Origin of the sequence: Pelagimonas varians, assembly GCF_003208435.1 — a bacterium.
Taxonomy (GTDB): Bacteria; Pseudomonadota; Alphaproteobacteria; order Rhodobacterales; family Rhodobacteraceae; genus Pelagimonas; species Pelagimonas varians.
The window spans coordinates 57,672-115,342 of the sequence record NZ_QKMF01000005.1 but is presented as its reverse complement, the minus strand read 5'-3'; the positions used below and the strand labels follow the sequence as shown (position 1 = coordinate 115,342).

50 protein-coding genes, 2 tRNA genes, 5 pseudogenes and 2 riboswitches (1 of these 59 only partly in view) are annotated in these 57,671 nt (G+C 53.8%); of the genes and pseudogenes, 27 read left to right on the top strand and 30 right to left on the bottom strand.

Annotated elements, in window-relative coordinates; all coding sequences use genetic code 11:
- Positions 1 to 32: 32 nt before the first annotated feature.
- The 3 genes from gcvH to C8N36_RS08330 form a co-directional block, all read right to left on the bottom strand.
- Entirely contained in the window at positions 33 to 392 is a 360-nt protein-coding gene (gene gcvH, locus C8N36_RS08340; protein WP_097804255.1) for a glycine cleavage system protein GcvH, read from the bottom strand.
- A gap of 17 nt (positions 393 to 409) precedes the next feature.
- A complete protein-coding gene (gene gcvT, locus C8N36_RS08335; protein WP_097804254.1) occupies positions 410 to 1,531 on the bottom strand; it encodes a glycine cleavage system aminomethyltransferase GcvT in 1,122 nt (373 codons plus the stop codon).
- Between the two features lie 73 nt (positions 1,532 to 1,604).
- Positions 1,605 to 1,678: riboswitch (glycine riboswitch) on the bottom strand.
- A riboswitch (glycine riboswitch) is annotated at positions 1,679 to 1,771 on the bottom strand.
- A 6-nt stretch (positions 1,772 to 1,777) separates the two neighbouring features.
- On the bottom strand, positions 1,778 to 2,269 hold the full coding sequence (locus C8N36_RS08330) for an RrF2 family transcriptional regulator (RefSeq protein ID WP_097804446.1): 492 nt from the start codon (positions 2,267 to 2,269) through the stop codon (positions 1,778 to 1,780).
- A 94-nt stretch (positions 2,270 to 2,363) separates the two neighbouring features.
- On the opposite strand from C8N36_RS08330, the gene C8N36_RS08325 reads away from it, so the two are divergent.
- Positions 2,364 to 2,927 carry a gamma-glutamylcyclotransferase family protein gene (locus tag C8N36_RS08325; protein ID WP_097804253.1) on the top strand — a complete coding sequence of 188 codons (564 nt, stop codon included), beginning with the start codon at positions 2,364 to 2,366 and terminating at the stop codon, positions 2,925 to 2,927.
- Here the strand turns inward: C8N36_RS08325 and gltX are convergent.
- On the bottom strand, positions 2,918 to 4,261 hold the full coding sequence (gltX, locus tag C8N36_RS08320; RefSeq protein WP_097804252.1) for a glutamate--tRNA ligase: 1,344 nt from the start codon (positions 4,259 to 4,261) through the stop codon (positions 2,918 to 2,920). The two genes, C8N36_RS08325 and gltX, sit on opposite strands and share 10 nt — an antisense overlap.
- Positions 4,262 to 4,397: 136 nt before the next feature.
- On the opposite strand from gltX, the gene C8N36_RS08315 reads away from it, so the two are divergent.
- Positions 4,398 to 5,342, top strand: coding sequence for a 1-phosphofructokinase family hexose kinase (locus C8N36_RS08315; protein ID WP_097804251.1), 945 nt, complete (start codon positions 4,398 to 4,400; stop codon positions 5,340 to 5,342).
- Between the two features lie 185 nt (positions 5,343 to 5,527).
- Positions 5,528 to 5,974 carry a hypothetical protein gene (locus tag C8N36_RS08310; RefSeq protein WP_141468015.1) on the top strand — a complete coding sequence of 149 codons (447 nt, stop codon included), beginning with the start codon at positions 5,528 to 5,530 and terminating at the stop codon, positions 5,972 to 5,974.
- Here the strand turns inward: C8N36_RS08310 and C8N36_RS08305 are convergent.
- Together C8N36_RS08305 and C8N36_RS08300 are read right to left on the bottom strand one after the other, a co-directional pair.
- Positions 5,969 to 6,481: an alkylphosphonate utilization protein gene (locus C8N36_RS08305; protein ID WP_097804445.1), complete on the bottom strand. Its 513-nt coding sequence runs from the start codon at positions 6,479 to 6,481 to the stop codon at positions 5,969 to 5,971. The two genes, C8N36_RS08310 and C8N36_RS08305, sit on opposite strands and share 6 nt — an antisense overlap.
- Before the next feature lie 23 nt (positions 6,482 to 6,504).
- Positions 6,505 to 7,491: a 2-hydroxyacid dehydrogenase gene (locus tag C8N36_RS08300; RefSeq protein ID WP_097804249.1), complete on the bottom strand. Its 987-nt coding sequence runs from the start codon at positions 7,489 to 7,491 to the stop codon at positions 6,505 to 6,507.
- A gap of 144 nt (positions 7,492 to 7,635) precedes the next feature.
- Between C8N36_RS08300 and C8N36_RS08295 the strand changes: the two genes are divergently transcribed.
- Complete coding sequence (locus C8N36_RS08295; RefSeq protein ID WP_245910776.1) at positions 7,636 to 8,094, top strand: SH3 domain-containing protein; 459 nt, start codon at positions 7,636 to 7,638, stop codon at positions 8,092 to 8,094.
- 21 nt (positions 8,095 to 8,115) lie between these two features.
- On the opposite strand, the gene C8N36_RS08290 is transcribed toward C8N36_RS08295, so the two are convergent.
- From C8N36_RS08290 to C8N36_RS08280, 3 genes are all read right to left on the bottom strand, one after another.
- The gene (locus C8N36_RS08290; protein WP_097804248.1) at positions 8,116 to 9,180 is read right to left on the bottom strand and encodes a Hint domain-containing protein; all 1,065 of its coding nucleotides are present in this window, start codon (positions 9,178 to 9,180) and stop codon (positions 8,116 to 8,118) included.
- 150 nt (positions 9,181 to 9,330) lie between these two features.
- Positions 9,331 to 10,242 (bottom strand): lipid A-modifier LpxR family protein, encoded by a 912-nt coding sequence (locus tag C8N36_RS08285; protein WP_097804247.1) that lies wholly within the window; start codon positions 10,240 to 10,242, stop codon positions 9,331 to 9,333.
- A gap of 134 nt (positions 10,243 to 10,376) precedes the next feature.
- Entirely contained in the window at positions 10,377 to 11,696 is a 1,320-nt protein-coding gene (locus C8N36_RS08280) for a UDP-glucose dehydrogenase family protein (protein WP_097804246.1), read from the bottom strand.
- A 159-nt stretch (positions 11,697 to 11,855) separates the two neighbouring features.
- Between C8N36_RS08280 and C8N36_RS08275 the strand changes: the two genes are divergently transcribed.
- From C8N36_RS08275 to C8N36_RS24510, 8 genes and pseudogenes are all read left to right on the top strand, one after another.
- Positions 11,856 to 12,809, top strand: a complete 954-nt coding sequence (locus C8N36_RS08275) for a KpsF/GutQ family sugar-phosphate isomerase (RefSeq protein ID WP_097804245.1) — start codon at positions 11,856 to 11,858, stop codon at positions 12,807 to 12,809.
- The gene (locus C8N36_RS08270) at positions 12,806 to 13,594 is read left to right on the top strand and encodes a 3-deoxy-manno-octulosonate cytidylyltransferase (protein ID WP_097804244.1); all 789 of its coding nucleotides are present in this window, start codon (positions 12,806 to 12,808) and stop codon (positions 13,592 to 13,594) included. Before C8N36_RS08275 ends, C8N36_RS08270 begins: the two co-directional genes overlap by 4 nt.
- Positions 13,591 to 14,439 carry a 3-deoxy-8-phosphooctulonate synthase gene (kdsA, locus tag C8N36_RS08265; protein WP_097804243.1) on the top strand — a complete coding sequence of 283 codons (849 nt, stop codon included), beginning with the start codon at positions 13,591 to 13,593 and terminating at the stop codon, positions 14,437 to 14,439. Before C8N36_RS08270 ends, kdsA begins: the two co-directional genes overlap by 4 nt.
- A gap of 193 nt (positions 14,440 to 14,632) precedes the next feature.
- Positions 14,633 to 14,722: transfer RNA gene (locus tag C8N36_RS08260), tRNA-Ser, on the top strand.
- 392 nt (positions 14,723 to 15,114) lie between these two features.
- A complete protein-coding gene (locus C8N36_RS24955; RefSeq protein WP_484237534.1) occupies positions 15,115 to 15,267 on the top strand; it encodes a hypothetical protein in 153 nt (50 codons plus the stop codon).
- The gene (locus tag C8N36_RS24950; RefSeq protein ID WP_484237533.1) at positions 15,251 to 15,397 is read left to right on the top strand and encodes a hypothetical protein; all 147 of its coding nucleotides are present in this window, start codon (positions 15,251 to 15,253) and stop codon (positions 15,395 to 15,397) included. The genes C8N36_RS24955 and C8N36_RS24950 overlap by 17 nt, the downstream gene beginning before the upstream one ends.
- A 31-nt stretch (positions 15,398 to 15,428) precedes the next feature.
- Positions 15,429 to 15,618: pseudogene (locus C8N36_RS24850) on the top strand (IS3 family transposase); the annotation flags it as partial.
- Positions 15,619 to 15,621: 3 nt separating this feature from the next.
- Positions 15,622 to 16,217, top strand: a pseudogene (locus tag C8N36_RS24510) (DDE-type integrase/transposase/recombinase); the annotation flags it as partial.
- A 149-nt stretch (positions 16,218 to 16,366) separates the two neighbouring features.
- Here C8N36_RS24510 and C8N36_RS08245 read toward each other — a convergent pair.
- On the bottom strand, positions 16,367 to 17,110 hold the full coding sequence (locus C8N36_RS08245) for a hypothetical protein (protein WP_141468012.1): 744 nt from the start codon (positions 17,108 to 17,110) through the stop codon (positions 16,367 to 16,369).
- A 221-nt stretch (positions 17,111 to 17,331) separates the two neighbouring features.
- Entirely contained in the window at positions 17,332 to 18,675 is a 1,344-nt protein-coding gene (locus C8N36_RS08240) for a metal-dependent hydrolase family protein (RefSeq protein ID WP_097804239.1), read from the bottom strand.
- Between the two features lie 87 nt (positions 18,676 to 18,762).
- Between C8N36_RS08240 and C8N36_RS08235 the strand changes: the two genes are divergently transcribed.
- Positions 18,763 to 19,695 carry an AraC family transcriptional regulator gene (locus tag C8N36_RS08235; protein ID WP_097804238.1) on the top strand — a complete coding sequence of 311 codons (933 nt, stop codon included), beginning with the start codon at positions 18,763 to 18,765 and terminating at the stop codon, positions 19,693 to 19,695.
- 235 nt (positions 19,696 to 19,930) lie between these two features.
- On the opposite strand, the pseudogene C8N36_RS08230 reads toward C8N36_RS08235, so the two are convergent.
- From C8N36_RS08230 to C8N36_RS08180, 12 genes and pseudogenes are all read right to left on the bottom strand, one after another.
- Positions 19,931 to 20,179 (bottom strand): annotated as a pseudogene (locus tag C8N36_RS08230) (DDE-type integrase/transposase/recombinase); the annotation flags it as partial.
- Between the two features lie 40 nt (positions 20,180 to 20,219).
- A pseudogene (locus C8N36_RS24845) lies at positions 20,220 to 20,510 on the bottom strand (type I restriction endonuclease subunit R); the annotation flags it as partial.
- Between the two features lie 943 nt (positions 20,511 to 21,453).
- Positions 21,454 to 22,524 carry a Gfo/Idh/MocA family protein gene (locus C8N36_RS08225; RefSeq protein WP_097804443.1) on the bottom strand — a complete coding sequence of 357 codons (1,071 nt, stop codon included), beginning with the start codon at positions 22,522 to 22,524 and terminating at the stop codon, positions 21,454 to 21,456.
- A gap of 124 nt (positions 22,525 to 22,648) precedes the next feature.
- Positions 22,649 to 23,608: a tripartite tricarboxylate transporter substrate binding protein gene (locus tag C8N36_RS08220; RefSeq protein ID WP_097804237.1), complete on the bottom strand. Its 960-nt coding sequence runs from the start codon at positions 23,606 to 23,608 to the stop codon at positions 22,649 to 22,651.
- 67 nt (positions 23,609 to 23,675) lie between these two features.
- Complete coding sequence (locus C8N36_RS08215; RefSeq protein WP_097804236.1) at positions 23,676 to 25,157, bottom strand: tripartite tricarboxylate transporter permease; 1,482 nt, start codon at positions 25,155 to 25,157, stop codon at positions 23,676 to 23,678.
- 39 nt (positions 25,158 to 25,196) lie between these two features.
- Positions 25,197 to 25,700, bottom strand: a complete 504-nt coding sequence (locus C8N36_RS08210; protein ID WP_097804235.1) for a tripartite tricarboxylate transporter TctB family protein — start codon at positions 25,698 to 25,700, stop codon at positions 25,197 to 25,199.
- Between the two features lie 326 nt (positions 25,701 to 26,026).
- Positions 26,027 to 26,959 carry a LysR family transcriptional regulator gene (locus tag C8N36_RS08205; RefSeq protein ID WP_097804234.1) on the bottom strand — a complete coding sequence of 311 codons (933 nt, stop codon included), beginning with the start codon at positions 26,957 to 26,959 and terminating at the stop codon, positions 26,027 to 26,029.
- 121 nt (positions 26,960 to 27,080) lie between these two features.
- Positions 27,081 to 27,968, bottom strand: a complete 888-nt coding sequence (locus tag C8N36_RS08200; RefSeq protein WP_097804233.1) for an AEC family transporter — start codon at positions 27,966 to 27,968, stop codon at positions 27,081 to 27,083.
- Positions 27,969 to 27,998: 30 nt separating this feature from the next.
- Entirely contained in the window at positions 27,999 to 28,778 is a 780-nt protein-coding gene (locus C8N36_RS08195; RefSeq protein WP_245910765.1) for a beta-keto acid cleavage family enzyme, read from the bottom strand.
- A 37-nt stretch (positions 28,779 to 28,815) separates the two neighbouring features.
- Complete coding sequence (locus C8N36_RS08190) at positions 28,816 to 29,292, bottom strand: OsmC family protein (RefSeq protein WP_097804232.1); 477 nt, start codon at positions 29,290 to 29,292, stop codon at positions 28,816 to 28,818.
- A 36-nt stretch (positions 29,293 to 29,328) separates the two neighbouring features.
- A complete protein-coding gene (locus tag C8N36_RS08185) occupies positions 29,329 to 30,135 on the bottom strand; it encodes an alpha/beta fold hydrolase (protein WP_097804231.1) in 807 nt (268 codons plus the stop codon).
- Positions 30,132 to 31,241, bottom strand: a complete 1,110-nt coding sequence (locus C8N36_RS08180; RefSeq protein WP_097804230.1) for an LLM class flavin-dependent oxidoreductase — start codon at positions 31,239 to 31,241, stop codon at positions 30,132 to 30,134. The genes C8N36_RS08185 and C8N36_RS08180 overlap by 4 nt, the downstream gene beginning before the upstream one ends.
- A 210-nt stretch (positions 31,242 to 31,451) precedes the next feature.
- On the opposite strand from C8N36_RS08180, the gene C8N36_RS08175 reads away from it, so the two are divergent.
- The gene (locus tag C8N36_RS08175) at positions 31,452 to 31,967 is read left to right on the top strand and encodes a flavin reductase family protein (protein WP_245910764.1); all 516 of its coding nucleotides are present in this window, start codon (positions 31,452 to 31,454) and stop codon (positions 31,965 to 31,967) included.
- On the top strand, positions 31,964 to 32,983 hold the full coding sequence (locus C8N36_RS08170) for a Gfo/Idh/MocA family protein (protein WP_097804229.1): 1,020 nt from the start codon (positions 31,964 to 31,966) through the stop codon (positions 32,981 to 32,983). Before C8N36_RS08175 ends, C8N36_RS08170 begins: the two co-directional genes overlap by 4 nt.
- A 305-nt stretch (positions 32,984 to 33,288) precedes the next feature.
- On the opposite strand, the gene C8N36_RS08165 is transcribed toward C8N36_RS08170, so the two are convergent.
- Positions 33,289 to 33,365 (bottom strand) — tRNA-Arg (locus tag C8N36_RS08165).
- A 459-nt stretch (positions 33,366 to 33,824) separates the two neighbouring features.
- A pseudogene (locus C8N36_RS24840) lies at positions 33,825 to 33,916 on the bottom strand (IS5/IS1182 family transposase); the annotation flags it as partial.
- Positions 33,917 to 34,284: 368 nt separating this feature from the next.
- Here C8N36_RS24840 and C8N36_RS08160 point away from each other — a divergent pair.
- On the top strand, positions 34,285 to 37,359 hold the full coding sequence (locus C8N36_RS08160; protein ID WP_170125835.1) for a PAS domain S-box protein: 3,075 nt from the start codon (positions 34,285 to 34,287) through the stop codon (positions 37,357 to 37,359).
- A 318-nt stretch (positions 37,360 to 37,677) separates the two neighbouring features.
- Positions 37,678 to 38,175 (top strand): hypothetical protein, encoded by a 498-nt coding sequence (locus C8N36_RS08150; protein WP_097804226.1) that lies wholly within the window; start codon positions 37,678 to 37,680, stop codon positions 38,173 to 38,175.
- Between the two features lie 221 nt (positions 38,176 to 38,396).
- On the opposite strand, the gene C8N36_RS08145 is transcribed toward C8N36_RS08150, so the two are convergent.
- The gene (locus C8N36_RS08145; protein WP_097804225.1) at positions 38,397 to 39,932 is read right to left on the bottom strand and encodes an arylsulfatase; all 1,536 of its coding nucleotides are present in this window, start codon (positions 39,930 to 39,932) and stop codon (positions 38,397 to 38,399) included.
- 500 nt (positions 39,933 to 40,432) lie between these two features.
- Here C8N36_RS08145 and C8N36_RS08140 point away from each other — a divergent pair, with 500 nt between their 5' ends.
- The 8 genes from C8N36_RS08140 (at position 40,433) to C8N36_RS08105 (ending at position 49,906) form a co-directional block, all read left to right on the top strand.
- Positions 40,433 to 41,413 (top strand): AAA family ATPase, encoded by a 981-nt coding sequence (locus C8N36_RS08140; protein ID WP_097804224.1) that lies wholly within the window; start codon positions 40,433 to 40,435, stop codon positions 41,411 to 41,413.
- On the top strand, positions 41,414 to 42,376 hold the full coding sequence (locus C8N36_RS08135; protein WP_097804223.1) for a DUF58 domain-containing protein: 963 nt from the start codon (positions 41,414 to 41,416) through the stop codon (positions 42,374 to 42,376).
- Positions 42,373 to 42,867 (top strand): DUF4381 domain-containing protein, encoded by a 495-nt coding sequence (locus C8N36_RS08130; protein WP_097804222.1) that lies wholly within the window; start codon positions 42,373 to 42,375, stop codon positions 42,865 to 42,867. Before C8N36_RS08135 ends, C8N36_RS08130 begins: the two co-directional genes overlap by 4 nt.
- A complete protein-coding gene (locus C8N36_RS08125) occupies positions 42,867 to 43,862 on the top strand; it encodes a VWA domain-containing protein (RefSeq protein WP_097804221.1) in 996 nt (331 codons plus the stop codon). The genes C8N36_RS08130 and C8N36_RS08125 overlap by 1 nt, the downstream gene beginning before the upstream one ends.
- Complete coding sequence (locus C8N36_RS08120) at positions 43,855 to 45,384, top strand: VWA domain-containing protein (protein ID WP_097804220.1); 1,530 nt, start codon at positions 43,855 to 43,857, stop codon at positions 45,382 to 45,384. The genes C8N36_RS08125 and C8N36_RS08120 overlap by 8 nt, the downstream gene beginning before the upstream one ends.
- Positions 45,384 to 46,706 (top strand): BatD family protein, encoded by a 1,323-nt coding sequence (locus C8N36_RS08115; protein ID WP_097804219.1) that lies wholly within the window; start codon positions 45,384 to 45,386, stop codon positions 46,704 to 46,706. The genes C8N36_RS08120 and C8N36_RS08115 overlap by 1 nt, the downstream gene beginning before the upstream one ends.
- Before the next feature lie 103 nt (positions 46,707 to 46,809).
- A complete protein-coding gene (locus tag C8N36_RS08110) occupies positions 46,810 to 48,768 on the top strand; it encodes a multiheme c-type cytochrome (protein WP_097804218.1) in 1,959 nt (652 codons plus the stop codon).
- 322 nt (positions 48,769 to 49,090) lie between these two features.
- On the top strand, positions 49,091 to 49,906 hold the full coding sequence (locus C8N36_RS08105; RefSeq protein WP_097804217.1) for a sulfite exporter TauE/SafE family protein: 816 nt from the start codon (positions 49,091 to 49,093) through the stop codon (positions 49,904 to 49,906).
- Positions 49,907 to 49,915: 9 nt separating this feature from the next.
- On the opposite strand, the gene C8N36_RS08100 is transcribed toward C8N36_RS08105, so the two are convergent.
- A complete protein-coding gene (locus tag C8N36_RS08100; RefSeq protein ID WP_097804440.1) occupies positions 49,916 to 51,574 on the bottom strand; it encodes an NAD+ synthase in 1,659 nt (552 codons plus the stop codon).
- Positions 51,575 to 51,723: 149 nt separating this feature from the next.
- On the opposite strand from C8N36_RS08100, the gene C8N36_RS08095 reads away from it, so the two are divergent.
- Both C8N36_RS08095 and C8N36_RS08090 read left to right on the top strand, forming a co-directional pair.
- Positions 51,724 to 53,163, top strand: a complete 1,440-nt coding sequence (locus tag C8N36_RS08095; protein WP_097804439.1) for an MORN repeat-containing protein — start codon at positions 51,724 to 51,726, stop codon at positions 53,161 to 53,163.
- A gap of 64 nt (positions 53,164 to 53,227) precedes the next feature.
- Positions 53,228 to 55,174, top strand: coding sequence for a sensor histidine kinase (locus C8N36_RS08090; protein ID WP_097804216.1), 1,947 nt, complete (start codon positions 53,228 to 53,230; stop codon positions 55,172 to 55,174).
- Here C8N36_RS08090 and C8N36_RS08085 read toward each other — a convergent pair whose 3' ends face one another.
- The 3 genes in view from C8N36_RS08085 to C8N36_RS08080 are tightly spaced (at most 8 nt apart) and all read right to left on the bottom strand, a layout consistent with a single transcriptional unit that may run on beyond the window.
- Positions 55,175 to 56,503: a sigma-54-dependent transcriptional regulator gene (locus C8N36_RS08085; RefSeq protein ID WP_097804215.1), complete on the bottom strand. Its 1,329-nt coding sequence runs from the start codon at positions 56,501 to 56,503 to the stop codon at positions 55,175 to 55,177.
- 8 nt (positions 56,504 to 56,511) lie between these two features.
- Positions 56,512 to 56,637, bottom strand: coding sequence for a hypothetical protein (locus C8N36_RS24675; protein WP_255253610.1), 126 nt, complete (start codon positions 56,635 to 56,637; stop codon positions 56,512 to 56,514).
- A 3-nt stretch (positions 56,638 to 56,640) separates the two neighbouring features.
- Positions 56,641 to 57,671: the 3' portion of a c-type cytochrome gene (locus tag C8N36_RS08080; RefSeq protein WP_097804214.1), read on the bottom strand. It continues 265 nt past the right edge of the window; 1,031 of the gene's 1,296 nt are visible here — the last part of the coding sequence; the start codon falls outside the window, past its right edge; it ends in the stop codon at positions 56,641 to 56,643.

The window sequence follows — 57,671 nt, the reverse complement described above, 5'->3', positions numbered from 1 at the left end:
GGGGCAGCGCCCCCTCCCCCCCTTGAGGCCGCTTAGCCGATGAAGTTCTTATAAGCGGCTTCGTCCATCAGCTCGTCCATCGCGCTCATGTCTTCCAGCTTCATCTTAAAGAACCACGCTTCCCCTTCGGGATCATCATTGACTTTGCTTGGCTCATCGACGATCGGCGAATTCACTTCGACAATTTCACCGTCCAGCGGGGCCAAAATGTCCGATGCCGCCTTAACTGATTCGATCACCACGACCTCTTCGTCCTGACTGACTTCTGTTCCTGCCTCGGGCAGTTCCACAAAGACGACATCGCCCAACTGCTCGGCGGCATGGGCAGTAATACCGACCACCACTACGTCACCTTCAACACGCAACCATTCATGCTCTTCTGTAAATTTCATCACGCTCTCCCTGCTTATCAGCGTTTGAATCCTGGCTTAACAAACGGCAAAACCGCAACCACTACGGGCTGGCGCTTGCCGCGCAACTCTCCGAACAAAGCCGTTCCCGGCTCCGATAATTCGCTTGGGACATATCCCATGGCCACAGGCCCGCCCACGGAAGGCCCGAACCCGCCAGAGGTAACACGCCCAATCGGCGCGCCCCCCTCGGCATTGGCAAATAATTCGACACCTTCGCGCATTGGCGCACGGCCTTCGGGGCGAAGACCAACGCGAGCCATGGCAGGCCCTTCCGACAGCTCTTGCAAAATCAGGTCTGCACCCGGAAATCCGCCTGCGCGATCCCCTCCTGCGCGGCGGATCTTTTGGATCGCCCAATGCAAACGCGCCGCCGCCGGTGTCGTCTTTGTATCGATGTCATGCCCATAAAGGCACAGCCCCGCCTCCAGTCGCAGGCTGTCACGCGCACCAAGACCAATGGCCATCACGCGGTCATCCGCCAGCAAGGCTTCGGCCAAAGCCAGGGCGGCGTGATTTGGAACGGAAATTTCATAACCATCTTCGCCGGTATAACCCGAACGTGAAATCCAACACTCCGCTCCGACCAGTTCAACGGTCGCAACATCCATGAATGTCATGTCGCCAACAGCCGGATTCAATCCAGCCAGAACGGCCTCGGACTGCGGACCTTGCAACGCCAGCAATGCGCGGTCTTCGATCTGCTCAACTTGGATTCCGCGCGGTTCCAACGCAGTACGCATATGGGCTATATCGGCATCTTTACAGGCTGCGTTGACCACAACAAAGAGATGATCTCCGCGATTAGCGATCATCAAATCATCTTCTATGCCACCGGCATCATTGGTGAAAAATCCATATCTCTGACGGTTTTCGCCCAGCCCCGCAATGTTCACAGGTACGAGGCTTTCCAACGCCAATGCCACGTCCGGGCCGCGCAAAATAACTTGCCCCATGTGGCTCACATCAAAAAGACCCGCGCTGCCGCGTGTATGCAAATGTTCCTTTAGAACGCCAGCTTTGTATTGAACGGGCATGGAATAGCCCGCAAATGGCACCATCTTGGCACCAAGACCAACATGCAAATCGTTCAGAACGGTTGTTTTTAAATCATCATCCATACGCGCCCCAATTGGTTTCCCGAACCAACGCGCGCGTGGTCAGGCATCACCGACACGGGATATCCGTGCCGCTCATGCCCCCTCTGTCCTGACGCCTGAGATCGCTATCCCTTCGGCGGGTGCATTGGCACCTCTCTCCAGAGTGTTTGGCCCATGGCGGTCCTGAAGCCTGAGAGTTTCCGGGGCGGTTGCTCCTTCGGCACTGTCCCTGCAAAGGGCCAGTTCTCCCGTCATGGTGGCTGTCTCTTAGAGGATCGCAGAAGCCCTTGCAACAGAATCATCAGAATGCGTCACATTGCATTTGATTTGCGGCGCAATAATTTCCAATAGGCTACTATTGTCGCACACCAATGCATCCAGTGTGATTGGATCCAGCGTTGCGTAAAATGCGTTCGACGCCTCATGCAACGCCCCGCGCAACCGGCACGATTCGGTCAATGGGCAGGTATTATCTACATCGGCAAAGCATTCCGCGATTGGAACTGGCGCTTCAAGCGCACGAAAAATATCGCCAATGATAATTTCGGTGGCAGGACGGCCAAGTTCGAGCCCGCCATTGCGCCCCCGCTGCGTGTGCAGATACCCCATCTGCGCCAGCTGATTGATGACCTGAGCCAAATGGTTTTCCGAGGCATTGCAGCGCTTCGCAATTTCGGATTTCGTCACAAGACGATCCGTGTTTGCCGCGCAGTACATCAGCACCCGCATCGCAATGTTTGTTCTTTTTGTTACGCGCACAACGGAATCTCCGGGCTGCTTCAATTGGGGATGTTATGACAGCCTGCGCAAAAGATGGGTTTGACTTACGTCAATATGGCGAAATATTTGCAATATGACACATACATATTTCTTCGGCTACGGCAGCTTGGTCGACCAACGCACCCATGAATTTACACCAGCACAGCCGGCAAAGGCCTCCGGGTGGCGACGCGCATGGTGCGCAACGCCGGATCGCGACCTGTGTTTCCTGACTGCGGTTCGTGACAAAAGCAGCGAAATCATGGGGCTTGTAGCGCCAGTTCCCGGTCAAAACTGGGCGTCACTGGACGCGCGGGAACAGGCCTACGAACGGCACGAAGCCGGGCACGAAGTGGATCACCCCAATGGCGCAGCATCGGTTGCGATCTATTCGGTCGCCCCGTCCCGCAGATCACGGCCGACAGCCGACAACCCGATTTTGCTGTCTTATCTGGATGTGGTCATCCATGGATATTTGCAGGAGTTTGGGGAGGACGGAGCCGCGCAATTCTTTGCCACTACCAGCGGTTGGGAGGCCCCTATTTTGCACGACAGGGCCGATCCAGTCTATTCGCGGGCACAAAACCTTTCGGATCACACCCGCGATGTCGTTGATGCTGCGCTGGCCAAAATGGCCAGCCGCATTGTTTATGCCTGAGGCTGCGCCAGCGCCCGTGCGGGAACTTTTTGCAACAGCTGCATCACGTCGGCCATCTCTGGTCCGCGTTCTTGGCCAGTCATTGCTTTGCGAAGGGGCATGAACAGACCTTTTCCTTTGCGGCCAGTCGCCTCTTTGACGGCTTTGGTCCAGTTTCCCCAGGTGTCCGCATCAAACGGGCCTTCGGGCAGCAAAGACATGGCATGCGCGATAAAGTCTTTGTCTTCATCCGCAACCATCGGCTCTGCGCCTTCGCTGAACAAAGTCCACCAGCCAGCCAAATCGCCGCGCACGGTGATATTCTCACGGCAGACTTTCCAGAACAGCGCGGCTTTGTCAGCAGGCACGCCCACGGCGGCAACATCCTCTGCCACCGCTTCGAGCGGCAAGCCATGCAGCTTGCGCGCGGTCAGCGGGAACAAATCCTGGACGTCAAATTTTGTGGGAGCAGAGCCAAATTGCGACGGTTCGAACCCGTCGGCGATCTCTTCCAAGGACATGCGCAGTTCAACCGGTTGGCTGGATCCCAAACGCGCCATCAGGCTAAGCAGCGCCTCGGGCTCAACCCCTTGGGTCCGCAGATCGCGCAGCGCCAATGTGCCCAAACGTTTGGACAGCGATTCGCCTTGCGGACCGGTCAGCAGAGAATGATGCGCAAAATCGGGCGGTGTACCGCCCAGCGCGCGGATCATTTGAATCTGCGTTGCCGTATTGGTGACGTGGTCATTGCCGCGCACCACATTTGTGACGCCCATATCCATGTCGTCACAAACCGACGCGATGGTGTACAACACCTGACCATCGGCACGGATCAAAACCGGATCGGACACCGAAGCCGCATCAATTGACACATCCCCCAAGATGCCGTCGTTCCATTCAATCCGCTCGTGATCCAGCTTGAACCGCCAGACACCATTGCCGCGCTCGGCGCGCAACGCGTCTTTTTCAACCTCCGACAGGGCCAAAGCTGACCGGTCATAAACCGGCGGTTTGTGCATGTTCAGTTGTTTTTTGCGCTTCAGGTCCAGCTCAACCGGCGTTTCAAACGCCTCGTAGAAGCGGCCCATTTCCCGCAGCTTGTCGCCAGCTTCGGCATAGCGGTCCAAACGATCGGACTGACGTTCGACCCTATCCCATGTCAGGCCCAGCCATTCGAGATCTTGCATGATCGCATCGACATATTCCTGCTTGGAACGCACAGGGTCGGTATCATCGATACGCAAAATGAATTGACCGCCGCTTTTACGGGCGATCAAGTAGTTGAACAGCGCAGTGCGCAGGTTGCCCACATGGATATAGCCCGTGGGCGATGGTGCAAATCTGGTGACGGTCATAAGCGGCCTCCTGTCAGGCGCGTGTGTTTTCATACACGCGCAGGTTTGTCCAGTTCTGCCTAGCATTGAGGAATGGCATTCCGGTCTTTCCTGCGCGCCGATCACTTGGCATGTTGGCGATAACAAAGAGGTTATCATGATACCGATTCTTACAGTGACCCTGAACCCGGCCTTGGATTTGGCCACCTCTGTCGATCATGTGACTGCGGGGCCCAAGCTGCGCTGCGGCCCTGAAACCGCCGAACCGGGCGGCGGCGGCGTAAATGCGGCACGCGCCGTCATGCAGCTGGGCGGACATGCGACGGCACTGGTGGCTTTGGGGGGCAACACGGGCGACGCGCTCGGAGCTTTGCTGAAACAGCAAGGTTTGGACACCGTGCGGATCGAAGCGCCATCTGAGACGCGGCACAGTTTCGCTGTGACTGACAGCAGCACTGGCGAGCAATACCGCTTTGTTCTAGCTGGCCCGAGTTGGAGCGAAGCAAATCTGGATCACATGCTGGATCAGTTGGATGAAATCGCGGCCAAGGACGCTTTTGTTGTCCTGTCTGGCAGTATGCCGCCCGGTGCCAAACCCGGTTTTGTTAAAAAAGCCTGCGCACGTTTGGGGCCAAACCGGCGGGTGGTTGTCGACACCTCAGGCGCACATCTGGAAGAACAGGCCAAAGGCCCTCAGCCCGCACCAGCCGTTTTGCGAATGGATAGCCACGAGGCGCAAACCCTGTCTGGTTTGCCTTTGGGCACCCAAATCGACAGCGCCACCTATGCCGAAGAATTGCGCCAAAAGGGGGCAGGCCAATTGGTCATCATTGCCCGCGGCAAGGACGGATCGGTGATGGCTGATGGCACCGGGCTTTGGCATGTAAACGCGGCCAATGACCATGTGGTCAGCGCTATCGGGGCCGGTGACAGCTTTGTCGGTGGATTTGTGATGGGTTTGGCGCAAGGCCTGCCGGCCACCGAAGCGCTTCGATTCGGAGCCGCCGCTGCGTCTGCCGCTGTCCTCAGCGAGGGAACACAGCTATGCCGCCGTAAAGACTGGGACGAACTTTTGCCGATCACCAAGGTGACCGCACTGTGATCGCGCCCATTAGCATGGCTGCAATTTTACACCATGTCGACACCCGCAGATATGTCCCGCACGGCGCGTCATTTTTCCTTGACAAACAAAGGACATGCCGGTGAATTTTCTTTTGGTTGAAACTATTAATGACCGCTCTAGCTCACCCTAGAAATACTAAACATACAACGGAACAAGGTCCACGAATGCCGGTCACTTTTGAAATATATCCAGAACTGCGTCTTTTAAAGGTCGACTACGCTGGAGAGGTCGCTCTTGCCGAAATTTCGACCACATACCGTGAATTTCTGGATACGCCTGGCAGCGAAAAGGTGAAATACAGTTTAAGTGATCTAAGCGAGTTGAACGAGCTTCGGGTGTTTTATGACGGCTCTGCAATGCTCGCAAGCGTGGTCGCGTCGGATGGCGGCGCTATGGCCGAGCCTTGGGAAATCGCCATTGTTTCAACCAATCTCAAGCATTACGCTCTGTTGTCCGATTACGTGGCGAATATCACTAGAAACAGCAGTATGCGATGCGAGATCCTAAAGGACATCCCGTCAGCATTGGACTGGCTGGGGTTGGCCCCGGATGCGATCGCAGCGAAAGCACCCAAGACGTCATCCGACACCCCTACCGCTAAGGAATTATGATTTCTTAACAAATTTTGTTAAGATCACAATCCTCTGACCTTCGACGCGGCCTGCGATATGCTCGGGATTGTCCATCTCAAGCGAGATTTTTCGCACAGCCGTACCTTGCTTGGCAGTAAAGCCAGCGCCTTTGACAGGCAACGCCTTGATCAGCGTAACGGTATCGCCTGCTTGCAATATGGTGCCATTGCTGTCGCGGTGAACAACTGCGTTTTCATCGGGCAGTCCGGCCTTGGCCACCTCCAGCAGTTCAGGCTCAAGATACGCGATATCCAACAAGTCACGCGCCCAAGCTGCATCAAGCTGGGACAGCAAACGATAGGCCAAAACTTGGTCGGCTGCCTGCGTGCTCCAGATTGCGTCGTTCAGGCATTGCCAATGCGGAGCATCCGTTGGTCCGACTTCGGCACCGTCCCGGCACACCGCACACAGCGCCATTTGGGTATCCAATCCGGCCACATCAAACTGTTCGGCCTCAGCCGCTTTGCATAACGCGCATGCACTCATGGTCATTCCCCTATTTGTCGCCGTCAGAGCATGCCCGGCAGTACTTGATCAGGAGGACGGTGACCATCAGCAAAGGTCTTGACGTTGATGATAACTTTTTCACCCATCTCGATGCGGCCTTCGACCGTCGCAGACCCCATATGCGGCAACATCACCACATTGGGCATATTGCGCAGTTCGGGATTGCCTTTGATACCGTGCTCATAGACGTCCAGCCCTGCGCCAGCGATTTCGCCAGCTTTCAACATCCGGGTCAGCGCATTCTCATCGACGACTTCGCCGCGCGAGGTGTTCACAATCACCGCCGATGGCTTGAGCAATTTCAGGCGGCGCGGGTTCAGCAGATGGAAGGTGCTGGGCGTCGACGGGCAGTTGACGCTGATCACATCCATGCGTGCAACCATCTGGTCGAGACTATCCCAATATGTCGCTTGCAGGTCTTCTTCGACCTCGGGTCGCAGGCGGTGACGGTTGTGGTAATGGATCTGCATACCAAAGGCCGCAGCGCGCCGCGCAACCGCCTGACCAATGCGGCCCATACCCAAAATACCCAAACGGCGGCCGCCCAAACGCCCCCCCAAGAAGGCTGTCGGTGCATAGCCTTGCCATTCACCGGTCTGCATCACGGCAAGGCCCTCTTGGATGCGGCGCGTTACGCCTAGCATCAAAGCCAAAACCATGTCTGCCGTGTCATCCGTGACAACACCGGGTGTGTTGGACACCAAAATGCCACGCTGTCGCGCCGTCGCCACATCAATGTGGTCAAATCCTGCGCCATAATTTGCAATCAGTTTCAATTGATTGCCTGCCTGACCGATTAGTCCGGCATCAATGGCATCCGTAACGGTAGGCACCAATACATCTGCCACTTGCATAGCGTGCACCAGCTCTTCGCGTGTCATTGGCGTATCGTCTTCGCGCAACGTCACGTCGAACAATTCCTTGAGCCGCGTCTCGACCACTTCTGGCAAGCGTCGCGTCACGACAACACTTATACGTTTTGATGGCATGCAGGCTCTCCCCAAACTTCCATGATGACCGTTAATGACGCTAAACTGCACTCGGATCGGACGAGGCACAAGAACCCCGCCGAAAAAAGCGAGCAGGAATCGGATATGTTTTGGAAAAGCTGGGCTTTCGCCCTTATTTTCTTGATGTTTGGCAATCTTGTCGCAGCTGGTCAGGATCGCGGTCCCGTAACCAACCTGCCTTTGCCGCGTTTTGTGTCGATGAAAGCCAAAGAAGGCAACGTACGGCGCGGCCCGTCACTGACCCATCGCATCGATTGGGTGTATAAACGACAAGACATGCCGCTAGAAATCACCGCCGAACATGGTCACTGGCGCCGCGTTCGTGATCGCGACGGAGCGGGCGGATGGGTGCACTATTCGTTGCTATCGGGTGTTCGCACGGTTTTGGTTGAGCAAGATTACCTACAACTGCACAAACGCGCCGACCCGCAAACTCCGGTGACGGCACAGTTGGAAATCGGCGTGATTGCCCGTCTTGGGGAATGCACCGCCGGATGGTGTCGCTTGACCGCAGGCGGATTCAAAGGCTGGGCCCCGAAGGACAAACTCTGGGGCGTGGGCGCTGACGAACTACGCGAATAAGGTGCGGTTACACAGGTGGCACTACGCCACCTGATGCAACAAAATCGCGGCCTCCGAGCTTGATAGGTTCCGCCGCGCATAAGACCCATAGACATGCGGGTTCTCCGCAGCTTGCGGGACATAGCGCAACAAACGGGCACGGTCTGTGGCCCCTATGGTCGACAAAGCTGCATTTGCCGGATGGAAGCTTTCGGTTTCTATGCCATTGGCAAATACCACTTCGTGGCGCGGCAAAAGCATATGGATGTACGTCACTTCGCGCAGACGGGTATCGCGAACGATACTATCGCCATTGACCAAATCATCCGCTGTCACCAGCACCTCTGGGGTATTGAAGAGCGCCCGTGCAACAACGCCTTTGACCAACATTCTGTGTTCCGGTGACACGATAATTTCTTGGTTCGGGTCACCAATTCCAAAAGCTCCGGGCCGAATGCGGATCGGGCGCAACTTCGGCATCGCGAACAGTCGCGCACCGGTCATGTGGCGCCGACCTATCCATTGAATTTGTTGCGCCCCGCTATCTTTGGTCTGCACAAAATCACCTTCGCGCAGGGTTTCAATCGGCACGGTGCCCAGCGGGGTCAAAATCCGTGTACCTGGCGTAAAGCAAATCACTCCGCTGCCATGTTCACCCGGCAGGTGGCCGCCTTTTGGTTCAATATTGTGATGAACAATCCAAAGATCGCGCCCCTTTGGGGGCAATTCATCAAGGAACATCATCAAAGGATGTGCACCGTCCCCGACTTCGATCAACGTAACCGCAAAGCTTTGGTTCCCATCGGTCACCACAAAGCTGCTGTCACTTAGCGGCTGATCCACCTCAACGCTGTCAGGCCGCGTCTCATACGTCACAGCAGCGCCGACAAGGCGTCTGACCATACGTGCGGCGCGTTTGCGAATGTCGGCTTCCCCGTCAGCCTGATCAAGCCGCAGTATCGACGTTGGACCGTCAACCCTTACAGCGTCGCCTTGCCAGGACCATGTGGCCCCAACGGTCAGCGATGACGGTGGCGCGGCCTGGAGACCGTCTATTTCCGTCTGTGACCAAGATATGACGAACGTGCCTCGATAGCCCGTTCCCATGCCTGCTTACCTGCCTCTTAACCCTATTGATGATAAATTACCGAACGATGTAGAATCTGGAAACCCTATGAATACGGGCAGCACTGCTGGCGTCATCGCAATTCCTGAATGTGTGCCCCGCTCGCCACATGAGCATCTCTTTTGGAGGCTTTAGAAACTGATTTTCAGGCGGATCGACCCTACAACCTGCCCTCCGGGTTGGCCGTCAAACTCCTCAGACAGATACGTCAGCCCGTAAAACGTGGAATTTTGTTCACCTTGCCAATGCAAACCCGCCCGAACACGGGAGCGCATCTGCTCAACCTTGTACCCTCGATCCTCAGGCAGCAGAGCACTATTTTCCACAAAAGCGACATCCCCGCCCAATACATAGCTGAAACCGGGAGCTTGTTCATAAATTGCGCGGTAGCGTTGCCCCGTCACCGGATCACGCACCAACAGTTCACCTTGCCCAACGCTGCCTAACGTATAATCCACTCCGATACGGGCCATGGTTTCTACACCCCAGCGCAATTCGGTGAAAGGGCGCAATGCACCTTGGCCTATGCCTATTTGCCGACCAACTTCGCCGACAAATGTCGGGTAAAAACCGTCTTTGATCTGATCTTCCAAAACCGAAGGGCGGGCCGGAGGTTGGCCCAGCATGTCATGAATACCGGTGTGCAGATCACTCAATCTGGTTTGCGGGCCAGTAAAAACCAAATCGCCACCAAGCGTGATTTCGTTACCGCCGCGTTCAAAATGTGTGTGCAAACCGAGCGATAGCACCCCCGCAAAAGGCCGGTCCCCATCCGGCGGGTTCCGCAAGTCCTGAGGGGTGATCACCTGACCGCCCAGTCGGAACTCCAAAATATCAAAGGGGCGATCCGGCAATTCACCATCCCAACCGGCCCCGTACAGCCGGCTGGACGAAACCGAGCCAGACTGCCAGCGGTCGCCCAAATCCCCTAAAAGATCGTTGTTTATAAGACGCCCATATCCAATGGCTTCCCGACCTTGAGCCGAAACCAATTGAGTGCAGGAAAGCACAGCGGCAATCGCCATGACGAATAGACGGATCATAGCAATCCTCAGCTATCGTGCCCCCCCGAGCAAAAAACCGCTACCATGTCAGCCGCTTGTGACCCAGAGGGGGCAACCGAATTGCCCCCAGCTGTGGCGCCAGACCCTCAGTTCAGGTCTCTGACTTGTTTTAACTATTCGGCAAAACCTTCGCGGCCGATGCTGTCATAGGCCTCAAATCCGGCCTGTCTGGCGTCTTTGACGGTGTAGACGTTGCGCAAATCGGCCATACGCGGTGCGGCCATTGTTTGGGCTATCTTGCTCAGATCCAACGCGCGGAATTCATTCCATTCGGTCAGGATCACCAGTAAATCCGCATCTTGCGCTGCGGTATAAGGGTCATCCATCCAATGCACGCCGGGCAGCAGGGCTTCGCCTTCGTGCTGGCCTTGCGGATCGCAAGTGCGGACCTTGGCGCCGCCGCCAACCAAAGCCGGGATCAGCGTCAATGACGGCGCATCGCGCATGTCATCCGTATTGGGTTTGAACGTCACTCCCAAAACCGCAACCGTTTTACCATTGAAGGACCCGCCGCACAGATCAAGCAGCTTGTCGATCATCCGGCGTTTGACCTCTTCGTTCACCTTGATCACCGCTTCGGTGATCTGCATGGGAACTGCATGTTCTTGGCCAATACGTGCCAAAGCTTTGGTATCTTTGGGGAAACACGATCCACCATAGCCAGGGCCAGCATGCAGGAACTTGTTCCCGATCCGGCCATCCATCCCCATGCCCTTGCTGACCTGCTTCACATCCGCACCGACTTTTTCGCACAAAGCCGCAATTTCGTTGATGAAGGTGATCTTGGTCGCAAGAAACGCATTGGCCGCGTATTTGATCATTTCGGCCGATTCAAGATCGGTGGTGACGATGGGATATTCGCGCAGATAAAGCGGACGGTAAATGTTGGCCATCACCTCTGCCGCACGATCATTCTCCACCCCTACAACAACGCGGTCGGGCTTCATGAAATCGTCAATCGCCGCGCCTTCGCGCAAGAATTCCGGGTTGGACGCCACATCAAAATCAAGCGCTGGGTTGGCCTTGCTGACTGTGTCCTTGACCCGACGATTGGTGCCCACAGGGACCGTGGATTTTGTGACAATTACGACATATTCATTTGCCGTGCGGGCAATTTCCTCGGCCGCGGCCATCACATAAGTCAAATCCGCATGGCCGTCGCCGCGCCGTGTCGGGGTGCCAACCGCGATAAAGACCGCCTCGGCCCCTTCAATCGCCTGCTCCAGATCCAAGGTAAAGCTAAGGCGGCCTGCCTCAACATTTTTAGCCATCAAAGCATCAAGCCCCGGCTCATAAATCGGCACTTCGCCACGCTCCAACATCTCGATCTTGTTGGGATCTTTATCGACGCAAACCACTTCGTGGCCAAAATCCGAGAAACAAACGCCAGACACAAGGCCAACATAGCCAGTGCCAATCATTGCAATTTTCATGAGAGCGTCCCTTTGCTCTAAAATAATTTTAGCCCACATGGGCCTTGGTATCCGGTTTTGTCAACGCATAGCCGCCACTCGGCGGCGATCTGTTGCGCAGTTGGACATCAGCCTTGGCAACAGCTAGAGAAAAGGAAAGCCCCCAATTTTGAGTGGATCATGTCACAATCACCCTCTGAAATTGCCCGAAATGTTCTGACGATCGAAGGCAATGCCCTTAAGCAGCTGGCGGACGCCCTGCCAGCCGATTTTGACAAGACTGTCAGTCTGCTATTGTCCGTATCCGGCCGTGTCATCGTGTCCGGTATGGGAAAATCCGGCCATGTCGCCAACAAGATAGCCGCCACTCTGGCCAGCACGGGAACCCCGGCGCAGTCTGTTCATCCAGGCGAAGCGTCTCATGGTGACCTTGGCATGATTACGCCAAATGATGCGGTCATCTTGATCTCAAATTCCGGCGAAACCCGCGAATTGGCAGATATGATCGGGTATTGCACTCGCTTTCAGGTGCCTTTGATTGCGATCACCAAGAAAGCCTCCAGCACCTTGGCGCAGGCCGCCGAGCTGCTGTTGCAACTGCCCGACGCCCCCGAAGCCTGCGCAATCGGAATGGCCCCAACCACGTCTACCACGGTCACAATGGCGCTTGGCGATGCGCTGGCTGTTGCCTTGATGAACATGCGTGGATTTGGCCGTGAAGATTACGGCAACTTTCACCCCGGCGGCTCACTTGGAGCACAATTGCTACGGGTCTCTGCTGTGATGCACAAAGGCGATGACCTTCCCATCGTCCAAGAAACCACCCCGATGAGCGAAACCTTGTTGACGATGAGCAGCAAGGGGTTTGGCGTCTCGGCTCTAGTCGACCAAATGGGATTGGCAGGTATCATTACCGACGGCGATTTGCGCCGAAACATGGATGGGTTGATGGATCGCACCGCCGGCCAAGTCGCCACGCGCAGTCCGATGACAACCCGCCCGGAAACCCTTTTGACCGAGGCATTGGGCATCATGAACGCCACCAAGCGAACCGTCCTTTTGGTTGTCGACGAAGACAAACGATTGGTTGGACTTCTCCATATTCACGATGCGTTAAGAGCAGGTGTAGCATGAAACGAGTGATCTTTATTCCCGCGCGCTTTGCGTCCACACGCTATCCCGGCAAACCTCTGGTCCAACTGACCGGCGCGACAGGTTTGCGTAAATCGCTGATCCAGCGCGCATGGGAAGCCGCAAAATCCGTACGCGGTGCAGACGGCGTCTTTGTCCTCACGGATGACGACCGTATTGCAGATGCTGCCCGCGCTTTTGGGGCAGATGTTCTGATGACCTCACCAGAGGCACGCAACGGCACCGAACGCTGCGCCGAAGCCGTGGCCCAACTGCCGACCCCGCCGGATTTTGTCATAAACCTGCAAGGCGACGCGCCTTTGACCCCACCGTGGTTTGTCGAAGCATTGATTGACCGCATGGCCAAAGGCGATGTGGAAATGACTACGCCTGTGTTGCTGTGCGACGCTGAAACCTTGACCAACTTTGTGACCGACCGCCAAAACGGCCGCGTCGGCGGCACAACTGCGGTGATGCGCGCGGATGGCTCGGCTTTGTACTTTTCCAAAGAAGTGCTGCCCTATGTCGGCGACCTGACAAATCCACCAGAGGTTTGGCACCACGTCGGCGTCTATGGATATACACCCGCCGCACTACAAGCCTATATGTCGACTCCCGAAGGACCACTGGAGCAGGCCGAAGGCCTTGAACAGTTGCGGTTTTTGGAAAACGGCATCCCCGTCACCTGTGTTCCTGTCGACGGCAAAGGCCGTGTGTTCTGGGAGCTTAACAATCCAGTAGACGTAGAACGTATCGAAGGCGTTTTGGCCAAGGAGGGCATCGAATGAAAACGGTAAACATAGGTGACATTCAAATCGCCAATGACGCACCCTTTGCGTTGATCGCAGGCCCCTGCCAGCTTGAAAGTCTCGACCATGCCCGCATGCTGGCTGAACGTATCGCTGAAGCCGCAGAAGCAAACCGCACCAAATGGATTTTCAAGGCCAGCTATGACAAGGCCAATCGGTCCTCGCTGTCCGGAAAACGTGGTTTGGGCATGGACGAAGGGCTCAGGATTCTGAGCACCATTGGTAAAGAATTCGGTGTGCCGGTTCTGACTGACGTTCATAGCCCAGACCAATGTGCACCTGTGGCCGAAGTCGTGGACGTCCTACAGATCCCCGCCTTTTTGTGCCGCCAAACAGACCTGCTTCTGGCTGCTGGTGAAACAGGCAAAGCGATCAATGTGAAGAAGGGCCAGTTTTTGGCCCCTTGGGACATGAAAAACGTCGCTGACAAACTGGCCAGCACAGGGAATGAAAAGATCATGCTATGCGAGCGTGGCACCTCGTTTGGATACAACACCTTGGTCAGCGACTTTCGCGCCTTGCCTGAAATGGCCGCAACAGGCTGGCCAGTGGTCTTTGATGCCACCCATTCTGTTCAACAACCCGGCGGTCAAGGCACATCCACCGGTGGCCGGCGCGAATTTGTAGAGCCCTTGGCCCGTGCCGCCTTGGCCGTTGGCTGCGCTGCGATTTTCATGGAAACCCACGAAGACCCCGACAACGCGCCCAGCGATGGTCCAAACACAGTGCCGATCGAAGCAATGAATCATGTTCTGCACGGCCTTCGCGCCATTGACGATCTTACCAAAGGACGAACCGAAGCCTTGGCGCATATGTTCGCTTAAGCAAGTTATCGATTGCGACGGCGTTTCCAAAGGGATCCGCCGTTCATTTGCGCCTCAGGCTACCGAATAGCGGCAGGTGCAAAATCGAAAAGGAACGCAACAAAACCAACGGTCTTAACCACACCGTATTGTTTTACATTTCTGACAGATTTACGCTTGAACTTTCCAACCAAGCGCGGCTATACGCGTCGGTGGAGACGTGGCCGAGTGGTCGAAGGCGCTCCCCTGCTAAGGGAGTAGGCCCGGAAGGGTCTCGAGGGTTCGAATCCCTTCGTCTCCGCCACCCACCTTGGATATGAAGTATCTTTACACGTATGCGGTGTTGGCGCGCCAAAAAGTGTGCCAAAGGCTATGGCGGTTGAAATCCAAAGAACTGGATGCCTAGATCCTCTGAATCACTCGGTGTAAATTCGAAGTATAAAAACGCGCGCATAATGTCCGATACTGTTTTATACTTAAAACCCAATATGATCGACCAATCAAAATGGCCTTATGGTTACGTAGATCTAACAAAACGCTAATCTAATTAGAGAGCCAAGGTTTGAAGGTCACATTGTGTCCAAAAGTCTCAGGATTTGAGGTCGGCTGATCCTGGCGCTTCCGTCAGCGGGAAAAAGTGGCAGAGTACGGCCATCGGATCGCACGAAAAGAGAGAGAAGAAATTGACAGAGGTGGATCAGGCAGTTCTGCGAGCTAATTAGAATTATCAGGCTGAGAGCAGCCATCGGGCTTCTCGGCGAAAAAGACCAAGGCAACTGGTGGCCTTCGCTCTGGTTTTCGTCAAACGCAAAGGCGTTTCTTTCTACCGCCAATCTACAGGGGGGGTGAGACGGCGCAACTTGTCCACGATAGCCGGATCGGTACCGGACGCGCCTTTAACTTATTCCGTTTCCCCGAAACACTAGAGCGGCGATTGAATGATGCAGTCGTGAGAAATAAATGCGATGTCTGTTGCTAGGACCGTCTTTCCAAAGGACGATGCAGAGCATCTCAGTTTTCAAAATGAGTTGTTGATAGAAACCTCGGAAAAAAGCGCAAAAGCTGTCTCAGCTTCGATTGAAGGCCATGAATGCGGTCGCGTGGAGTCAAGTCAGTATTGCGCAGGCATGCCGCAGATTTCAGATCAGCGAAACCTGTGATCGGTACGGCCCCGTGTTGAGCGACGAGAATGATGAGATTACAGGCTAGCTGGAATCACAAACGCGTTTGTCGGATCTACCATGGGCAGGAGTTGAACCTATGGTTTAGGCCCAAAAAGCTCTTTAAACGTGATACGTCTGAACCGCTGTCGGTGCCAAAAACGCCAAACGAGACTGGTCGATTGACACCATGGCAGATCGAATGGTTGACGGTTGTTCTATCCGCACTTTGAACGTCCTGGATGACTTCAATCGTGAAGACTTGTGCATCTAGGTCGACTTCTCGCTGCCTGCTGAGCGAGATGTTCGCGGCTTGAACCAATTCATTCAATAGCGAGGAACCGCACACGATCCGCGTCGACAACCGCCCAAAGTATATCAGTGGGAAACTTGTGACTTGGGCTGGGAAACACGATGTCAGGCCCGAATACATCCAGACACGTAAAACCCAGAAGAACGCCGATATTGAGCGTTATATCCACACCCTTCCCAGTGAATGGTTGGGCCAGTACATGTTTGAAACCATCGAGAAGACACAAGAACAAGCGTCCGAATGGCTTTGGACTTGTAATAACGAATGATCCAACTTCAGGCGCCGTTGACATAGCAGCCGCTTTGATACTGAAGGCAGCCAAATGAATTTGACGGCCGGCCCTCTCTAAATAAAGTGGGTGGATTGCCTCTGGAATCTCCGGAAAACCCGGTGCAATTCAGTATGGCAGAAATGTTGTCTACACTCACAGAACAGGACTTGTGCTAGGGCTGCACTTCCTATGCTCGACAGCGCGTTAAAAGTTCAAAACCTTGTAGCCAACCTGAAACGACCAGTCAGCGGGTTTGTCTGCGCCGAACAAAACGCCTGGTTTGATGAAGACCTGGCCGTCTCCTCCGAATGCCTTGCCCGTTAACATACCCATGGTAACCTGCAGACTGCCAAACGTTTTTTCACTTTCCCAATCATGGATAATGGCCGGATCGAACGTCATATAGTATTTGGAGTTAGCCAATTTCGGAACATAGTAGAAGTCAAAGGTCGACGTGTTCAAACTTTGTCCTTGATCATTACCACCTTCAAGACCGAAGGTCTGCACCCAAGCGGGCGCGAAAATTGATCCATTTTTGAGAAACCATGCATAGAAGACAGAGGTTTCCCCAGCTATTTGACCATAGCCCGCAGTCTCTTTTTCCGCAGTGTCCAAAAACAATTCGAATGTAAAGGCCGCGCCATTATTCTCTGTTAAGTGAAAAACGTCGATATATGTCACGCTGAAGTCACCGAACGTCAAGCCTTCTCCGGCGGGTACATCCGAGAATGGAACATTGAACCGAATGGCTTTGCTGCCGTCGCCAAAAGGCCGTGTGTAAAAGGCCTCAAGAAGACCCGTGTCCAAATTTGTATTAACTCGGTTCAACTGATATTGAAGACCTGCCTGAGTTGTCAGCAGGGTCGGGTTGGTACCATTGTTGATTTGCTGAAACTCCTGCGCAGCGGCCAGTGACGGCAGGCCAAGCAAACAAGAAAACAACCCCAACAAAGAAACTCTTTTGGACGCTATGTTTTGGGTGTCTTTATAATGGCAGTGCTGTTTTCCAGATTCGGTTAGAAATCTGATTTTCTTGAAAAGTTGTTTCATCACTCGGCCTTTTGACCATTAATTTGGCTTTGATGTTGAGGAAGCTGAAGTTTTTAAGACGTAATAGTACGGATGGTCACACTGGGAGTGAGGGAAGCCCTACCCCCAGTGTATATTCCTTAGTCCAGTTCACTTTTATAAATAGCGCCATTCTTCATAATAAGATCAAAGGCTTCAATTGGATTCCCAACCAACGACAGATCCTCAAGCGGGTTGCCGTCAACCAAGATCAGGTCAGCATAAGCACCTTCTTTAATGACGCCGAGAGGGCCTTCTTGATAGGGGTGGCGCGGGCCAGACAGTTCGAGCAAGCGGGCGTTTTCTGACGTGGCAATTTTCAGCACTTCATATGGGGAAAACCATTCACCCAAACGAACCAAGTAACCGCTTTGCTGATATGCTTTGGATGCATCCAAGAGTTGGTCCGTTCCAAACGCGAGATTTACACCCACCTCCTTTGCCATAGGATACAAATTCGCTACAGCATCAGTCACTTGCTTGTATTTCGCGGCGCTTACCGGGCTGTCCCAAACCATGTCTTCTTCTTTCATGGTCTGAGGGCTTAGCCAGGCTCCTTTTTCCTTCATAAGTTCGAGCGTTTCTCGCGAGGCAAAGAAGCCATGTTCGATGGACATGACGCCGGCTTCGATTGAAACTCGAATACCTTCGTCGGTCATGACGTGTGAAGCGACGTAGGTATTGAAGTTTGAAGCTTCCTCAACAACGGCCTCAATTTCGTCAACCGAGTATTCGCTGACATCTAGCGGGTCGTACTGAGAAGAAACGCCTCCACCAGTGGTGATTTTTATTTGCGATGCACCATACTTTAGAATTTCCCGCGTTCTGAGACGCACTTCAGGCACTCCGTCGGAGACCATCGCCATCATGTTTTTTTCCCAATAGCTCAACTCTGATCCTGCGGATCTCGGGTTTTCCAAGACGCTATGAAAATCAGCATGGCCGGATGTCTGGCTCATAAACGGACCAGACGGTAGAATTCTGTGGCCAGGGTACTCCCCTGAATCAATAAGCTTTTTGATCGAAAACGGATTGCCGCCCGTGTCCCTTACGGTCGTGAAACCACGCAACAATGTTTCTTTCGCACCAGTCATACTGCGAATGGCAACTTCAGACATGTCGCCTTGGTTTAGCATAAGCACAGATGCTGGCGTGTATGCATATGTGGTGTGCCAATGCGCATCGATTAAGCCCGGGATCAGCGTGCGTCCATTCCCGTCGATGATTTTAGCATCACCGGCCTCAATTGGGGTTGTCGCAATGGATGCAATCAAATTATCTTTGATCAATATGTTCGCGTTCTCGATCCGGCTTTCGTTCACACCATCAAAAATATGAACATTTGTAATCAAGGTAAGTGCCGGGTTGCCTTCTTCAGCTCCGGCCAAAGACGCGACAGTTGTCGCGACTGCGAAGCTCAGAGGAAATAGGTATTTGTTTTGCATGTCACTCTCCAGAAAAAATGTGGCCGCAGGCCAATATTCTCGGTAGCAAGGTAAAATGCCGGTGACTTCAACTCTAGGTAAAACACTATGCAAAAATTAAAGATTTCAGCAGGTTCAAGCCCGGAAAACTATCAGGGGTCCTTGCGGAACTTGATGTCCAGCCAAGCGTTTTCAGGCGATGTTGTTCAGCTAGGGGCAGGAATGGATGAAGGCTCAATTAAGGGTATGAAGCTGAAAGCATCTCGTGTTTCGCAAGTGCGTTTTGAACCCAAAGCGCTCGTTCGAACCGCTCAGATCAAGGAGTGTATTCATTTTACGGTACCGGTAAGTGAATCAGAGCGCTGGTCAGTGAATGGTATTCAGCTGGACAATAATTCAATTTTCTTCAACTTCGGCAGAGACGAAAGCGAAGTTGTTGCGAGCCGCAGGAATTCTCTATGCGGTCGCATCACCTCGAAAACTTTTTTTCACGAATTGGGAATCCTTGGGGGGACTGCTCTGCAAAATCAGCTGACCCACACCTCAGTCGTCAAGTTGCCGCACAGAACACACCAAGATTTGGTGCAGACTTTGAATTGGATAATCTCGCGTAATGCCCACGAGTTGTCGCAGGTCTCACTAGAGCGCCACTTGATACGCACTTTGGCCGTTGCTTTCGCTTTGTCAGAACAGCAGTCACAAAGAGTAGCAAACAAGTCGGAAAGAAAAACCGCGCTGGTGCAAGAGGCGAGAGACATCTTTGCCGCAGATGAAAGAAGGGCCGTTTCAGTCGCAGACATGTGCGCCGAATTACATGTGAGCGCACCAACTCTGATTGCAGCGTTTCGCTGTGTTGTCGGTGAAACGCCAGGGCGTTTCTTCACGCTCCAAGGATTGGCCCATGCCCACGATAGCCTTCCAGGGCGAACGAAAAGGAAATCATCCGTCAAAGGGATAGCCCTATCGAATGGTTTTAATGACCTTGGGCGTTTTGGCAGCTACTATAAAAGTATCTACGGTAGGCTTCCTTCGGAAGTCTGAACATTCCGATTGCAGGCAGGTCACTTATGAGTGACCTGCCCCCGAAAAACCCCGTTGGCCGGGGACCGGTTTTTCAACATAATCTCCGCATTGCCGAGCGTCGAGATGTCCTAGTTGACCTGTTATTTGATTGTTCAAAATGGCTTTCGGGAAGAACCGCCTGCGCGTCCGGCCTAGCCGCTCCTATAAAGCAGTCTTCCACGGTAGCAGACCCTCGACACGGATGATCTTGTAGTCCGGGCTGGATGTGTTCAAGATGCACATCGCGCTTTCCGACCCATTCCATGAGTTTTCCACTGACATACTCGGGTCCATTATCAACCGGAATCGCCTTTGGCTTTCCACGCCATGCAATGATCTGGTTCAAGCTGTGTACAACGCGTTCGGCAGGCAACGGGAAATCAACCTCAATGCTTGGTCGCACTCGATTGAAGTCATCAAATGCGTTCAACGTCCCGCCGTCCAGACACTGTGAATTCATAAACGCGGCTTTGCCCGCGCTCAGGGATCACGATTTTGGTCTACTCGTAGTCAAGTTCAATCTCGCCGCCGCCCCCCTCATCCTCTGGATCATAAACATAGGTATCAACGGTGCTGGTCATCTGGCGCACCTTGAACGACCTTAGACCCCGCCTTCGATCCTGTCGCGCCACGTGTTTTCGTCTTTGGCCCTGCCTCGATGGCATTCGTCGATGATGATGAAATCTGAGAAAGCCTTCTCATATGCGCGGGAATTGAATTTCTCATTGTCGGATTTGTTCCACCAAGAAGGTCTTAAAGTTCGTGCAAAACACCGATGCATTTCTGGGCATTTTCAATACCCAGATAGCCCGGATTGTCAGGTGCCGCTTTACCCTATTTGAGGCAGTCCGACCGATGACACGGCGCGAATGCAAGTCAGCGAAGAGCATACTAAACCCGATTGGGGTGGCCGGCGACACTCTTTGGAGCACTATAGCTTCGATGGAAATATACCGTGCTATGGGCAATTGGGTGGTCACCGCACGCCAAAGCGCGCGTTACAAACCCTCGGATAAATCAGTTTGGTGCCTGATTTACACACGATTGGCAGTTGGTGGGCGTACCGGAGTTCAACTGACAAACCTTTTTGCGAATTGACCTCTGGGGTCCAGGTAAAACTGACTATCATCACCATAGCTCATGCTTTTCTCTGTCGTTTGGACACAGTAGGACGAGCAGACTGAATTCAGGTCCAGACCAACCTATGATGATGGAATCACCCAAAAGGGGCTTTAGGTGACCGCGTTTCATGGCGCGGATAATTAGTGGATACCGAAACAGGCAAATCCAGCCCGCGGGAACGCACTCTGAGCTATTGCTCTGCGACCTCTGCAAACCTGAGCTTGGCGCTTGCTGGTATTTTGGCGATGTGAAACCCATCCCCGTAACCTTACGGCCTAAATTCACAGACTTGGCGTCAAAGAAAATCAGCAGAATAACTTCGCAGCCTATGCCATTATCTCAGGCACCACTTGTCGAAATGCGCTGCTTCCTTTTCAGGTTTGAGAAAACGGCGCTTGGCTGTGGTTCAACAGCACCTACCTTTAAAGACTCTCTCGCAAGCAAAGCCGAGCAGAGTCATCGAGGTTTCGCAGGGTGTTTCAGATCACGCCAACCTAAATCTTGAGCGAAATAGACGCCAGTTGCGATCCAGAAAATCCCTGTGCAACGACGTCACACAGGGACCTTCATATCAAGCGGCCGCAAGGATTGCAGCCTCAGAGCGGCATAGTAAAATTAGTGCCCCTTCAGGTCCGCCAATATCGCCAAAGAGTGGTTCGACAATGGCAATCCGACGGGTTCATTGGTTTCAGCCGAGATGTCAGCCCCTGTGTATGCTTCCATCACAGTTCGGGCATGTTCAGGGGACACCATTACTTCGGTATCCAACAGCACCGCTTCGAGGAAGTGCAGTGTTTCCGGTCCCATTTGACCTGCGAAGGCATGATCCACCTGTTCACCCGGCATTGTGGACATCGGGAAATATGTTCCATCTTTCACCGTGTTCATCCAGTTGTCGCGACTGGTATCGTCTAGAATTAGGGCCCCGTCGGTCCCGGTAATCTCGATCCAAGTACCACAGTAATTCGGGAAACTTGGCGGCAAATTCCACCCGCCCCCGATTACAACCAGCGTACCGTCATCCATTGTGACGGTGCTCCACATGCAATCGTAAGACCCGTTCAGATCTTTCATGTATCCGTAAGCCCCTTGCGAATAGACCCGCACAGGTTTCGCCGGAGCCAACAGCCAAAATACAAAATCGAGATCATGCGTGGATTCCATCGCTGCTGGCGATAGTTTGACCCGATTGGCGATCTTCTTGCCCAGATTGCGTGACAAATGGCGGCTGACCATAACGTTGACCACCTTGCCCAAGGTGCCATTGGCAATCGATTTTTTGGCATAAGCGATCTTGGGGTTGAAACGCTGCGAATAGCCAATGGTGAATTTGACACCCTTTTCTTTCGACAATGCAATCAGCTCATCAGCCTCAGACAGCTCAAGCGCCAGTGGTTTCTCCAACAGAACATTTTTGCCGGCTTTGATGCAGTCCCGCGCAATCGGATAGTGGCTCTGTTCGGGGGTTGTTGAGATATAGACAACTTCGATCGCCGGATTTTTGACGATATCCATGTAGTCATCCGTCGCCGTTGCAGGGTTGGTCAACTCTTTGACCTCTTGCAGGCGCTCGGGGCGGATTTCACAGATGTGCAGCTTATCCACCAGTGCAGATCTGGACAGTGTCTCAGCCCGAATTCCTCCGCACCATCCGGTTCCGATAACGGCGACTTCTACCTGTCTCATACGTTCCTCAATCTTCATTTTCCGGGCCTATATGCCGATAGATCACCGGTTCGTTCAAAGCGTAGTGAATAGGGCGGCAAAACCTGACTTGGCCCCCGCCGCCCCCGATGTCGGGCGCACCCGATTATTTGGTCAGTGCGTCGACCAGTTCTTTGTAAGCCACAGCCTGATCTTCGCGCATCTTCTGGTAGCCGGGACCATCAACAAGATCGATGGTTTCGTTCAAACGTCCCATCATTCGCACAAAGGTTTTGTCTTCGACCAAGGCCTCGAAGGCTGTAGTGAGCTTGGCAACGACCTCATCCGGTGTGCCTTTGGGCGCAACCAAAACACGGTGCATAAAGCCGACATCGCCTTCGACGCCGACTTCGGCAAAGGTTGGCACATCATCAAACATCCGCTCTGCACCCGCCGTTGCCAAGACGCGAACAGTACCGGATTCGATTTGCGATCCCAGTGTCGAAGGGAACCCCATCGTCACGTCCGCATCACCAGACAGCAAGGCCTGCATAGCCGGACCGCCGCCTTTGTAAGGTACGAGGTTCAATGAAATTCCGCGTTCTTTCATGATCTGTGCAGCAGGAACGAACAAGGCCCCCCAGTTGCCAGAATGCGACATGCGGATACCGCCTGGATCTTTTTCAGCTGCCGCAACCAGTTCTTCAAAGGTCTGATAAGGGCTATCGGCCCGCACAACCACACCAATCGGCGCATAGTTAACACGCGCAATCGGGATAAAATCTTCGAGCGGATCATAGGGCAGATTTTCAACGTACTGCTGCAACATGTCGACGTAGTTGTGCGTGAACAGCAAGGTGTAGCCATCCGCCGCCGCATTGGCCACTTCTTGCGTGCCTTTTTGTCCGCCCGCACCCGGAGTCAAACGCACAATCATCGCCTGTTCCAGATAGGTCGGAATAATCGACGTGATCACCCGGGCGTTCAAGTCATGCGATCCACCTGCACCAAACGGAATAACCATTGTGATCGGCTTTTCCGGATACTCCGCAAGGGCGGCGGACGGCAGCAGTGCAGCGGCAAAACCAGCGGCAACCGCCAGCTTTTTGAGTGAAGATTTAATCATGTGTTTCCTCCATTGTGCTTCTTTGGTTTTTACGGTCAGGCTGGGCGAAGCGAACCACCCCGTTATGTCAGCTTGTTGAAACAGTGCGCATACGCCGCCAAAGGGCGATGCCAGCAATCGGGGCCGCGATCAGGACGCAGATGGCTCCAACCCGTTCCTCGAACAAAAAGGCCATTGTCGCGCCGTTGCCCATCGCCACCGTTTGACCAAAGGCGTATTCCATGGGCGGCCCAAGGATGAAGCCCATAACCATAGGCATCACATCAAACCGGCCAGCCTGCGCCACCAATCCAAAGATCCCGAAGACCACCAGCATCAGCAGGTCAAAGTTGTCAGAGCGGAAAACAAAGGTTCCGGCAAAAGCAAACATGATAACGATCGGGATCAGGACAGATGTCTTGATCTGAACCAACCGAGAAAAGAACGGGATCGACAGGTAGCCAATCGCCAAGAACAAGACATTGGCAAATACCATCGCAATCAGGATTGCAAAAACAGTTGCGCCCTGCTCTTCGAACAGTTGCGGACCGGGCCGCAGCCCCTGCGCCACAAAGGCCCCAAGTAAAATCGCTGTTACGTTGTCACCCGGAATGCCAAGCGTCAGTAGCGGCACCATGGTCGGCCCGTTCACAGCGTTGTTGGCAGCTTCGGCCGCTGCGATGCCTTCCAGCTCGCCTTCACCAAAGGTTTCCGGATGATCAGAGGCATTTTTCGCCGCTGAGTACCCCATCATGGCGGCAACTACCTGCCCAAGGCCGGGGATAATTCCGATGCCCGTTCCGATGACAGTAGACCGACAGATTGTTTTGAAACTGGCCCTAAACTCTTTGAACGACAGGCGTTCGCCAACAAGGCTCGAAAGATGCCGAATTCCGTCAGATCGCATAACCACACCCGCGATTTCAGGGATGGCAAAGACACCGATCAACATTGGCAGTAACGGAATGCCGGATTTCAGATCAAAAATCCCAAAGGTGAACCGCTCAACGCCGCCCAAAGGGTCAGTACCGATAAAGGACAACCACAACCCTAAAAGCATCATTATCAGGCTTTTGACCGGATTTTCGCCCGATGTGGCGGCAATGATGACCAAGCTCAGCAACAAGACCGCGAACAGCTCTGGCGGGCCGAATTGCATCACCAAAAAGGCGATGGGAAAGATCATGATGATGGTGAAGATGTCGCTCGAAAGATCACCGAACACCGAAGAGAACAAAGCCATATCAAGCGCTTTTCGCGATTTACCTTGTTGCGTCAGCTTGTAGCCGTCCCGCGATGTTGCAACCGCAGCGCCCGTACCCGGCATGGAGACCAGAATGGCAGGAATGGACCCGCCAAAAATTCCTCCTTTGTAGACCCCCAGCAAAAAAGGAATGCCCACCAGTGGATCAAGGAAAAACGAAATGGGTAGTAAGATCGCCATCGCCATCAGTGTTGTGAAACCCGGCAGGGCCCCAACCAGCATTCCACCAAACAAGCCTGCACTCATCAGAAGGAATGTGTCTAATCGCAAGGCCATTCCGAAGCCGGCCATGAATTGCTCTAGCATGCTAGATCCTCTTGTATTTTTGTATTTTTGGCGTTCGGGTCACAGCCCGAGAACACGCGCATAGAACAGTTCGATGGTGTTCAACTCTGGCAGCGAAACCGCCAACAGCCGTGTAGCTGCGAGATACAGCAAGACTGGCGAGATTAATGAAAGGGCCGCAATTTGCGGGATAGACCGGTTGCCTGCCAACCATGACAGCAAAGTCAGCGACAGGGCGGAAGATATCCAGAAACCGACGGGTTCCATCAGCAAGGCGTACAGGGTCATGATGGTGAACAGCATTGTCCCGCGAACCCACGCCCCCGTCGACAATCTGTTGCCGACAAAGTCGCCCGGATTTTTGTGGCGCCAGACAAAGAATGCCCCACATAGAATAGCCAAAGCGCTGAGGATAATCAGCGGGAACAGGCTAGGGGTAATTGCAGTTAATGATCGACCAAACAAAACTTTGGGTGGCGCGACCAAACTGTTAACAAAGATCGCCGACAATGCCGCGCATGCAAATAGCGCAAGTACGATCCATTGCTCAGACGTTAGTTTCATAGATTTCACCGGTGGTGCCCTCCCTAAGCCCACAGAGTTCCGGCACCGATCCTTTGGCGACGGAGATTCAAGTGATTCCGCAAATGTGAGAGGGTTTTCGACCTCAGCATTTGCTGATCTTCACGTGTATCTTTGATGATGATATGGAATTACGCCGTCAAAACAATTTATGAGTTCTTATGGACGGAATCAGAAAACATGATGGCCCGACATCTCTTTTCAAGGGCCGGATAGCATGTTTCTGCGTGTTTCAAGGTATCCTCCAGCGACCAAGAAGGCGAATCCCGGTTGATCGGTGTCTATTTGCTGCATTTAACCGAACATAATCAGTCTCTTGAGTATGTATCTCGTCCGAACTGACACCACTTATTGATTTGTGCACACAGGCTGTCGGCAAAGGCGGAAACAGCCTTGGATCGCGCCTTGGCGGTCGGTTCGATCAACAGATAATCGACTTGCAATACGGGGTCCAACAAAGGCGACAACTTTAACCTCGGGTCTTCAATGCTCGGCAAGCACAAACAACCGGGAAGCACCGATGCGTAGCCCCCCCAATATAGCAAATCAAAGGTCGCCATCATGCTATCGAGTTCAAGAATGGAATGCTTGGACTGGCACATATTGCTCAGATACCGGTCGATGCGCGGGCGCCGCGCGTTTCCTGGCCCTGGCAACACCAGATTGAGGGGCGGCGATGTTGTCAGATGGATCGGATCGGGATCGCCCTTGGTGTCTTTCCGGTTTTGCACCAGAATTTCCAGATCAGTATCAACATGGGTGCTGCGCACGCCAATCGGCAATTCACCACCCGGAACAACCGCAAAATCCAAATCCCCCTGCGCCACTTTGGCTGTCAGAGTTTCGCTATAACCTTCAATAATCCTGACATCGACAAACGGGTGTTCACCGGCGAATTCGATCAAGGTTGGGGCCAATATGGATTTCGCGAACGTCGGCATAATTCCAGCGCGAACCGTACCGTACAACTGGTCTGTATGCGCTTCGACATCAGCGGCCAGCTGGTCAACTTCCAACAAAACCCGATTGCAACGAATGTAGATCTGATCACCCACCTTGGTCGGCGTCACTCCGGTCGACGTCCGCTCAAACAGCTTGTGTCCGATACCGTCTTCGAAGTCGCGAATTTGCATACTGACGCCGGATTGCGTCGCGTTCACACGATGGGCCGCTGCCGTGATCGAGCGTTCTTCGTACACCGCCACAAAGTAGCGCATTTGCTGGATTTTGATATGTCGCATAGATCAAGCCACACCCGATTATTGTTTCTAGGACCAGCCTCGGACAAAATATAGCAAAACCACACCGGAGCAGGAAACGCTTGAAATCATTGGCGTACATTGACTGCAATCACGGGCAAAATCAATGCAACGAAATGGCTTTTGCAATGTGGATAAGGCCGGGCAGCAGGGCGAATGTCAAAAGTGTCGACATCACAACAGCGCCTGCGATCTTTTCGGGATCAGGCCGGAACCGTTCGGCATAGACGTATGTAACCACTGCGGTTGGCATTGTTGACAGCAAAAACACGACGCCGGCCAGCGTGCCTGACAGGCCCAAAAACCAAATAGTGCCAAAGGCGGCGGCGCATCCAATAACCAGACGCGCAATGGCTACGACAATGGCTGGGCCTGCATCTGAAATCTTGAGGCTTGCAAGTGAATTCCCAAGTAAAATCAACATGGAGGGGATCATCAACCCACCCAATATTTCAGTTGTAGAGACAATGAAATTCGGAACTGTGAAGTCAAACCCAATGACGATCAACACGCCAATGACGGAATATATGAGCGGTTGGCGCAACAAAGATCCCAGATCATATTTGCCCGACGCAATGGTCATCCCTACCGTGTGTTGCAACAGGGCGATCACCACGAAATAAGCGATGGCCAGTCGAAGACCGATGTCTCCGAACGCCAGAAATGCCAATGGCAAACCCATGTTGCCAGAATTGGGAAAGATCAGGCTTGGAAGAAATGTACGCACCGAAAACCCGAAGGCTTTGACAACACCCAAGGAGAAAATAGCAGCAATCACCATACAGCTTACGGCGGCCAAAAACACCTCTCCGAGGCGTTCCAGCGACATGTCCATCGACGTCAACGAAGAAAAAATCAGCGATGGAAGTCCGACCATAATAACGACCGTGCTGAGCGTGGCCACATGAAGATCGAACTTTGAACGCCCAAACAAAAAGCCTATCAATGTGATGATGAAAATCGGGGCGACTGTGTCGATGATTTGGATCACAGGTGTTTGGCTTTCACTTGGCAGATGCCGTTATTGATCCGCACCTAGCGCACGAACCAGTTCCGAAACACGCTGTGCATTGTTTTCGGCCAATGTGCCATCAGAATTGAACAAATTGTTTTCAAATCCGATCCGCTGCTTGCCACCATGTTTTGCAGCTTCGACCAGACAAGCGGTTTCTTGGTGGCCAAATGCGCAGACCGCCCAAGGCATGTCGGGCACGTGACTTTGGAGTCCCGCCATAAAGGGCACCAAGTCCGCAGGTGTGCTTTGTTGGTTTTTTTCGTAGCGGCCCAGCACGACCAACACTTCGGCATTGTGACGCGGGATAACACCCTTAGAAACGCGCGTCGCAAAGTCGCCAATTTCCTCGGGCGAATACAAAATATGCTGTACGTTCACCTGCGCATCGTTCAGTTCGTGATAGAACGCCCGTAGTTTCGCATCGCTTTGATCCTGCGTCATTTCACGTAAAGCAATGGAAACACAGCGCGGCTTGACAGACCGGACCAATTGCATTTGCTGTTCGGGGCTATATCGGCCAACCGCTTCGGTTGTGATTTGCACCAGCATCTTTGGGATTTGCGCTGCCATTTCTGACAATAATTCGTGATACAAACCAGCATCCAACACATGCGCGCCTGAGGCATCGCGGACATGGGCATGCAAGCCCCCTGCTCCGGCAGCAAAACACTGCCGGGCATCACTTACCAACTCACCAATACTCACTGGCAGAGCCGCGTGGTCCGCCACGCTTTTGCGGGCACCATTTGGAGCCACCATGATCTGGGGCAAAACCGAAAATGTCATAAGTCTACCCCTTGATCACAGCATTAGACCGGCCATGTCACGCGGACAAGGCTTCGCCGTTTAGAACCCAGTTTTCGATGACGCGGGTGCCGGATTCCTGCAGCATTTTAGAAACCGCACAATGGTGTTTCAGCTGCTGAGTTACAGCAACGGCCCCTTCACGGGCCCCCACATAGGTTACGTTGATGTCCAAAACCACCTCGGGAAAAGGAATGGCGACAGGGGAAATCAGACGTGTGCCATGGCTGTCCATGGTCACAGCGATATCGATGTCCATATTGGTAAACGACACGCCATTGTGCGCCGCCAGCTTGTTGGAAATCACTTGTGTGCACCCCAACAGCCCCATGAACAAGTATTCAACGGGCATAGGGCCTTCGTCGGTGCCGCCGCGCTGAATGGGTTCGTCAATGACAACTGTTTTACCACGCGCTGTGGCATGGGATTTCGTCGTCGTATCCTGGCCACCAGTGACCTTGAATTTCCAAATCGGCTTTTCTTTTACTGCACCCAATTTTTCGTTCCTTTTATAAGTAGTGTTCGCTGGGTTTCAGGCTGACAGCGCCAGAAAATCAGAAATAATCATCTCGAACGCCTTGGGCTGTTCCAGATTTGAAAGATGCGCTGCGGACTCGATCACGTCGAACCGACTGTTGGGCGTGGCATCTGACATGGCCTGCATAACCGCAACGGGTGCCGCCATATCGCCGGCACCCGTGACATACAGAACCGGCTGCGTGATCTTGGACAAATCAGCCAGAAGATCGAGGGATTGCAGGCATCGGGCCACCCCTTCGTAGCCATCAGGCGCAGTTGCGTTGAACATCGCGCGCACAACGTCCAGTTTCGGCTTGCTCGCAGGCTCGGCAAGGAAAGGTTCCGTGAACCATCGCTGCAAAGTCGGCTCGCAGAGCGTTGCCAATCCATCCGAATGAAGGCGGGCTATATTGCCATCCCAAATCGCCTTGTAGGTGGCGGGCGCATCAGCGCGGGCATCGCAACACAAAATGCGACCCACTCGCTCCGGATGGTTTATGCCCATGGCCAAGGCGATCATCCCACCAAGCGAAATCCCCATGATGTCGGCCTTTTCGATCGACAAGTGATCCATCAAGGCAACCAGGTCACCGCAGAGCAAATCGAAGGTATAAGGAGCCGGGCTAGCATCGCTTTGACCGTGGCCACGGGTGTCGTAACGAAGGACCCGCATCGATTGGCTCAGATATTCGACTTCTGCATCCCACAGCCGCAAATCTGTCGCCAGGGAATTGGACAAGATAATCCAATCCGCCCCCTCAGGACCATCAATGCGGTAGTTGATCGATATGCCATCTTGTAGCGTCAGCGTATCGGTCATTGCGCAGCACCAATAGCCGTCGCAGAAAGGGCAGTGTTCACTTTGGGCAAGACTTTTTCAGCCATCAAGATCATCGAACGGCGACCAAGATCACGATCAGCCCAATCATGGCCTGCGTAAACCAGCTTGCCGAACGGGCCTACTTGTTCCTGAAACTCAAGGACTTGGTCCGCAACGCTGGAGGGGTCACCATAAATGACCAATTTGTCCATGACATAATCCAATGTCACATCATCATCACTCATGTTCTGATCTTCTTTGAACAGATTGAGACGGCCACCGGCCCGTAGTTTCGTCAACAACTGGCTATAGTAATAGACATAGGGGCTTGCCGGATCGCGGGCATAAGCGCGCGCTGTGGCCATGTCGTCCGCGACGCAAATATTCTTGGCGACGCTCCAGTTATCAAACTTGGCCGGGCGGCCCCCCTGTTTGCAGCCTTCGACATAGTTCGGCCAATGCGTTTTGACCCACTTGGGCAGCAGGAAGTTGGCCGAAATCGGTTCCCAGCCGCGTGCAGCCATAGCAGTCACACCCTTTGAGAACGGTGCCACAACAGTGCCGACAATGGGAGGATGCGGATCTTGGTAGGGCTTGATGATCGCGCCCTGACCGATCTCTGGCATCATGGTGTTGCGCGTCGAGACCTCATAGAAATCGCCCTTGAGGTCATAGGGAGGCTCACCTGCCCAGATTTTGAGAACCATGTCGATGCATTCGATGAACATCGCGTTCCGGTCGTTGTCCAAATTGCCGAAAACTTCGGCGTCGGACATCAAACCACCGGGCGAGATACCAAAGTGGAAACGCCCCTTTAGCATATGATCCAACATCGCCACCTCAGCCGCAACGCGCGCGGGGTGCGAGTTCGGCAAATTGACAGTGCCGGTGCCAAGGATGATGTTTTTCGTCTCGTAGGCAAGGCTCGCCATAAAGGCGACTGTCGACGTAATGATCTCTGCGTGATCTGTTGTGTGCTCGCCGCAGTAGCCTTCGACAAACCCAAGTTCATCCGCGAGAATAAACGCTTCCCGATCTTCTTGAAGACTTTGCCAAACCGGTTTCCCCAATGGGTGAATCGGCATGGTAAAAAATGAAAGCTTCATGCGTCCCTCCGCCTTTTTCAGTGCTGCATTCTGTAGAGCATGAAGTTTCGCAGTGGAGAAAATGATGCTTTCTGATGTATAATATCAGTTTACCTGATGACCATTCTTGGACGCCCCATCAGAAATTTTGAGGGAAGACATCAAATACCATAAGTTGATTGTTTGGTGCAGGTTTTGAATCATACGGCAACCAAACCGATGGAGAGTCGTATGAATTCAATGACCTGCCAGCCAGAGATCGCCAATTTTGACCCTAAGGATCTACGAGACACCTTCGGACAATTTGCGACCGGCGTAACTGTCATCACAACAATCGCCGAAAACGGAGCCCCAGTTGGTCTTGCTGCAAATTCCTTTACGTCGATTTCGTTAGATCCCGCGCTGGTCGCTTGGAGTCTGGCGCTGACGGCACCAAGCCTGAGCGCCTTTCGCAACCACGGGCATTTTGCGATCAATATTTTGTGTGAAGATTCGGTCGATTTGGCCATGAACTTTTCGCGCCCTTCGGACAATAAGTTCGCCGATGTTAACTGGTGTCATGGCGTCAATGACGTGCCTGTCCTTACACGGGCCGCCACCGTGATCGAATGTGAAACGGTCAACCAAATTCCCGGAGGCGACCACGTGATCTTTATCGGGAGTGTAAAGCGGTACAAATCTGTTGCAGGCAAGTCGCCATTGCTGTTTCACAAAGGTGCCTTTGCACGCATCGGAGAAATTCTATGACGACTCAATCCGCCCCCTTTAACGTTGTTATCGCAGGGTTTGGCTGGTGGGGGACCCACATCGCTAAGCGTCTGGTCGACAATCCCGATTTTCGTGTCCGCGCCATTGTTGAACCATTTGAAGGCAACCACGGCAAGATCGCCGAGATGTCTTTGACAGCGCTAAACGATCTCGACGCAGCTTTGCAGTTGCCGGACATGGATGCCGTCATTCTAACAACGCCAAATCCGCTACACGAAGAACAAATCATCGCTTGCGCCAAGGCCGGAAAACATGTGTTTTGCGAAAAACCGCTGGGCCTGACAGCCGATAGCGCGCGCCGGTCCGCTGCGGCCTGCGTCCAAGCAGGTGTGCAGCTCGGTATTGGTCATGAACGCCGCTTTGAACCCGCTTTGGTGGCCCTTAAGCAGGCCATCGAATCCCAGTCGCTGGGTACGATTATGCATGCCGAGGCAGCCTTTAGTCATGACAAGCTGATTGGCGTCCCAATTGGCGATTGGCGCACAACCAAAGCCGTTTCACCCGCGGCGGGTATGACAGCAATGGGCATCCATTTGACCGATTTGTTCATCTCGTTCTTTGGGCGCGTTGAAACAGTCCAGGCCATGACCGCAAACCGGTCATTGGGATGGGAAACCGGCGATGTCGTCACAGCACAGCTTGGATTTGAATCCGGTGTGACTGCCACGCTAAGCGCGGTCCTACACACCCCCCATTTTATTCGCATGCATGTGTTCGGAACAGCGGAATGGGTTGAGGTCATAAATGAAACCCACCCTGACACCCCCGGAGGCAATGTCAGATATATCCAAGGCCGGACCGACACCGGTGTCGCAACAACCAACTATGAATGGGAAGATGCGGTCACCCATAATCTGCAGGCCTTTAAAAAGGCCGCTCTTGGACTAGAACCCTATCCGTTTACAACTGAGGAACTTGTCCACAATATCGAAGTTCTGGAAGCAATAACAAGGTCGGCCGAGGACCAACGCACGGTCAGGATTGACGAGGTTTGAACGACAATTTCGCTCTGCGCTGACGCAAATCATAAAGGGTTTCTTCGCATCTAGCTGCGAAGGAGCGGTTTTGGAACGAACCTCGTGCTACGGCTACACGGCAGCCACCTTTTTGTGGATCACCAGCAGGCGGCCCGCATTCACGATTGCAGCATTAAGACCGGGCAGCGGGTCGTCTAATATTTCATCATGGAAATACTCGGTGCCGCCTGAAACGAAAAGCGCAGGTTGGGGTCGCGCGAGGGAAGCGCAGACTTGGACAAGAAAGATTTAGCCGTTTCGATTATCGAAGCTAAATTTGAATTTGGCGGCCCCGGAAGGACTCGAACCCTCAACCTCGGACTTAGAAGGTCCTTGCTCTATCCAGTTGAGCTACGGAGCCGCTGAAAGCAGACTGCAAAACAGACTACATATTGTTACTACTTGTTAAGCGACTAATCTCAAAGCGGTTTCCACCCCCACGGAGATAGAGTTATGAGCAATGCATCGAATTAGACGTCAACCTTCGATCACCTTTTATTCAAGTGGGAGTCAGTGTCAACCTGACCAAAGCCGACTAGGCTCGGGACTCATAATCAGTAACTGACGATTGCAGCGAGAACGGTTGCCAACACGAAGCCCTTCGGACATCTGTCGTACCTTGTGCCACGCGCCCCCAGTCTTTGATCCCGCCGAACATGATCCCGATACGGTCCGATGGGCTTTCAGGTAAGTTACTTTGACCATGATTGTCTTCTCTTCACCAAGATTAGCGCTGCGGCCGACACACCTCTCATCGAAGATGCCATTGTCGCGCCAACGTAAGTCATTGGGATTGATGAATGCCACTTAAGGCGCGTCAATCATCACCCCTCGGCTTGCCATGGGGGGGGTAGGGCAGAAGGGCTCCAGACGGACATTCTGCTCGTCGTTCAGCCACAGTAGATCAGACATGTTTACCGCTCGTTTTTGAACCGTTGCTCATGCCGAAGATCGGAAATCAATGGGTCGCGAGCCTGAATCTTCATTTTCAGGAGGCTACGTTTCACTAACGTTTTCCCATCGTGCTTGTTGTTCCTGCGAAGCAGCCGCACGGTCCGTTTGGAATGCCTGTTTTGGGCCGTGTCTGGGCCAGCATATCACTGAGACTTGTCATTAAAATCTGCATTGTAGGTCTGGGATCGTTCGGCGCGCCGGTTGACTACGTCTGCCATAACTCCTCTAATGCATTTGGAAGAGTAAGTTGGTACAGGATCGAAATGGAGGCAGGTCAATCAACCAAGTCACAACTCTGGATTCCAGTTTGTGTCGCATTGGTGACAATGGCTACGACTGTCTTTCTACATTTTGTTCATCTCAAAATCGAAGACGATCAACTGGGGTCAGAAACACGCGTTATGAGCGTGAATTTTGCGGCTCGACTTGAAACGCATTTGGCTGCACGTTTGAATGCAGGCAAACTATTGGCCTTACATTTCAGTCAAGCCGGGCCAGTGGATGTTGAATCATTCCGGGCCGAAACAACTTTGTTTCATCAACTCTTTGGCGACCTTCAGGCCCTGAATTGGGTGGATCCGGATGGGATCGTACGCATCGTTACACCTGAACAAGGAAATGCGGCGGCTTTGGGCCTCGATCTCAACACCTTGCCCGAACCAACCGCCGCCTTGGCCCGCGCCAGAGCATCCGGAATGCTTCAGATCACTCCGCCGATAACCTTGGCCCAAGGCGGAACAGGATTTGTCGCTTATATTCCAATGACATCCAACGGCCAACAAACAGGATTTCTCAACATTGTGTTTCGCGCCGAACCCTTGATGAGCAACGCTTTGGCTGAAAGCCCGCAGGGTCTCTATACCGCCCGTGTTTCCGACGGCGATGTCGTATTGTTTGAAACAAACCCGAGCACCAACGCCGTTGCCGAGCGTTTTTATGACACCAACACCATCAAAGTCGGCGGGCAAGAGTGGTCCGTAAAGGTGGCTCCTTCACATGCGCGTCTTCATGAAACCACGAATTTCATAAGTGCAGGCATTTTGATTGGTGGTGGCCTGTTAGCTGTATTGAGCGGCCTTTTGACCCGCCTCTTGATTGACCGCCAACTTTCAAAACGACTGAGCGACGCGCGCTTCCATGACTTTGCCGCTGCCAGTTCTGATTGGTTTTGGGAGATGGACAGCAATTTGCGTGTCACATGGTGTTCCGATGGAATCGAAACATTTTTTGGGGTCACACGTGCTGACTTTCTTGGCCGCAGTCGAGGAGATTTTCGCGCCCCGATGGAAGACGACGAAAATTGGGAGTCGCATTTTGCCGACTTACGTGCGCGGCGTTCATTCAAAGATTTCGTTTATGCGATCAAGGTCGACGGCTCCTTGAAATGGGTACGCACATCCGGAATTCCGTTGTTCGACGACGCGGGCGTTTTTCTAGGATATCGAGGTATCGCCGAAGACGTTACAAAAGCCGTCGCAGCCAAAACACAAGTCGAACAAGCCAACCTACTATTGTCCCGTGCTGTTGAACGAATGGCAGAGTCTTTTAGCCTCTGGGACGCAGATGATCGTCTGGTGTTTGGCAACCGTGTCTTTCGGGACCTGAACAAAGATATTCCAGCATGCCTTGTCCCGGGCACACCGTTTGAAAAGTTTCTTCGCGGCGGCGTTGAAGGCGGACATATGACGGATACCGCAGGCCGTGAAAATGATTTCATCAAGCAAAGCATTGCCCGGCGCCACGGTCCGCATGCAGACCCCTTTGAGATCACGCGATCCGACGGAAAAATACTACGAATTCAAGAGCAAAAGCTGGAAAATGTTGGCATTGCGACAGTGGCACAAGATGTCACAGAACAGCGCAGAAGCGAAGATGCCTTGCGCGCCAGCGAAGAACGACTAGCGCTGGCTGTGCAGCAATTGACCGTATGGGATTGGGATCTTGAAAAAGATTATTTGTATTTGTCCCCGGGCTTTGCAGAGGCTTTGGGCTACTCAGCAGACGAGTTCGAGGAAATAAAACGGAGCTCTGTTTCGCAAATCATCCACCCCGATGATTTAGAAGCCTACCAAACTAAATTAAACGCGCATATCACGGACCCGACCAAAAACTTTGTTAACGAACACCGGTTCAAAACCAAGGCCGGTGAATACAAATGGTACCTGGCGATAGGGCAGACCGCTGTAGATCAATCCGGCAACCCCGTCCGGTCAACTGGCGTACTAACAGATATCAGCACTCGTATCGAACTCGAAGAAAGGCTTCACCAGTCGCAGAAAATGGAGGCCATCGGTCAGCTGACCGGCGGTATTGCCCATGACTTCAACAATCTTCTGGCTGTGATCCTAGGCAATGCCGAGTTGATAGAAGAAATCATCGAAAGCCCAGAATTGGAGCCTTTGGTCGCTGCCATAATTCGCGCATCACAGCGCGGCGGCGAGCTGACCCAAAGGCTTTTGTCATTTTCACGCAAGCAAAGACTGAGACCAACAGTGGTTGACCTTTCCCATGTGATTTCTGGCTTGCCGGATCTGCTAAGACCTGCCTTGGGGGAAACAATCGAGCTAGAGCTTTCGGTGGACAAAGGAGTTTGGAATGCGCTCGCGGATCCGGGCCAGCTGGAAAACGCACTGTTGAATCTCGCGCTGAATTCCCGCGATGCAATGCCTTCGGGGGGTAGAATTACGATCAATTGCTCCAATGCAACAATCCGCAACGAACAATCTGACCCGTCACTGTCCTTGCAGATCGATGCCGGCGATTATGTCGTCGTGACGGTTACTGACACCGGGACCGGAATGTCCAAGGCGACGATGGATCATGCTTGCGAACCTTTCTTCACCACCAAAGGGGTTGGTCAGGGAAGTGGGCTTGGCTTATCTATGGTCATGGGCTTCGCACAGCAATCAGGTGGGGGATTTTTCATCAATAGTGCCGAAGGAGAAGGCACCAGAGTTCAATTGTTCTTACCAAAGGCGACGCAAAAAAATGCCGTCAAGACTCCAAAAACCCCAAGAATCACGCAGCTCGGAGCGGGAGAAGTCATTCTTTTGGTTGAGGATGACCCTGCCTTGAAGGACATCACCGAACAAACACTTCGCAACCACGGTTATCGCGTTGTTTCCGCAAAGGATGCATCTTCGGCCAAACAAGCTTTGCAGTCCCGATCCGATTTTTCGTTGATTTTGTCTGATGTTGTCTTGCCTGGTGGCACAAGCGGGCCTGAATTTGTGCAATATGCTGTGGCTGAACGACCATCTATAAAAGCGGTTATGATGTCCGGTTACCCCGACGATGCACATGTCAAGGATCAGCTGGCGAAAACCGGAAACACTTTGCTTACCAAACCGTTCAGGACAGCGGATCTCATAGACGCTATCAGGCGGGAACTGCTGGGTTAGCGGATTTTCTATCAAAAAAATACGAGACGGCAGCCCAAAGCACTTGCAAAGGACGCAACGACAGTCGTGCCTTCTTTATGTGAAGGGCTCCAAAAATGCTGATGCGCCGACCGTTCGAATTTCGCGGAGCGGTGCAAATTCCGGATCAGCTGTCGATGATGCTCATGGTTTGAAAAGCGTTTCTCAAGTAGCCGGAAGAGAGCAACGGGCAAACCCTTTAATTGCGGAACGGTCTGGCTCAAAAACACTTTGCCAAGCGCCCAATATGGCCTACTTTCCATGGTATCTATGCAGCGGCCAAAATAGGATCATAATTATATGTCGAAATTTAAAATTGCAGCTACAGCCCTCGCAGGTATTCTTGCGACCACAGCCAGCGCCGACACTTTCGAAGGATACGGTAGCGTCGAGGGTTGGAACGTTTTCATCGATCATGAAAAGAAATCATGCCTCATTGAATTGGTGGATAGTGCAGAAAACGTTATTCAAATGGGTCTCACTGAGGATCGCAGCGTCGGGTATCTGGGCGTTTTCACCAAAGGTGAGACGGATGTGAAGCGGGACGAAGAGGAAGACGTTGCCATCTTGATTGGCGACAATATCTATGTGGGAACGGCGACAGGGATGCGCGGAAACATTACAGCGGGCTATTCCGGTGGTTATGTCACCAGCGACAACCCGATGTTCGTCAAGGATATTGAACAACAGTATGAAATGATCGTCTTTCCAGAGAAAGAGTACAGTTTTATTGTTGATTTGACTGGTACAAAGAAGGCTATCGCGATGGGACGCGAATGTAACGAAAAACAAATGTGAACATGGTTCGCATTTGATCGGCCTCGGATATACAGCGGCAAAGAAAAAGCGGGGGCGCATTTGGAAACGAATGCCGCCCCTTCTTTTTGTCTGTCGCTAAAAGGCGCAGAAAACACCGATAACGACAAATGGTCCCCAAGCAGAGAGACATGTTCAGGCCTGAATAGAAAAATGGAGCCACCGAACAAACGATGGCTCCATTTCAATTTGTTATGGTCAGCTTATTTGCTGCCGCTGTTCAACGCCATTGTCTCCAAGACTTTGGTCAGCGAGAAGCTGGCCGCTTTTTGACGTGGTGGGAACTCTTGGAATGTTGCAAGGAAGTTCGCAACGAATGCCTGTGCTGGCACCAAGAGGAACACACGATCAATCATCCAGTCAAAGTAAGTGTTGGATGTCAGATGTGCTTGCTCGTACGGGTCGCGGCGCAGGTTGGTGACCATCGGCGTACGCAGTTCAGTCCATGGCTCCATCCAAGCACGCAGTGTGTAAACTGCTTTTTGCTCAAGGAACATGATCTTCCAGTCATCATAACGCAGCGCAGTCAGCTCGCCGCCGTCGCCAAAGTAGAAGATTTCATGGCGTGGGCCTTCTTCTGCTTCACCGGTCAGGTGTGGCAAGAAGTTGTAACCATCAAGGTGAACTTTGTATTCACGGCCAATGGCCTGAACGCCGCCCGCTTTGAGTTCTTCTTTGATGTTGTCGTTACCAGCTGCGGCCAACAAGGTTGGCAGCCAGTCCATGTGGTGCATGATTTCGTTGGAAATCGAGCTTGGTGCGATTTTGCCAGGCCAGCGAACCATCGAAGGAACGCGCCAGCCGCCTTCCCAGTTGGTGTTCTTTTCGCTGTAGAACGGGCTGGAACCAGCATCAGGCCATGTGTTCTTGTGCGGGCCGTTGTCGGTTGAGTAGTGCACGATTGTATTGTCGGCGATGTTCAGCTCGTCCAACACATCCAGCAACTGACCAACGTGACGGTCATGTTCAACCATGCCGTCGCCATATTCGTCCTGACCGGAAATGCCGCGCAGTTCGTCTTTGACGTGTGTACGGAAGTGCATCCGTGTGCCGCTCCACCATAAGTAGAAAGGCTTTTCCTGCTCATGTGCGCGTTTGATGAAATCAATCGACGCCGCGATTGTTTCATCGTCAACAGTTTCCTGGCGCAGTTTGTTCAATGGGCCAGTGTCTTCGATGGCACCATCAGCAGAGGATTTGATCACACCGCGCGGGCCATAGGCCTCTAGGAACGTACGACCGTCCGGCAGAACCGTATCGGTTGGATAGTCTTCGTTCTCGGGCTCTTCTTCCGCGTTCAAGTGGTAGAGATTGCCAAAGAATTCGTCAAAACCGTGGTTGGTCGGCAGCATGCTGTCCTGATCACCCAAGTGGTTTTTACCGAACTGACCGGTTGCGTAACCCTGAGCTTTCAAAAGACCCGCGATGGTTGGATCTTCGATTTTCATGCCCTCTGCTGCACCGGGAAGGCCAACTTTGGACAGGCCTGTCCGGTATACAGACTGACCCATGATGTAGGACGAGCGGCCCGCGGTACAGGACTGTTCACCATAATAATCGGTGAAAATCATGCCTTCGTCAGCAACGCGATCAATATTTGGCGTTGTGTAACCCATCAGGCCCATTGTGTAGGCCGAGATATTGGACTGACCAATATCGTCACCCCAGATCACCAAGATATTGGGTTTGTCCTGCGCAAGCGCAAAGCCCGGCACCAGACCAAGCGCGACTGCAGTCATCCCGCCGAGCAAAGTTTGTTGGAAAGGAATTTTAGAAAGCAATGTCGATCTCCTCATTTCGAACACGGCGACACCCGAACCAGCTTTCGAACCAAAAACAATCCGAGCGACAGATGATTACGGTATCAACTCGGCCGCCACCTTAGGGCGATCCTGATTTTTAGACAACGTTTTTAAACTAGCAAAAAACCCACAAATTTCCAAATATCGACTTTTTTTTAGGCACAAATGAACTAAATAGCGCGATCCTCTTTCATATATGAAGAACGGGTAACTTCTTGCCATTAAACGACATTAATCCTGACCTAACGTAAACCTTTAGCCGCTAGCGGATATCCGCGCATAGTGTCCGGCGCAAACATCCAATACAGCCAAGGGGTGCATAACCCCATTGTGTCGGCAGGCGAACTGCGCTGCAGACAGGCTTGATATGTGGCATGTAAATTGCTTTAGTGCGCCCAACTATTTGAGTAGAGATTTTTGGATGAAGGGATGATTGCGTGACCGCACGAAGCCAAATCGAAGACCTGAAAACGCGCATGGGCGAATCAATTATCGGACAGCGCGATGTGGTTGAACGGCTGGTCATTGGGCTTTTGGCCAATGGCAATCTCTTGATTGAAGGTCTGCCGGGTCTGGCCAAAACTCGGGCCGTAAAAGCAATGGCCAAAAACCTCGATTCGGAATTCAGCCGTATTCAGTTCACTCCCGACCTGCTGCCCTCCGATGTGACCGGCACCGAGGTCTATCACCAGACAAACGATGGCGCAGAGTTCAAATTCGACCCAGGTCCTATTTTTGCAAATATTGTGCTTGCGGATGAGATCAACCGTGCCCCCGCCAAAGTCCAAGCTGCGCTACTTGAGGCGATGGAGGAACGGCAAGTTACAGTTTCGGGCACCACTCACAAAATGCCCCCGCTGTTTATTGTGATGGCAACGCAAAACCCGATCGAACAAGAAGGCACCTACCCCCTGCCCGAAGCACAGATGGACCGCTTTTTGATGCATGTTCAGGTCAATTACCCCCCTGTCGAAGACGAGGTCGAAGTGATCCGGCTTGTCCGCCGCGAAGAACAGGCCAAGCAGCAAAAAGAATCCGGTGCCGAAAAACCGGTCGCCATTCCTCAAGATGCAGTTTTTGAAGCCCGCCGCGAAATCGCTGCTATTCATGTATCTCCTGAAATGGAACGGTATATGGCCGATCTGGTCTATGCCACCCGGACCCCCGCCGCGCTAAGCGAGGATTTGGGCCGGTGGATTGAAGTGGGGGCCAGCCCACGCGCCTCTTTGGCCTTCGACAAATGTGGCCGGACGCATGCGTGGCTCAAAGATCGTGATTTTGTGGATCCCGCCGATGTTCGCGCAGTCGCCCATGACATTTTGCGCCACCGGTTGACCCTAAGCTACGAAGCCCAAGGCGAAGGCAAAACCGCTGATGACGTGATTGATGCAATTGTTTCGCTTGTGGCGCTTCCCTAGATGTCAGGCCCTGCTGACACCCCCAACTCCGGCGAACCTTTTGACCCGCGCATCCATGTAGATGCTGCGCACTTGCGGTCGCTCAAGGGGCTGGCTCGGGCGATTTCCTTTCGGCCAAGTCAACCGGCACGCAGTATCTTGAACGGCCAACATGCGTCCAAAATCAAGGGGCGCGGCTTGAACTTCGAAGAACTCCGCCACTATTCCGTCGGAGATGATATTCGCACCATTGATTGGAAAGTTACTGCTCGCGCGGGTGAGCCATATGTGCGGGTCTATACGGAAGAACGGGATCGACCGGTGATGTTACTGGTAGATCAACGCATGTCGATGTTTTTTGGCAGCGAAATGAACATGAAATCCGTCACAGCCGCCGAAGCCGCTGCGATTTCGGCCTTTCGGATCAAAGCTATGGGCGACCGGATCGGTGGCATCGTTTTTAACGACACTGACATGGTAGAAGTGCGCCCAAAGGCCAGCCAACGCGCGTTGAACCAATTCATCTCGGTTCTGGCGAAAGCCAATTGTGCCTTGGATGCCAACACCCCGGTCACGCAACCGATGTCCATCAACACGCCCCTGCGCGCGGCCACAAGGATTGCCAAAACCGGCGGCTTGATCATGATGATGAGCGATTTCGACGGCATGGATGACGAAACGGAAAAGCTGCTCCGCACCTTGTCGCGAAACAACGATCTGATCTTGTTTTCCGTGCGTGATCCGATGTCCCACGAACTGCCAAAGGATCTGGATCTCATTTTGTCTGACGGAATTTTGCAGGCACAGGTACAAATGGGAGACAGTGTGCAGCGCCAACGTCTCTTGGATTTTTCGACAGGGCGTTTGGAACGCCTTTTGTCCTTTGCCAACAAATACGGCGTGCCTGTGGTGCCGCTATCGTCGGCGCGCGAAACCCTACCGCAAATGCTAAGCCTGCTGGGTGGATTGCGGGGCACAATATGACCGAAGAAGAGCTGTCAAAACTCGATCTTGTCCAGCTGTATGATCAGCTGGAACTGCTTGACCCACCGCCGCCAATTTCCATGGCCCCCGAAACCGTCGGTTGGCTTTGGCTAGCCGTGTTTGTCACGGTCGCCTTTGGCTATGCAGTGTGGCGCTGGCGCAAATCCTATTTGGCCAAAGCCTATCGACGGGCCGCTCTGGCAGCCCTTCGTCAAGCCAAAGATGACCCTGTTGAAATTGCTTCTCTTTTGCGCCGCACCGCACTGGTTGCCTTTCCACGGTCCGATGTTGCGTCTCTGCACGGTGCCCAATGGTTGGACTTTTTGGACAAAGCCGCCCCGAAGGTCGCGTTTAGTGGTAGTCAAGCTGGCGATCTGCTTTCCACGGCCCCGTATCAGAAGCAGCAACCCGTAGGCCCCACAAACGTAGATCTTGCCCGGATGGCGCGGCTATGGATCGAAACACATCGGCCTCACAAGGGGGCAATCTGATGCTGTCTTTTGCCCTGCCTTGGGCCTTTGCCCTTTTGCCCCTCCCCTTATTGATCTGGAAGTTCGCCGCTCCGCGCAAGGAGCGCGCCGCTGCTGTACGGGTGCCATTTTTCGCCGAAATGACCGAAGCGCTTGGCACGGTTCCATCGAATGGCGCGATTGTGCGCCGGCGCGGGGCTTGGCAAATGCTTTGTGTGACTTTGTGCTGGGTTTGCGTCGTCGCTGGATTGGCCCGCCCTGAAATGCTAGGCGAACCAATCGTCATAGAAAAAGCCGCGCGGGATCTTATCCTGGCCGTCGATATTTCGGGGTCTATGGACGAACGTGATTTGAAAACCCCCGAGGGCCAGCCCTTGCAGCGCTTGGATGCCGTGAAATCCGTGATCAATGATTTCATCGCCAATCGCGAGGGCGACCGGATCGCGCTGATTGTCTTTGGATCAAGCGCATATCTGCAAACGCCCTTCACCGAAGATCTGACAAGTGCCGCCGAATTGATGGATCAAACCGAAGTCGGCATGGCCGGACCACACACAGCAATAGGCGATGCGATCGGCCTGTCATTGCGCACCTTTGAGGCCAGTGAAATTGATCAAAAACTGCTGATCCTGCTTAGCGACGGGGCAGATACCAACAGCCGGATGAGTCCCCTGAATGCCGCCGAGATTGCCGCCGAGAAAGGCGTAACAATCTATACAATCGGAGTGGGCGACGCCAATGGCACCGGCGAGCAGAGAGTCGATCTTGATGCTTTGGAAGGCATTGCCAAACGGGCCAGCGGACAGTTTTACTTTGCCGATGATGCCGAAGGTTTGGCGCAGATTTATGCCGAAATTGACGCGCTGAACCCCCGCGTTGTCGACACGTCTACCTTTCAACCCCGCGACCCTATGGGATTCCTTCTGTTTGCGTTGGCGACGGTTCTTGGGCTTGTTGGACTGTACTTGGGGACATTTTTGACACGTCAAAGCGCACAAAGGACACGCAATGTTTGAGGCGCTTGGCGACTGGATCGGCGTATTCCACTTTCTGCGCCCGCTTTGGCTTTTGGCCATTCTGCCGATTGGTTTGATTTGGTGGCTTTTGCGGCGGCGCAAGACCAAGGCCGATGACCCCGCCAAGGGGCTGGCTCCGCATCTGGCAAAGGCGCTGACCGTTGGCGCATATTCAAGCCAGCGTATCACACCGCGCGACAGCGCCGCGATCATCCTGCTTTTGCTGGCAATCGGGGCCGCGGGCCCGACATGGACCCGCTATCCGAACCCTTTGTTGGCCCAAACGGCACCGCTGATTGTCGCACTCAAAGTAACCCCATCGATGACCAACACCGATGTGACACCAACCCGCCAAACCCGCGCCACGTTCAAAATCCTTGACCTGATCGCCCGCCGCGCCGGAGCCAAGACCGCGCTTTTGGCCTATTCTGGCAGCGCCCATCGCGTCACCCCGCTGACCGAAGATCCAAACATCATCCGCACTTATCTTGAGGGACTTACCCCCGAGATTATGCCAAATGCCGGGGATCGCGCCGATCTCGCACTCGGGCTAGCGCAAGTTGAGCTGACCAAGTCAGAAACTCCCGGCGCGATTTTGGTTGTTCTGGATGACTTCAATCCAGCCAATGTTGCCGCCTTTTCCGAGGCTGCGGCTGACCGGCCGCCCGTGATATTTTTCGTGATCGGCCCGCAAGCTTCGGAGCTACCACAGCTTAGCGGGATTCCAAATTCGTCAATTGTGGACCTCACGCCAGATGACAGCGATCTGACACAAATCGAACGGCGCGTGGTGTCAGCTTACCGCGATGCACTTTTGGCTGATACCTCGCAAACTTGGGATGATCGCGGCTGGCTTTTGGCCTGGCCTGCCGCCCTTTTGTTGCTGCTGTGGTTCCGCCGCGGCTGGGTTGTCCAATGGGTACTAGCCTTTGCCCTCATTCTCCCAGCGGCACGCCCCGCCCACGCCGAAGGTTGGGTTGATTGGTTCTTCACGGCCGATCAGCAAGCACAACGCGCATATAACAACAAAGATTTCGCCGAGGCTGCCGAGCTGTTTCAAGACACCGATTGGCGCGCCTACGCCCAGTTTAAATCTGGCAAATATGAAGAGGCGTCCGAAACCTATAGCTTTGTGGAAACGGCTGACGCCGCCATAGGCGAAGGCCTTTCCCATCTGCGCAATCGCAAATACCGTGACGGGGTCCGCGCCTTTGAAAAAGCCCTTGAACGCGACCCGGATTCGGCCATGGCGAAACATAATCTAGCCGTGGCAAAAGCGATCGTTGTCTATGTAGAAAACACACAATCGCAATCGGCAACCGGAGATGTCGGCCCCGGCGCGGATAACACCGTGTTCGACAACGAAAGCGGCAAAGGTCAACAGGTCCAAATTTCCGCAGACGACCAAGATTCGCTTTCAACCGGTCTAACGACAGAAGACTGGATGCGGGCCGTCGACACCAATGTGGGTGATTTCCTATCGACACGTTTCCGTCTTGAGCAAGCGCAGGGGGACGAATAATGCGGATATGGGCCCGAACCCTTGCTGTTTTGACTTTGTTTTTGATCGGCAGCGCCGGTGTGGCCGAAACGCCCAAAGTCTCAGTCGACTTTGAAGACGAACCCGTGATTGTCGGTCAACCTTTCATCCTGCGGCTCAAAGTATTGGTTCCGACCTTCATGCCGCAACCGCCGGTATTTCCAACCTTTGAGACACCGGGCCTGATCATCAAACTCCCGTCCCGATCGACTTCGCCTATTAGCGAAAAGATAGATGGCGCGTCATGGGCTGGTGTCAGCCGGACCTACAGGATCTATCCAACCACTGAAGGCAAGATAACTCTGCCGATCCAAGATGTGGTGATAACATACAAAGATCCGGACAGCAGCGAAGAGCTGCGCCATGTCGAACCCTCTCCTGAGATTTCGTTTACCGCAACTATTCCAGATGATGCGCGCGAATTGAATCCAATGATTTTGGCCGACGGATTGCAGATCACCCAAGATTGGGAGGCACCTGAAGGTCAGCTTGCCGTTGGCGACGCGGTTGTGCGCCGTCTCAAGGCACAGATTACCGGCACCTCTGCGCTTTTTGTGCCGGATCTGCTCGATACCAATCCGGTGACAATGACACCCGAAATGCAACCCGACACGCCCCAAGACCCTGATGCACCCGAAACTGCCAAGTTTGCGACCTACCCGCAGGAACCCACGTTGAACGAAAGTTTCGACAGGGGTATTTTGTCCGGCACACGCACTTTGCAGGCGACTTATATTGCACAGACCGGCGGTCAGGCCGAGGCCCCTGAAATCATCTTGTCTTGGTACAATCTGAAAACCAACGCTATAGAGACGATCACCCTGCCGGGCCGGCCATTTGATGTCGCGCCGCCGCCGCCAGAACCCTTTAATCCTGATCCCAAGGACATCGCCAAGGCCATCCTAGTTGGCCTTCTGGCGATTGTCGCAGCATGGGCGCTCAAGCAGTTTGTATGGCCGCGCGCGATTGCGTTGTCGGACAAGGCCAGCCGTGCCTATCAAAACACCCCACGTGCCGCCCGCACTCAGGCTGTGAAGGCTGCGCAATCCAAAGACTTGACCCGCACCCTTGCAGAACTGACAGTTTTGGAAAAACGCATCGGGCATCAAGACCCGTCAGTGACGGCCGCATTGCGCAGGCTGACCGAAACGCTTTACTCAGGTCCAAGTGCTCCGAATGCACCGTCTCAAGAGTGGCACAGATTGGCACAGGCCATCGGCAAGACAAACGCGCCCCTGCATCTTCGCAAAACCGCCCCTGCCCTACCTTCGTTAAATCCAACATCGAAGTCACCCGGCGCTTAGTTTTGGCGAACACCATTTTTTGACCATATCCACAAAAATGTCTGTTGCCTCTCGTTGCGGCAGCAAGGATCATTGCGCTAAATAACCCCACAGGACCCGTCTCATGCCATTTCTAGTAGAATTTCGACGCACATTGCGCTGCGCGGCTGTGGCTTTGGCGGCAGTTGCCTCTGGCGCTTCGGCCCAAACCGCCGCAACCCCTGACTATGTTGGCTCTGAAACCTGCACCGCCTGCCACCTCGAAGAGACCAAGGACTGGAGCACATCACATCATGCCAAAGCATGGACACCCCCAACCGCTGAAAACATTCTAGGCGATTTCGAAGATGCCTCGTTTGAACATAAAGGCGTCACGACGCGGTTCTTTCGCGATGGTGATGTATTTATGATCGAAACTGACGGTCCCGATGGCGAGATGACAGAGTATCCTGTAGCAGGTGTGATCGGGATTACACCGCTTCAGCAATACATTCTGGAAACGGCACCGGGGAAATTTCAATCCTTTGATGTCGTTTGGGATACCGAGGAACGCCAATGGTATCACTTGTATCCCGATCAGGATCTGCCCGCATCAAACGGCCTGCACTGGACGGGCCCTTACAAAAACTGGAACGCCCGCTGCGCCGAATGCCACGCAACCGGATTTGAGAAAAACTTTGATCCGGCCACCAAGTCCTATGCAAGCACCCAAACGGAAATTGGCGTCGGATGCGAAAGCTGCCACGGCCCCGGGTCAACCCACAATGCGATGGCCAAGGAAGGGTTCAAAACACTCTTGGCGCCAGAAGGCGGATTGTCGTCATACGGGTTTACGGTTGATTTGGAATTAGGCGGGGAAACCTTGATCCAACAATGCGCCGGCTGCCATTCACGCCGCGAACCTTTCGAAGATGGCAACCCGCTGCCCGGAACCCCATTTCACGATGCCTATCGTCTGAGCACATTGCGAACCAACCTATATCATCCAGACGGTCAAGTCCTGGATGAAGTTTATGTCTACGGCTCGTTTGTCCAATCCAAAATGTATGCCAAAGGTGTGACCTGCAACAATTGCCACGACGCCCACACAGCCGAGCTTGAGGCAGAGGGCAACGCGGTGTGCACGCAGTGCCATTCCGAGGCCGGTAATCCCGATTTTGCGTCACTTCCATTAAAAACCTATGACGACCCCAGCCACCATTTTCATGCCGAAGGCACCGAGGGGGCACAGTGTAAAAGCTGCCATATGATCGAACGCGATTATATGGGCGTCGACGGGCGGCGTGACCATTCATTCCGCGTACCGCGCCCCGACCTGACCCTAACCACCCGCGCACCAAACGCCTGCAACGATTGCCACAAGGACAAAACCGCACGCTGGGCCAGCGAGGCTGCCGAACGTTGGTATCCCAACAGCGCACACCGTGTTCCGCATTTCTCTTCCGCCATTGCGGCCGCACGCACCGACCTGCGCAACAATACTGAAAACCTGATCGGGATCGCGGAACACACAGAGCTGCCCGGCATTGTTCGCGCAACAGCCTTGGAAATGCTGACGCCAGCCGCAAACCCCGAAATCGCAACTCGGCTAGAGCCGCTTTTGGCGGACCCTGATCCAATGGTACGCGCCAACGCCATTGCCGTTCAGCGCGGAGCCCCCGAAACTGAAAGGTCCGTCCGACTGGTGGGGTTGCTGGCTGATCCGGTCAAATCGGTTCGAATTGCTGCCGCACGCAATTTTCTTGGAATGCGGATCGCACGACTGCCCGACCGGATGAACCGCGACTTGCAAAACGCGACGACCGAATGGCAGCAAACACTTTTGGCCAAGGCGGATTTCCCTGAAACCCAGATGGTTTTGGCGGGAATCGGTTTGACCACGCGCAATATGCCAGCCGCGCTGGGGGCATTCGGTGATGCCGTCGCTCTCGATCCGCAATTGACCCAAGCCTGGGTTATGATGGTGCGTATTCATGCCGCCCTGGACGATCGGGACATGGCGATTGAAACGATTGACGCGGCAATTGCCGCCAATCCGGAAAGTGTTGAGCTCAGCTTGATGCGGGTCGATCTGCTGCAATAACCAAAGGGGGCTTTTGCCCCCTTCGACGTATGTCATTTCGGGCGATGTGGTCCTGCCCCGTCGGCTCTGTTGTTTTGGCAGGGAGGATCGACCCGACCGGCGCAGTACGTTCAAACGCTTTGCCAATCACCTATGGCCACCCCATTTTATTTGCGATTCCTAACAGATCACGCTGCGCCACCCGATTTCAAAATGGTCCGCAATCGCATTGGACCTGCCATCGCCAAGCGATATTTTTGACCCGAATGGAAGACACGCTATCCTAACGTGAAGCGAACCGGTATGCATCGCCGGAACGACCACTGACTTGGGAACTCCGGAAATGGCTGACTTCTTTTTGCTCGCTTCAGGATTGGCGGTTGCCGGTCTGGTTTCAGGCCTGCTGGCCGGCCTATTTGGAATCGGAGGCGGCGCAATCCTTGTGCCGATGTTGATCTTCACCTTTCCACTGCTGGGCATTGATCCTTCATTAGTTGCGCATATGGCGGTAGGGACATCCCTTGCAATCATCATCCCGACCGCCATCAGATCGTATAAGGCACACCGCAACGCCGGTGCTGGCAACGAAACCTTGCTAAGGCGTTGGGTGCTGTGGGTGCCCTTCGGAGTTGTCACAGCCTCACTTATTGTCGGCTACGTGTCGGGAGATGTCTTGCGCGTGGTCTTCGTCGGCATCGCACTGATTATCGCCATAAAGATGCTGTTTAACCGCGACAGTTGGACCTTGGCCGAAGACCTTCCATCACAGCCCGTCACAAACGGCGTCGGGTTTGGCATCGGGTTTTTGTCCACATTCATGGGAATTGGCGGCGGCAATCTGAACAACTTGTTTATGACCAGCTTTGGCCAATCCATTCACCAGGCGGTTGCGACGTCAGCTGGCCTTGGTGTGTTGATCGCGATCCCAGCCACATTCGGCTACATCTATGCCGGTTGGGGCGTAGAAACATTGCCCCAATGGTCACTAGGTTACGTCAACCTACTGGCGGCGGCCCTTGTGATCCCGTTTTCCATGCTATCGGCCCCCTTGGGCGCACGGTTTGCGCATAAGCTGTCCAAACGAAAGCTGGAGATCATGTTCGGGCTGTTCTTGCTGGTTGTCATCGCCCGCATGGGCGCTGACGTTGTTTTGGGCTAACCTGACCGGTCAGCTGTTGTCGCGCCAGCGGTTCACAATCGGATAGCGTCGGTCGAGCCAGAACGCATGTTTCGTAAGACGCGGGCCCGGTGCCGACTGAAACCGCTTGTATTCGCTGATATACAGCAGGTGTTCGACCTTTTTTGCATCCGCCCGGTCAAAACCCGCCGCAACACAATCGGCAATTGAGCCATCGCGATCCACCAGAATCTGCAAAATTCCGTCCAGAACCGGATAGTCAGGCAGGCTATCGCTGTCTTTTTGGTCATCGCGCAGTTCAGCCGAAGGCGGTTTGGTGATGATACGATCGGGGATTACTTCACCGGACTGACCCGCCATCCAAGACCGGTGATTCTCATTGCGCCAACGGCATTGATCAAACACGCGGGTTTTGTACATGTCCTTGATCGGATTATAGCCACCCGCCATGTCGCCATAGATCGTGGCATATCCCACCGCGACTTCGGATTTGTTGCCGGTCGTCAGCAGCATTTCGCCAAACTTGTTCGACAAGGCCATCAACAGCAACCCGCGCAGACGCGACTGGATGTTTTCTTCGGTCAAATCCGCCTCGGTTCCGGCAAACAGCGGCGCAAGCGTGTTTGTGATGGCTTCGCGTCCTTCCGCGATGGGCACATAATCGTAGCGGCACCCAAGATTTTCAGCCAATTCTTTGGCGTCTTCCAAAGACTCAGACGACGTATATTCGGAAGGAAGCATCACACAGCGTACGTTTTCTGCCCCCAACGCATCAACCGCAACGGTGGCCACAATGGCAGAATCGATGCCACCGGACAGGCCCAACAGAACCTTGGAGAATCCGGTTTTGCGCAGATAATCGCGCAAGGATTCCACCATCACACGGTAATCTTGCTCCCAATCATCGGGATGCTTTTCAAACGGCCCCTCCAAGGCGCGCCATCCATCCGAGGTGCACTCCAGATCAACATGGGCCACCACCACTTCGAAGACCGGCAATTGCAGCACAATCTGGCCACCCGGATTCAAAACAAAAGACCCGCCATCAAAGACCTGATCATCCTGACCGCCGGTCATATTCAGATAGATCAGCGGCAATTCGGTTTCGACCACACGGGCAACCATATGGTTCAAGCGTGTTTCAAACTTGTTACGGTAATAGGGAGATCCATTCGGAACCAGTAGGAACTCAGCACCGGTTTCCTCAAGGGTTTCAGTTACATCCTCGTGCCACGCGTCTTCGCAAATCGGGGATCCGATCCGGACACCGCCAACGTTATAAGGTCCGGCCGGTGCCCCCGAAGAGAATATCCGCACCTCGTCAAAGACGGTTTCATTTGGCAAATGATGCTTGAGCACATGGCGGATCACCTTGCCGCCCGAACAGATGAAATAAGCGTTATACAGGTCGGTCCCTTCGATCCAAGGTCCACCAATCGCCAGAACAGGACCATCGGCACAATCCGCAGCCAATTGTTCGATCACCTTGATCGCATCGACATGAAACGCCTGCTTCATCACCAAATCCTGGGCATTGTAGCCGGTGATAAACATCTCAGGCAGGGCCACCATATCGGAGCCCGCTTCTTTACCTTGCTGCCACGCATCACGCGCTTTGGCGGCATTGCCGTGCAAATCCCCGACGGTGGGGTTCAACTGTGCCAGTGTCAGACGAAAACGATCGGTCATCAGGTCTGCCCTCTTTAACGCATTTCGAACCTGAAATAGCAGATGCGCGGCTGGTGAAAAGCGCAATGACCAAAAGAGATTGCCCATACCGCCCGCCTTGGGTACGTTTCGTCAACTCAAAAGGCACCCGAACCGGGAAAGTGACGCGCATGAAGACCGCAGGCATTACCACTCTGATCGTCGCAGCATCGCTGTTGGCCGCGCCGACCCATGCGCAAGACGATCAGGTTTTGACCAAACAATACGACGATGGCGGCGAATACGAAGGCACGTTCCTAGACGGGTTGCAGCACGGCACCGGCACCTATCGGCTGCCAAACGGATATGAATACACTGGCGAATGGGTCGAAGGTGAAATCAAAGGAGCGGGCGTCGCCCGTTTTCCCAATGGGTCGGTCTATGATGGCCAGTTTGCAAAAGGCAAACCCGAAGGGGTCGGGAAAATAACCTTTGCCGATGGTGGCACCTACGAAGGCACATGGCGCGATGGCAAGATCACCGGACAGGGCATTGCGATCTATGCTAACGGTGTTCGCTATGAGGGCGCGTTCCGCAATGCGCTACACCACGGTCGCGGCACCATGACCTCTCCCAATGGATATTTATACAACGGCGATTGGGTCAATGGCGTCAAGGAAGGCGAGGCCAAGATCTCCTACCCTGATGGCTCTGCCTACGAAGGCCGCGTTGCCGACGGTGAGCGAGAAGGCCAAGGCAAGCTCATCATGCCCGACGGGCTGACCTACGAAGGCACGTGGCGCGACGGACAGATTGATGGGGCGGGGAAATTGACCCAGCCCAACGGGGATATCTACGAAGGTCAATTGGTTGATGGTCGCCGCGAGGGCACTGGCAAGGTCACGTATGCCAATGGTGACATCTATGAAGGTGAATTCAACAACGATCAACGCCACGGGTTTGGCAGCTTTTCCGGCACCGATGGCTATCGGTACGAAGGCAACTGGGCCACCGGCCAGATCGAAGGGCAGGGCCAAGTCACCTATCCAGACGGGTCTGTCTATGTAGGCGCATTCAACGGCGATTTGGCCAATGGGAAGGGGAAAATCACCTATCCCGACGGGTCAACCTTTGATGGCGACTGGGTTGACGGCGTGATTCAAGGCCGCGGGGAGGCCACATATGCAAACGGGCTTGTCTATACCGGCGAATGGGTAAACGCCCGCAACAACGGCTTTGGCATCATGACCTACCCGGACGGATACCGCTATGAGGGTGACTGGAAAGACGGCCAGCGTCACGGCGCAGGCAAAGCAACATATCCGGACGGCACCTTATACGAAGGTCAGTTCCGCGACGGCCAACGCCACGGCCAAGGCATCATCACCATGGGCGGCGGATTTATCTACGACGGCAATTGGGAACGCGGTGAAATCAGCGGTCAAGGGACGGCAACCTATGCCAATGGCGACGTCTACACTGGCAGCTTCAAAAATGGCAAACGTCAGGGCACAGGCACCATGCGCTATGCAACGGGCGAAGAAGCCGATGGCGACTGGGTGAACGGCGCGCTGACCGGCAAACCTCAAACGGAAGCCGAAGACGATGCCGCCCCTGCAACGGACGAATAACGCCGCATTTGCGCAGTCCAAGACTGATCGATAAGGTATCCGACAACCCATAGCCGGAGCCCCCATGTCGTCTGTCCGACTGCGTCTTTTGATTCTCGCTCTTTTGCCGCTCATTGTGCTCATGCCCTTGTTGCTTTTGATGGGTATGACGCGCTGGACTGCCGACTACGACAAAGTCTTGATTGCCAATGTCGAAAGCGATTTGCGCATCGCAGAACAATACCTTGCACGGCTTATGACAGGAACCGGACGGGATCTGCTCAGCGTTTCGGAGTCCACCGAATTTGCGGCGCTGCTGGATCGCCAAATCACTGCCCGAAACGCCTATTTCGATGCCAAAAGGAACGCGCTGGGGTTGGATTTCCTCTATTTTTTACCCAGTGACAAAGTTGAAAGCGCCGCCAGTCAATGGCCGGTCATTCGGTCGGCGTTGAATGGCATGCCCAACACTCAAGTGGATATTTTCAGCAATGCCGACCTGAATGCTCTGTCGGACACCTTGGCAGAGCAAGCCCGTATCGACCTGATCGACACAGAAGCCGCGATCCCCTCCAACCGCACTGTGGAAGACCGCGGGATGGTCGTTCACAGTGCAAGCCCCGTGCAGATTCCCGGACACAACGGCGTTTTGGTCGGCGGCATTTTGCTGAACCGCAACCTTCAGTTCATCGATACAATCAACGCATTGGTCTACCTTAACGCCATCACCGGCGGTGAACGGCAAGGGACGGCAACACTGTTTCTTGACGATGTCCGTGTGTCAACCAACGTGCGCCTGTTCGAAGACGTCCGCGCCTTGGGCACCCGTGTTTCTGGCGCGGTGCGTGGCAAGGTTCTGGATCAAGGCCGCACATGGCTTGCACGGGCCTTTGTGGTTAACGATTGGTACATCTCAGGCTATTTGCCGATCACCGACAGCTTTAACCGGCGCGTTGGCATGCTGTATGTGGGCTTCCTTGAGGCCCCCTTTGCCGCTGCAAAACGGTCCGCTTATATCTGGATGATGGTTGCGTTTGGCGCAGTTCTCGCTCTCTCTGCTCCGGTGTTCCTCTGGCTTGCCAAAGGCATTTTTGCGCCGCTAGAGCGCATGAACCAGACGATGAAAAAGGTCGAAAAGGGCGATCTGTCAGCCCGCAACGGCAATATCGGAACCCGCGATGAAATCGGCCAAGTTGGAGCCCATCTCGATAGTCTGCTCAATCAAGTACAAGACAGAGATCAAAAGCTTCGGGCCTGGGCGGACGAGTTAAACCAGCGTGTCGACAAACGCACATCGGAATTGCGCGATGCCAACGACAAGTTGGAACAGACTTTCAAGCAGTTGGTGATGTCTGAAAAGCTGGCGTCGATCGGGGAAATCACGGCAGGCGTTGCGCATGAAATCAACAACCCCGTCGCTGTAATCCAAGGCAATGTTGACGTGATGCGGGAAACGCTTGGGCCCCATGTTGAAGACGTGCGCACCGAATTGGATCTAGTCGATCAACAGGTGTCACGGATTGACGCTATTGTAGGAAAGCTGCTGCAATTCGCCCGTCCCGGAGAGTTTTCCGGCTATGATGAACTCACCTTTCTGGCCCCGGTCGTTTCCGATTGTCTGGTTCTGGTCGAACATCTGGTGAGCAAAGGCAACATACGCGTGGATCTGGCCCTGAACGAAGCCCCCACCGTGCGCGTTGATCCCGGAGAAATGCAACAAGTGGTGATCAATTTGATCGTCAATGCCATTCAGGCCATGGGGGATCATGGCACGCTGTCGATTTCTTTGACGACAGAACCCCGCGAAGGGAAGGACGGTGCCTGTTTACGGGTGCGTGATACGGGCCCCGGCATTGCCGACGATAAGCTAACCTCTGTTTTCGACCCGTTTTTCACAACCAAGCAAGCCGAAGGAACTGGCCTTGGCCTGTCAATCAGCCAGACCCTTGTTCAACGATCTGGCGGATTGATTTCGGCACGAAACTGCGACCCGGGGGCTGAATTTATGGTATGGCTGCCAGCCGCAACCTGACTATTCGCCCCATGCGGCACACTTGCGATCCACTGTTTTGCGCGAGACACCCAAGCGCCGTGATGCTTCTGCACGGTTGCCATCGCATTGATCCAGCACATGCAGGATATGGCGCTGCATCACATAGTCCAGTGTTTCAACAGCCTGAATGCCCGTGACATTGCCATTGCCCGAAAACTCATCTGGGAATTCGCCCAAGATAACGGACCGTTCGATCAGATTGCGCAATTCCCGCACATTCCCCGGCCAATCGTAGCGACGTAACTTGAGAAATGTTTCATCGTCCAAATCTAACGCAGGCATACCTAAGACTGTCGAAAAATGGCACGTGAACAGACTTGCCAATTCGACAATATCTTCGGACCGGTCCTTCAAAAGCGGCATGTCTATCGTGACCACGTTGATACGATGGTACAGATCCGCGCGGAACCGGCCCTCTTCAACCGCACGTTCCAGATTGGCGTTTGTTGCAAAACAAAGCCGTAAATTGAGCGGAATTTCCCGTTCGCCACCAACTGGACGCACGCGCTGATCTTCGATAACCCGCAACAATGCCGCCTGAAGCGATTCCGGCATTTGCGCAACTTCGTCCAAAAACAGCGTGCCGCCATCCGCTAGCATGAACAAACCCGCCTTGCGGTGGGACGCATCTGCAACCACGCCAAATAGTTCATGCGCCAATCGATCCGGTGCCAATGCCGCACAATTCACCGCAACAAAGGGCTTGTCGGCGCGATCAGACATCTGGTGCAAAGTTCGCGCCGCAACTTCTTTGCCGGTTCCGCTGGCACCGGTGAACAAAACCGGCGTCGGAAGCGGTGCAAGTTTGTGCAACATAGTGCGTACATTGGCCAGTGCGTCGGACGTGCCCAACAGCTTGCCACGAACGTTGTCCGATGACAGTTCATGCCGAAGCAATGTGTTGTCGCGCCGCAAGTTTTTACGGTCAAGCGTACGCGACACAGCATTCAAGATCTGGTTGGCCCGAAACGGCTTTAGCACAAAATCCTGCACGCCGGCGCGTAATGCCGTGATCGCCGTCTCAAGATCTGCATAGGCCGTGATCAGAATTGTATCGGCAAAAAGCCCCATACGCCGCTGCTCGGTCACCCATTCCAGACCCGTTTTGCCCGGCATGATATTGTCAAGAATCAGCAGATCAAAATGCGCGCGATCCAGCATCTTGGTCGCTTCATCGGGTGATCCAGCTTGTTCGACCCGTTTGCAACGCGGCTCAAGGATCTTGGTGAGAAAATTGCGCATGCCTGGCTCGTCATCAATAACTAGGATCGATGCACCTTTCAGGCTGGCTCCGTATTCGTCTGCCACAGGTATCCTCAGTCTAGCCGTACACTGTCACTGGAATAGCGATCTTGCGCGGAAAAGCCTATCTCTGCCAATCCGAAATTGGCTGCAATAGCGATCACAATGGTTGCGGCGAACCCTGCCAGCATGGCTTTCATGGGTTAGTCTCCTTGAGTTGTGTTTTGTTTCAAAAAGGCAATCAAATCAGCGCGATCTTGCGGCTTTGCGATCACCTGCATGGGCATCTTCGAGCCCGGTATGTAGTGGTCTGGCCCCACGTCGAACAGGGCGTCTATGCTGTCTTCGGTCCAGACAATGTCCGACCCGTGTAGCGTCTGAGAATAGCGGTACGCCGGAACAGTTCCAGCGGCACGGCCAAACACGCCGTGCAATGTCGGACCAGCTTTGCGCGACGGCCCGTCATCTAGAGAATGACAAATCGAGCACTTGCGCATGAACTGTCGTTCACCGTTTGGCATCGTGTCCGCCTTGTGCAAAAAGCTTCGATCTTGGCCCATAGCGGGGTCGAACTCATCCAGCAAAGCCACGGGCCAGCCATAGACTATATCATCCAGGCCGCCCGCCCAAATGGTTTGGCCATCATTTGAAAACGCCAGCGCCCAAACCGGCCCACGCCGTGTGGCGCGAAAATCACGGGCAATGCGCCAGGTTTTGCTATCGATCATCATAATATAGCCCTGCCCATCGCCGACAGCAATTTGCCCCGTTTCGCGGTGGTGGGCCAAGGACAAGATCGGTCGGCGGTCGAGTGTAAAATCAGCGATCAGATCGCCTGTCACCGGATGAATGACGCGTGTGCCGCCATCAACCGCCCCATAGGCCAGCCAATCATCGGAAACGATCAGTTTGTTGATCCCAAAACCGTGGTGGACAATAGCCCGAGAGGACATGCTCTCCGGCTGCCCCTCCCAAATTCTAAGCGTTCCGTCTGAGGAGCCCGAAAACAAAGCACCGCTTGAGTGGAAAGCAACTGCGTTTACTCCCGACCGATGCCCGTACAGGACCACCGGCAAAGTCGTTGCCTGCGTGTCGTGGCTTGGTTGCATAAGATGTATCGTTCCATCCCAACTGGCCGAAGCCAACCGTGTGCCATCCTGAGAAATCGCGATGTCGCTGACCTTACCCAGGTGCTTGGTCAGCTCATGTGCCGTCTCCAAAGCCGTGTTCCAGA

What these genes read in the sequence shown, in the direction of transcription:
- gcvH (WP_097804255.1), bottom strand. Translation starts at nt 392, where the DNA reads ATGAAATTTACAGAAGAGCATGAATGGTTGCGTGTTGAAGGTGACGTA.
- gcvT (WP_097804254.1), bottom strand. Translation starts at nt 1,531, where the DNA reads ATGGATGATGATTTAAAAACAACCGTTCTGAACGATTTGCATGTTGGT.
- C8N36_RS08325 (WP_097804253.1), top strand. Translation starts at nt 2,364, where the DNA reads ATGACACATACATATTTCTTCGGCTACGGCAGCTTGGTCGACCAACGC.
- gltX (WP_097804252.1), bottom strand. Translation starts at nt 4,261, where the DNA reads ATGACCGTCACCAGATTTGCACCATCGCCCACGGGCTATATCCATGTG.
- C8N36_RS08315 (WP_097804251.1), top strand. Translation starts at nt 4,398, where the DNA reads ATGATACCGATTCTTACAGTGACCCTGAACCCGGCCTTGGATTTGGCC.
- C8N36_RS08310 (WP_141468015.1), top strand. Translation starts at nt 5,528, where the DNA reads ATGCCGGTCACTTTTGAAATATATCCAGAACTGCGTCTTTTAAAGGTC.
- C8N36_RS08305 (WP_097804445.1), bottom strand. Translation starts at nt 6,481, where the DNA reads ATGAGTGCATGCGCGTTATGCAAAGCGGCTGAGGCCGAACAGTTTGAT.
- C8N36_RS08300 (WP_097804249.1), bottom strand. Translation starts at nt 7,491, where the DNA reads ATGCCATCAAAACGTATAAGTGTTGTCGTGACGCGACGCTTGCCAGAA.
- C8N36_RS08295 (WP_245910776.1), top strand. Translation starts at nt 7,636, where the DNA reads ATGTTTGGCAATCTTGTCGCAGCTGGTCAGGATCGCGGTCCCGTAACC.
- C8N36_RS08290 (WP_097804248.1), bottom strand. Translation starts at nt 9,180, where the DNA reads ATGGGAACGGGCTATCGAGGCACGTTCGTCATATCTTGGTCACAGACG.
- C8N36_RS08285 (WP_097804247.1), bottom strand. Translation starts at nt 10,242, where the DNA reads ATGATCCGTCTATTCGTCATGGCGATTGCCGCTGTGCTTTCCTGCACT.
- C8N36_RS08280 (WP_097804246.1), bottom strand. Translation starts at nt 11,696, where the DNA reads ATGAAAATTGCAATGATTGGCACTGGCTATGTTGGCCTTGTGTCTGGC.
- C8N36_RS08275 (WP_097804245.1), top strand. Translation starts at nt 11,856, where the DNA reads ATGTCACAATCACCCTCTGAAATTGCCCGAAATGTTCTGACGATCGAA.
- C8N36_RS08270 (WP_097804244.1), top strand. Translation starts at nt 12,806, where the DNA reads ATGAAACGAGTGATCTTTATTCCCGCGCGCTTTGCGTCCACACGCTAT.
- kdsA (WP_097804243.1), top strand. Translation starts at nt 13,591, where the DNA reads ATGAAAACGGTAAACATAGGTGACATTCAAATCGCCAATGACGCACCC.
- C8N36_RS08240 (WP_097804239.1), bottom strand. Translation starts at nt 18,675, where the DNA reads ATGCAAAACAAATACCTATTTCCTCTGAGCTTCGCAGTCGCGACAACT.
- C8N36_RS08235 (WP_097804238.1), top strand. Translation starts at nt 18,763, where the DNA reads ATGCAAAAATTAAAGATTTCAGCAGGTTCAAGCCCGGAAAACTATCAG.
- C8N36_RS08225 (WP_097804443.1), bottom strand. Translation starts at nt 22,524, where the DNA reads ATGAGACAGGTAGAAGTCGCCGTTATCGGAACCGGATGGTGCGGAGGA.
- C8N36_RS08220 (WP_097804237.1), bottom strand. Translation starts at nt 23,608, where the DNA reads ATGATTAAATCTTCACTCAAAAAGCTGGCGGTTGCCGCTGGTTTTGCC.
- C8N36_RS08215 (WP_097804236.1), bottom strand. Translation starts at nt 25,157, where the DNA reads ATGCTAGAGCAATTCATGGCCGGCTTCGGAATGGCCTTGCGATTAGAC.
- C8N36_RS08210 (WP_097804235.1), bottom strand. Translation starts at nt 25,700, where the DNA reads ATGAAACTAACGTCTGAGCAATGGATCGTACTTGCGCTATTTGCATGC.
- C8N36_RS08205 (WP_097804234.1), bottom strand. Translation starts at nt 26,959, where the DNA reads ATGCGACATATCAAAATCCAGCAAATGCGCTACTTTGTGGCGGTGTAC.
- C8N36_RS08195 (WP_245910765.1), bottom strand. Translation starts at nt 28,778, where the DNA reads ATGACATTTTCGGTTTTGCCCCAGATCATGGTGGCTCCAAATGGTGCC.
- C8N36_RS08185 (WP_097804231.1), bottom strand. Translation starts at nt 30,135, where the DNA reads ATGACCGATACGCTGACGCTACAAGATGGCATATCGATCAACTACCGC.
- C8N36_RS08180 (WP_097804230.1), bottom strand. Translation starts at nt 31,241, where the DNA reads ATGAAGCTTTCATTTTTTACCATGCCGATTCACCCATTGGGGAAACCG.
- C8N36_RS08175 (WP_245910764.1), top strand. Translation starts at nt 31,452, where the DNA reads ATGAATTCAATGACCTGCCAGCCAGAGATCGCCAATTTTGACCCTAAG.
- C8N36_RS08170 (WP_097804229.1), top strand. Translation starts at nt 31,964, where the DNA reads ATGACGACTCAATCCGCCCCCTTTAACGTTGTTATCGCAGGGTTTGGC.
- C8N36_RS08160 (WP_170125835.1), top strand. Translation starts at nt 34,285, where the DNA reads ATGGCTACGACTGTCTTTCTACATTTTGTTCATCTCAAAATCGAAGAC.
- C8N36_RS08150 (WP_097804226.1), top strand. Translation starts at nt 37,678, where the DNA reads ATGTCGAAATTTAAAATTGCAGCTACAGCCCTCGCAGGTATTCTTGCG.
- C8N36_RS08145 (WP_097804225.1), bottom strand. Translation starts at nt 39,932, where the DNA reads ATGACTGCAGTCGCGCTTGGTCTGGTGCCGGGCTTTGCGCTTGCGCAG.
- C8N36_RS08135 (WP_097804223.1), top strand. Translation starts at nt 41,414, where the DNA reads ATGTCAGGCCCTGCTGACACCCCCAACTCCGGCGAACCTTTTGACCCG.
- C8N36_RS08130 (WP_097804222.1), top strand. Translation starts at nt 42,373, where the DNA reads ATGACCGAAGAAGAGCTGTCAAAACTCGATCTTGTCCAGCTGTATGAT.
- C8N36_RS08125 (WP_097804221.1), top strand. Translation starts at nt 42,867, where the DNA reads ATGCTGTCTTTTGCCCTGCCTTGGGCCTTTGCCCTTTTGCCCCTCCCC.
- C8N36_RS08120 (WP_097804220.1), top strand. Translation starts at nt 43,855, where the DNA reads ATGTTTGAGGCGCTTGGCGACTGGATCGGCGTATTCCACTTTCTGCGC.
- C8N36_RS08115 (WP_097804219.1), top strand. Translation starts at nt 45,384, where the DNA reads ATGCGGATATGGGCCCGAACCCTTGCTGTTTTGACTTTGTTTTTGATC.
- C8N36_RS08110 (WP_097804218.1), top strand. Translation starts at nt 46,810, where the DNA reads ATGCCATTTCTAGTAGAATTTCGACGCACATTGCGCTGCGCGGCTGTG.
- C8N36_RS08105 (WP_097804217.1), top strand. Translation starts at nt 49,091, where the DNA reads ATGGCTGACTTCTTTTTGCTCGCTTCAGGATTGGCGGTTGCCGGTCTG.
- C8N36_RS08100 (WP_097804440.1), bottom strand. Translation starts at nt 51,574, where the DNA reads ATGACCGATCGTTTTCGTCTGACACTGGCACAGTTGAACCCCACCGTC.
- C8N36_RS08095 (WP_097804439.1), top strand. Translation starts at nt 51,724, where the DNA reads ATGAAGACCGCAGGCATTACCACTCTGATCGTCGCAGCATCGCTGTTG.
- C8N36_RS08090 (WP_097804216.1), top strand. Translation starts at nt 53,228, where the DNA reads ATGTCGTCTGTCCGACTGCGTCTTTTGATTCTCGCTCTTTTGCCGCTC.
- C8N36_RS24675 (WP_255253610.1), bottom strand. Translation starts at nt 56,637, where the DNA reads ATGAAAGCCATGCTGGCAGGGTTCGCCGCAACCATTGTGATCGCTATT.